This window comes from Shewanella intestini (assembly GCF_018221465.1).
GTDB classification, from domain to species: domain Bacteria; phylum Pseudomonadota; class Gammaproteobacteria; order Enterobacterales; family Shewanellaceae; genus Shewanella; species Shewanella intestini.
Genome location: NZ_JAAIKR010000015.1, coordinates 57,672 through 115,342, shown reverse-complemented (window position 1 = coordinate 115,342; position 57,671 = coordinate 57,672). Strand labels below are relative to the sequence as shown.

Here is a 57,671-nt window from a genome sequence, read left to right as displayed (position 1 = left end):
ATGGGGTAGCGTGCGGAAATTTTTTCAGCACAGTTGGCGCATTTACCGCGCAGTAATAACCAACCTAAAACTGGTAGGTTGTGCCAAGGTTTTATGTTGCTATTACATTTTGGGCAGGCAGATGTTGGTACGACTATGTTGTATTTTTCAGGAAAATTATCGATGGGTTTATCGAGGCGGGCTTGGCCGACTTGTTTAACAATATCAGGGTGGTATTCATTGAGGTAAAAATTACACTCACTTTGCCATTCTCGTTTCATCATCACTGGTAAGCGATGAATGACGACATTCATAAAGCTGCCAATGGTGGCTGCAAATATAAAACTAATCCCCACAAATAACCCAGGGTTTTGGTTCATGGTCGTAACAAAAGTAGAAAAAAATTCGTTCATAACATTCTTATTATTAATACTAAATAAATGGTGAGCTTGCAGACGACTAATTAGTTACCCAACAACGTTACCCATTTGGAAGATAGGTAAGTACATGCCTACAATTAAGCCACCAACTAAGGTGCCAATAACCACCATCATAATAGGCTCAATGAGGCTTGATAAACCATCGACGGCATCGTCTACCTGCATTTCATAAATATTGGAAACTTTGTTGAGCATCTCATCTAAGCCGCCAGACTCCTCACCAATCATCACCATTTGAATCAACATATCAGGGAATAAACGTGTGGTGCGCATGGCCACATTCATTTGCATCCCCGCCATCACTTCTTGACGTACTTTAAGCAACGCATTGCGGTAAACCGCGTTACCGGATGCCCCAGCAGCTGATTCTAGGCCATCAATCAGGGGGACCCCCGCAGTAAAGGTCGTCGCGAGAGTGCGGGCAAATCTAGCCATGGCGGCTTTATGTAAAATGTCACCGATGGCAGGAATGCGTAATAAGTTAGCATCTACCTGATCGCGAAATTTCTGTGAATTTCGGTGAGCCCGTTTAAATAAGAAGATACCGCCAATAATGGCAATAACGAAGAAGTACCAAGAGCCTTGTAGCCAGCGAGACAAGTCAATGATCATTTGAGTAAACGCGGGTAATTCGGCACCAAAACCGGCAAAAATATCTTCAAATTGAGGTACAACGAACAGCAGTAATAAAGCGGTAACTAAAATTGCAACAATGACAACCGCTGTCGGATAAAACATGGCTTTTTTAATTTTTGATTTCAGCGCTTCGGCTTTTTCCCGATACGTTGCCACCCGGTCAAATACCGCATCAAGTGAGCCTGAGTGTTCACCAGCTGCAACTAAATCGACATATAAATCATCAAAGTGTTGTCGATGAGGGCGCAGCGCGTCAGATAGCGGAATACCTGATTGAACGTCAGTTAAAATAGTGGCTAATAATTCCCGCACTTTGGCCTTTTCATGGCCGCGGCCTAATAATTCAATGGTGGTAACTAGCGGTACACCGGCCGATAACATAGTGGCTATTTGCCGACTGATCATCGCAATATCCATCGCAGTGATCTTTTTTTCTGACTTAAATAAAGGCGGCGACTTTTTGCGCACCCCTTTAGGTGAAATGCCTTGTGCTTTTAGTACACTGCGGATTTCAGCAATTGAACTACCACGTAATTCACCCGCAGTTCTTTGCCCGTCTCTATTTAATCCTTTCCATTCATAGGTAAACACCTTTGGTTGGCGTTTTACGTTTGAACTGTTTTTTTTAGCACTGGCAGTAGCCATGGCATTTCCTTATGAGCTTATCTTTTATTGTTTATTGCTAAGCGTACTTATGAATACTGGTCATTAACGCCAGTCGCCATACTATTGTATACATTAGCGAAAGGCGTTATTAATTAAAACTGGTAACTCGATTAATTTCAGAAATACTAGTGACACCTTTCACTACTTTTAATAACCCTGACTGACGTAAGTCTTTCATCCCCGCACTTTTGGCTTGGCGATTAATTTGTAATGAGTTACCGCCTTCCATAATCGTACGGGCAATTTCATCAGACATACGCATAACTTCATAAATGCCCACTCGGCCTTTATAGCCGCCGGAGCAAAAGTCACAACCGCAAGGTTTATATACGGTAAAACCATTAGCAATATCGGTTTCATCAAAACCAAGGCGTATGAGTTCTGCCTCTGGAATATCTTCGGCTTGTTTGCATTCAGGACACAGACGTCTGGCAAGACGTTGCGCGATAATTAAGTTAACTGAGCTGGCAATGTTATAACCAGGTACACCCATATTGATTAAACGGGTAAGCGTTTCTGCGGCTGAATTGGTATGCAGCGTTGATAATACTAAGTGACCGGTTTGCGCTGCTTTAATGGCAATTTCTGCCGTTTCTAAGTCACGTATTTCACCCACCATCACCACGTCAGGATCTTGACGTAAAAATGAGCGTAATGCTGACGCGAAGGTTAAACCGGCTTTTAAATTAATATGAACCTGATTAACACCTTCAAGGTTAATCTCTACTGGATCTTCTGCTGTTGATATATTTCGCTCTTCGGTATTAAGAATATTAAGACCAGTATAAAGTGATACTGTTTTACCCGAACCGGTAGGGCCGGTAACTAATATCATTCCTTGAGGTTTAGCCAACATTTCTTCGTAAAGCTCACGCTGCTCATCTTCATAACCGAGCTTCTCAATCCCCAATTGGGCAGAAGAGGAGTCTAAAATACGCATTACAATTTTTTCGCCCCAAATAGTGGGCAACGTGCTGACACGAAAATCAATTGACTTAGTGCGTGACAATTTCATTTTAATGCGGCCATCTTGCGGCACGCGGCGCTCGGCAATATCAAGCTTGGACATGACCTTTAAACGAGCTGAAATGCGGCTAGATAAATTAACGGGTGGTTCAGAAACTTCATGCAAGATACCATCAATACGAAAACGAATGCGGTAACGTTTTTCATACGGCTCGAAATGCAAATCTGACGCGCCTTTACGAATCGCATCGGTAAGAATTTTATTGATGTAGATGACAATGGGGGCATCATCGCTACTGTCTGCTTCAGGTTCGTCACGACGATCGGTGTCGGCAGTCTCCATGTTAGCAAGTGCTTCTTCATCGACACCTGATAAATCTAAGCTTGATAAATCATCTTCGAGGATTTTTTCTAACGCGAGGTTAAGCTTATCATCCTCGACAAGAATGGCTTCTGCGTGTAAACCTAAACTAAATTGAAAATCTTCTAAAGCAGCAATATTGGTAGGGTCTGACGTTGCAATGTAAAGTCTGTTTCCTCGTTTATAAAGTGGAATGCACTTATGTTTTTCTATTAATTTTTTATTCAGTAGTTCTTCGGGGATATTTTTAACATCGAAATTGGCTAAATCCAGAAGGGGTGTGCCGTATTCTTCATAACATAACTCAGCTATTTCCCTTGCTGAAATGGCTTTCATTGAAACAATGGTACTTACTAAAGTCTGTTTATTTTTTTTTGCCTGAACAATTACATCAGACATCACTTGTTGGCTGAGCAAGTTTTTTCTAACAAAAACGGTTGAAAGTCCTAAATTGAGATTTGTCGCTGCCATGAGGATTCCGAATTATAAATACCTACCAAATATTAACTTCTTTTAGTTAAGATGTCATTCAATAGAAACGCACAGTTGCTGTGTCGCTATAAAAATTTATTGTTAGGTGACATGTGGCTATAAATCAACCTATTATCCCTTTTTAATTAATAATATATAGAAATTTATGTTAGCTGTTGATTTTATTTTGAAGTGAGAATCCATAGTTAAATAGGAAAACTTAAAGCAACAAAGTTTGCTTATGTATTAGATAGCAGCAGTTTTGAACGTTATATAAATTCTGCTAAATAGTGAGTCTTTTAACAAGTTTTAACGGTGTTTAATAAATGCAACTAAGAATAACTAGTTTTTCCCTATTAATTGTTTTTTTGATAACGATCATACTGGGAACAGTTTTAGCAAATCGATTGACTGATATAATTGAAATAGGATCTCTTTATGACAGCAAGCGTTTCTTGGCTTTACTGTTTATTTGGTTCACTGTCCTTTTTTTGTGCACAACACCCCATCTAAAAATCTTATCGCCAACGCCTAATCAAGGGCTTTTTTTGCTAGCCATCATAGCATGCATAATAAGCTCATTAGTTTTAAGTGAACATCCTTATTGGAGCGGGGTTGAGCTTGCAAATATGATACTTTTGGGTATTATTTTTTTGTGTTTTTATACCATTACAAAAGTGTTAACTAGGTTGGAGTTGGTCAGTTATTTGTTCTTTTTTGCTGTATGCTTTTCTGCGCTTCATTTCTTTGTTTACTTGTTATATCTTGGATTTTCTTACTTAGAGAATGGCCCTACTGGAATTTCAAATCTGATTTCTGGATATGATAATGTGCGCTTTTTCAATCAACTGCAGGTTATGATTTACCCTTTACTCTCTTTGGTTGTGTTTTTCAAATCATTACACAAATATAGAAAAATCGCTTTTATTCTTGCTTCACTTCATTGCTTAGCATTATTACAAACAGAAGCTCGTGGAGCGGTTTTATCATTATTTATCACTTTTAACCTCATTAATTACTTTTCAACCCACTCGAGCAAGAAGCTGTTTGCATCATTTGTGACTAAGTCATTCGCTATTGGTTTCGTTCTTTGGCTAGGGCTTATTGTTGTGATACCGAGTATTTTTTTTAATGCGACGAGTGTAAGCCTAGATACATCTAGCTCTGGCAGATTAGAGCTATGGTTATATGCCGTTAACAGTATATTCGAGCAGCCCTGGTTTGGTTTTGGCCCAATGAGTTTCGCTTGGGGAGAAGGAAGGCCTATAGCAAATGCACATTTACATAATTCACTTTTGCAAGTCCTATACGAGTACGGCATTCCAATGTTTTTAGTAACTCTCAGTTTGATTTTTTTGTATTTTAAACAGGCATTATCTCAGTTAAGTGCTAACCATATTGTATTAGAGAGTGTTTTGTTCTCCGTTCTCTCTGCTGCTATTTACTCCCTATTTAGCGGAGTTATTGTTATGCCATTCTCCCAACTGTTACTTATATTTCTTGTTGCTGTGGGATCCTATGGTAGGCAATATTCAGATAAGAGATTCATTACCTTAGGGAAAGGGAAAAAGTTAATGTTATGTATTCTGACAACAATACTTGTTGGTGTTGTAGTATCTAGTTTTCAACATTCAGAACTAAAGAAGACACAGCATCCAAGAGTTTGGATTGATGGTGCGATTGATTTTTAATGGCTTGAGTGGGTATATTTTTCAATCAGATAGAAAAAAACCTAGGCTTAAATACCTAGGTTTTTATATTTAAAAAGCTTATTAGCTACAGCTTCCAGGTTTGAATTTAGCTTCTAAATTAGTATCAGCAGCACATGACCAAACACCGTCATCACTTCTGTTTAGAGTCAACGTTTTATCTTTCGCTTTGGCAGCGTTTGCATTTTTAATTTTGCACATTACACCTTTATCACCGGTGACCAAACTAAGGGTACAATATTGACCTCCATCAGCGGTTTGACCGATATAACCTGGATCGTCAGCTGTTAGAGAGGGAGTCCCACCTTCGTTCATGACCACTTCATACTGTGACTTAATAGAACTAAGTTCAGAGTATGCAGAACCTACTTGTGACTTAACCGTGTAATCTTGATAAGCAGGTAATGCGATTGCTGCAAGAATACCGATGATCGCAACAACGATCATTAATTCAATAAGAGTAAAACCCTTTGCGTTCTTAATTTGGTTGATACCTTTCATTTTTCTCTCCGTAAAGTTACTGTGACTATCCAATCCTAGGTCTTCATTATAAATGACTGGCTATCTATGCCAGCGTCAACAGTTTATTAAATATTGCCTGAATTGGGTTTCAAAAAATCCAATATCATGACAATTGTTTTTTGTGTTCTGACAGTCTGAATAATTAAGTATGTAAAGTACAGCGCTGTTCAGTCATTAATCAACGCGGTGGCACTTATTGTATCGGTATAGAAGTAACATACTGAAACAAAAAACGACCAACTTTGTATGATTTTTCGGCAGAGTAGGTCAAAATTAGAGTATTTATACAGTTAACATTAGAGCTAATTACTGCTGAAATATTGACCGAAATTACATTATTTATTAAATCTTGACGTTAACTGGCCGAAAGACCATCTCGCCTGCGGTAAAAGTTAGTATAAAGTTAACTAAAAGGGAATAGCTGAATGAGTAAAACTGCAAATAAACCCAAAAAATTCTTACTGTTATAAATTTTCTTAGTAAATGTTCTAACGGGAAATTGACAAAATTAACCCAAGGGATATTTTTTTGACATGTGCTTGACAACTTGCTGGATTTGTTGTTTTGTCAGCTAAAAGTGTTACTTAGCGCAGTGACAAAGGCTTTAGTGTGTGTTTAGGCTAATCACGCATTTAGTTAATTTGGACAGTAAATACAGTCACGACGTAATACTAAAGTATTTATTTTATGCTTCTGAAAAAATTAAAAAATAACACAACCTAGCGGCAAGTTTGACGAGATTCAGAGGAAGTGATTTTTGAAAGTGCAGTTCACGTTTTTGTAACAAAACAGGGCGTTTGAGGTTAATTAGTGTACAAACGCCGCTATTGAAAAATGTAATGTGGTTAACTTTTCACCCGTAATGACAAGTCTAAGGCTTTAACATGTTTTGTCAGTGCACCGACTGAAATGTAATCAACGCCTGTTTGCGCAAAATTGGCTACAGTATCGAGGGTAACGTTGCCCGACACTTCTAATTTTGTGTGTTGGCCTTTAGTGCGGTATTGCTTGTTTAGCTCAACGGCTTGCAGCATCATAGTGACATCAAAATTATCTAACATAATGATGTCTGCGCCGCCATTGAGTGCTTGAGTGAGCTCCTCAATAGATTCAACTTCAACCTCAACAGGTTTATCAGCATATAGCTTTCTTGCTGCAGTAATGGCTTGGCTAATGCCCCCGCAAGCCATAATGTGGTTTTCTTTTATTAAAAACGCGTCAAACAAGCCAATGCGATGGTTTTTACCGCCACCACAGGTTACCGCATATTTTTGCGCAGTTCTTAGCCCTGGAATGGTTTTGCGGGTATCAAGTAGGCGGGTATGTGTGCCCACCAGTTTGTCGACATACACTTTGGTTAACGTGGCGACACCAGAAAGCGTTTGAATAAAGTTCATTGCGGTGCGCTCACCCGTTAAAATTGCGCGTGCAGGCCCGGACAATTCACACAATACTTGGTTAGGAACAACTAAGTCGCCATCATCAACAAGCCAATGTAATGCCACTTCACCACCAAGTTGATTAAACACTTGCTCTGCCCATGCTTTGCCGCAAAATACGCCATCTTCACGAGTGATTAAATGGCTTTCTACGTATTTATCGGCGGGAATTAATTGCGCGGTAATGTCTGCTGCTAATAATGCGTCGGCTTGTTGTGATTGGGTATAACCTAAGTCTTCATTAAGCGCGGTTTTTACGGCGTGGCGAATATCGTTTTCAAGCATAGTGCAATGTCCTTGCTAAAGAGCCTATTGATTGAATGACAGGCTGTATTTCTTAACGGTCATAATGGTAATAGATTAACATAGTTGTTATTGTCGAACCTAGGGAGCAAACTGAGATATTTACGTTAGAGAAGTAAATGACACTGTGTCATATTCGTGTTTAATTTATTGAAATTAATCAGTTTACATATCGCTAAATGGTGCTGGTTGTTAGCGCCTTTTATGTTTACATCATTTAAATTATAGGCGTCGAGCCCATGACATTTTCAACGACCACATCATTATTTCATCTTGGCTGGCTTTCGGTTGCAACGCCCTGCTTGTCCCCTCATTTTAATTCGCGCCCACATAATGAAGTAAGCTTATTGGTTATTCATAATATTAGCTTGCCAGCAGGCTGTTTTGGCTTAGCGCATATTGATCAATTATTTCAAGGCTGCCTTGATGTAAATGCGCACGCTTCTTTTAAAGATCTTGAGGGGTTAACCGTGTCGGCGCATTTTCTGATCCGCCGAGATGGCAATATTACCCAATATGTGAGTTGTGATGACAGGGCGTGGCATGCCGGTGTGTCGCAGTTTGAAGGGCGGGAAAATTGCAATGACTTTGCCATTGGTATTGAGTTAGAAGGGACAGATACTCTTGATTATACCGACCAACAATATACCGCGTTAACGTCATTAACTAAACAAGTTACCTTACAGTACCCGCTAATTACCTTAGATAGAATTGTAGGGCATTGCGACATTGCACCTGGCAGAAAGACCGATCCCGGTGCGAGCTTTAATTGGCATCGTTATAAGCAATCTTTGGGTCATTTATCTCAATAATGGCTTGATGATTTTTATTATAATAGTAGTTTAATCAAACTCATGTATATGTTTTAAATAACAGCAAAATTTTAACTGAGAGGCTTTATGGCACTGTTTTCGTTATTGGTGGCAATACTGGTTGAAAGATCAAAAATGTTACCCCACATTTTGCAGTTCGATGAGTTAATTAGCCGCTATCAACAAGCATTTTGGCGAGTAGATTCACTTAAACATGGCCACTTAGCATTGCTTGCTATTGCCATCCCCGCGGTTTGTGTGTTTGCTATTAGCGCACTTTTAGACGGCATCTTTTTTGATGTCTTTAGCCTTTTATTCTCAGTGATTATTGCGGTGACCTGTCTGAGTCATCAATCTTTACGTCATGTCTTTAAAAAGTACCTTCAAGCAGCTTGTCGAGGGGATGCTCAAGCTTGTTTTATTTACGCGCAACAACTTGATTGCCATGAATGCTTACAAGCGGTAAATGAGCAAGAACTTGGGCTTAAAGTCGGTGAGTCTGTCGCGTGGATTAATTATCGCTATTATGGTGCTGTGGCGCTGTATTTTGTATTTTTTGGCCCTGTAGGTGCAGTGTTGTATTGCAGCGTGCGTTATTACTTTGATTTACTGATGAAGCATAACGTTTCTCATCCATGGGTCGATTTTTTACTGCTTGCACTTGATTGGCTACCAGCAAGAATATTTAGTTTTGGTTATGTGTTGAGCGGTCAGTTCACCTCAGGGTTCAAAGTTTGGCGTCGCCAAGCATTAACATTGCAAAATAATGCCCGCGATATTGTTTGCCAAACCGCCAGTGCTGCCGAATCGATACCGCCACAAAGCCATGCACCTATTTGTGTGCAATCTACACTGGCATTGTTAGCACTAAGTAAAAGGAATTTATTTTTATTAGTGACAACACTTGCTGTATTGACTATTTTTGGGGTGGTGCATTAAGTAATTTTATGACATTAAATAACTACTCATGCACTTGATTGTATTGGTGTTAATGGGTAACGTCACGTGACATTAACCATGAGCCTTTGCTTAATCGTTCAATCCCTTCCTTGTTATCTCTACGCCAGTTTGTTTAAAACGTTGCCTTAACGGCAATATAACGCTACGTTAATTGGACATGTCACGTATGATTTGATAAAGTGCGCTATATCATAAAAATTGGTAAGACCAATTTACATTATAGCTGCACAGGGGGGCGCTGACTTCATGGCCTACAGTAAGATTAATCAGCCAAAAATTTCAGATGTGATCATGGAGCAATTAGAGCGCATGATCCTTGAAGGTAGTTTGCAACCAGGACAGAAGTTACCACCAGAGCGTGAACTGGCTGTTCAATTTGAAGTCTCAAGGCCTTCACTTCGTGAAGCCATTCAAAAACTCGAAGCCAAAGGGTTACTCATGCGCCGTCAAGGCGGAGGAACCTATGTTAAAGAACAGTTGTGGCAAAGTCTTGCCGACCCAATCGTAGAGCTAATGCACCAAGATCCTGAAAGCCAGTATGACTTGCTGGAGTTTCGTCATGCCACAGAAGGCATGATGGCTTACTTTGCTGCTTTACGTGGTAATGACGCCGACATGAAAAGCATTAAGCAGAGTATTACTGAAGTTGAGGAAGCCAAAGACGTTGCTCAACAAGCTGATGCAATTGTGCGTTTTTATCGTGCTGTTGCCGAGGCATCTCATAATGTGGCGATGCTGCATTTAGTCTTAAGTTTAACGCCAGTATTACACAAAAACGTAGCGCAAAACCTTGAGCTACTTAATCGCCGTGAAGAAGCGTCAACACGCGCCAATGGACATCGTAGAGCCTTATTAGCTGCCATTGTCCGTCGTGACCCAGAAGCGGCCCGCGAAGCTTCAAACGAGCACCTTAGTTACATTGAAGAAGTCATGTTGTCTGTAAGAGAAGAAGACAGTCGTCTGCAACGTAGCTTACGCCGCTTAAAAAGTGGCAACTAAATACAACAAATTATCGGGTATAACCTGATGAACCCTCAACATAACTCTCGTATATAGGAAGGACTGCAAAATGTCTGAAGATATGCTAAAAGATCTCGACTCGTCAGAAACCCAAGAGTGGGTTGAAGCCTTACAAGCCGTATTGGAACAAGAAGGGCCGGAACGAGCACACTTTTTATTAGAAAAATTAATCGATAACGCCCGTCGTAATGGTACGCATTTACCATATGATGCAACGACCGCTTACCTTAATACCATTCCCGCTGGGCAAGAGCCAAATATGCCCGGTAACCAAGAAATGGAGCGTCGCATTCGTGCGATTATTCGCTGGAACGCATTAGCGATGGTACTTCGTGGTTCTAAAAAAGATTTAGAGCTTGGTGGCCACATTTCAAGTTTTTCTTCAAGCGCGACTATTTATGATGTGTGTTTTAACCACTTTTTCCGCGCGCCGAATGAAAAAGACGGTGGCGATTTAGTGTACTTCCAAGGGCACATTGCGCCAGGTATTTATGCGCGTTCCTTCCTTGAAGGACGTATTTCAGAAGAGCAAATGGCCAACTTCCGTCAAGAAGTGGATGGCAAAGGACTTTCTTCATACCCACACCCGAAACTCATGCCTGACTACTGGCAGTTCCCGACGGTTTCAATGGGGTTAGGTCCAATTCAAGCGATTTACCAAGCCCGTTACCTTAAATATCTAACCGACCGTGGTCTTAAAGATTGCTCAGAACAAACGGTGTATTGTTTCTTAGGTGATGGTGAATGTGATGAGCCTGAAGCGCTAGGAGCTATTGGGTTAGCCGCGCGTGAAGAGCTTGATAATCTTGTATTTATTATTAACTGTAACCTACAGCGTTTAGATGGCCCTGTACGGGGTAACGGTAAAATTATTCAAGAACTTGAAGGTGAGTTTCGCGGCGCAGGCTGGGAAGTTGTCAAAGTGATTTGGGGTCGTTATTGGGATGCGCTACTTGCACAAGATACCAGCGGCAAATTATTACAGTTAATGGAAGAAACCGTCGACGGTGAGTACCAAAACTGTAAAGCCAAAGGTGGCGCTTACACTCGTGAGCACTTCTTTGGTAAATATCCTGAAACAGCGGCAATGGTTGCCAATATGTCAGATGAAGATATCTGGCGTTTAAACCGTGGTGGTCATGACCCAGTTAAAATTTATGCGGCATTATCGCAAGCGAAACGCACTAAAGGTCGGCCAACGGTTATCTTAGCGAAAACCGTTAAAGGCTATGGTCTTGGTGCGGCGGGCGAAGGTAAAAACATTGCTCATAATGTGAAGAAAATGGACATCGATTCAATCCGTTACTTCCGTGACCGTTTCAATATTCCTATTGCTGATGACAAGTTAGAAGATATTCCTTTTTATCACCCTGGCCCTGATTCAGAAGAAGTGAAATACCTAAAAGAGCGCCGTGAAGCGTTAAAAGGTTATTTACCTCAGCGTCGAGAGAGATTTACTGAAGAATTAGACGTGCCGTCGTTGAAAATTTTCGATGCGGTATTAAAAGGCTCAAATGGCCGTGAAATATCATCAACAATGTCATTTGTACGGGTGTTAACCGCGCTGCTTAAAGACAAGAAAGTGGGTAAGCGCATTGTGCCAATTATCCCTGATGAAGCACGCACCTTTGGTATGGAAGGCTTATTCCGTCAAGTGGGTATTTATGCTCACGAAGGCCAAAAATATGTCCCACAAGACTCAGATCAAGTCGCTTACTATCGTGAAGATAAAACCGGTCAGGTATTGCAAGAAGGCATTAACGAGCTCGGCGCTATGTCATCTTGGGTGTCAGCAGCGACCAGTTATTCAGTCAATGACATGCCAACTATTCCATTTTATATTTACTATTCAATGTTTGGTTTCCAACGCATTGGCGATATGGCGTGGGCAGCGGGCGATATGCGTGCACGTGGCTTCCTTGTTGGTGGAACATCAGGGCGTACCACGCTAAATGGCGAGGGGTTACAGCATCAAGATGGCCACAGCCACATTCTTGCTAACACTATTCCTAACTGTGTCTCTTATGACCCAACCTATGGTTATGAGATTGCCGTGATCGTGCAAGACGGTATCCGTCGTATGTACGGCGAAAAACAAGAAGATATATTCTATTACCTGACCACCATGAACGAAAACTACGTTCAGCCAGAAATGCCACAAGGCGCTGAAGAAGGCATTGTTAAAGGGATTTATAAGCTTGAAACTGTCGCTGGCAGTGGTAAAGGTAAAGTACAGTTAATGGGCTGTGGCACTATTTTAGAAGAAACACGTAAAGCGGCACAGGCGCTAGCGAAAGACTTCGGTGTCAGTGCAGATGTATTTAGCGTGACCAGCTTTAACGAGCTAACCCGTGACGGTCAAGCAGCTGAACGTTGGAACATGTTGCACCCGACTGAAACACCTAAAAAGGCCTACATCAGTGATGTTATTGCCAAAGATGCACCTGCAATTGCCGCCACTGATTACATGAAAGTTTACGCTGAGCAATTACGTGGGTATGTGCCAACAGACTTCAAAGTGTTGGGTACAGATGGTTTTGGTCGCAGTGATAGCCGTGCTAACTTACGTCATTATTTTGAAGTTGACGCAAAATTCATTGTTGTTGCTGCACTTAAATCATTAGTTGACCGTAACGAAATGCCAGTAGAAGTGCTCACTAAAGCACTGAATGAATATGGCATTAATGTTGACAAGATTAACCCACAGTTAGCATAAGAGGAATTCAGAATGGCTGATTTAAAAGAAGTTTTGGTTCCCAACATCGATACTGATGAAGTACAAGTGATTGAAATTTGTGCTGCAGTGGGAGAAACCTTAGAAAAAGAAGCGTCAATCATTACCGTTGAAACTGACAAAGCGACCATGGATATTCCCGCGCCGTTTGCAGGTAAACTGACTGAGCTTAAAGTTGCTGTTGGCGATACGGTTTCTGAGGGGACATTAATTGCATTAATGAGCAGCGAAGAAAGCCTTGCCAGTGAAAGCGCTGCTGCGCCAACAACCGCGCCACAAGCTGTTGCGGTGACAGACATCGCTCCGGTTGCCGCCATGGCAGCACCAGCAACAACAACAGCCAGTGAAGTGATTGAAATAAAAGTACCAGATATTGGCGGCGACACTGACGTGCCCATTATCGACGTGTTAGTGGCCGTGGGTGACACCATTGAAGCTGAAGCGGGGTTAATCACGTTAGAAACTGACAAAGCGACGATGGATGTACCTGCACCAACAGGCGGTGTGGTTAAATCTATAAGCGTTAAAGTGGGCGACACTGTCTCTGAAGGCAATGTGGTATTAATGCTTGAAGTTGCTGCTAGTGCTGATACTCCAGTGAATGCACCTGCAGCTCCCCAAGCGACAGCCCCAAGTGCACCGCAAGCAAGTTCACAAGTGATTGAAATAAAAGTACCAGATATTGGCGGCGACACTGACGTGCCAATTATTGAAGTGCTGGTGGCCGTGGGTGACACCATTGAAGCTGAAGCCGGTTTAATTACCCTTGAAACCGACAAAGCCACCATGGATGTACCTGCACCCAAAGGCGGTGTGGTTGAATCGATTAATGTGAATGTGGGCGACACTGTCTCTGAAGGCAGTGTGGTATTAATGCTTAAAGTTGCTGGTGAAGCACCTGTTGTACAACCAGCACCACAACCAGCTGCTCCAGTTGCTGCGCCCGCACAAGAAAGTCGCCGTTCAACGCCACCTGTTCCGCATCATCCGAGTGCCGGTAAAGCCGCTGCAACCGGTGTGTTATATGCTTCACCATCCGTACGCCGTTTAGCGCGTGAATTTGGTGTCGATTTAGCGCAAGTGACAGGCACGGGTCGTAAAAAACGTATTTTGAAAGAAGACGTACAAGCTTATGTGAAGTATGAGCTTTCTCGCCCTAAAGCGACGGCTGCAACTGCTGTTGCTGGTGGTGCGGGCGGCTTAAACGTGATTGCAGCGCCTAAAGTCGACTTTAGTAAGTTTGGTGAAGTGGAAGAAAAGCCACTGAGTCGAATTCAGAAAATCTCTGGCCCTAACTTACATCGCAACTGGGTGACCATTCCGCATGTCACCCAATTTGACGAAGCTGATATCACTGAGCTTGAAGCATTCCGTAAAGATCAAAATGCGTTAGCAGCTAAGAAAAAAGCCGATTACAAAATTACGCCGCTGGTCTTTATGATGAAAGCGGTGGCTAAAACTTTAGAGCAATTCCCTGTGTTTAACTCTAGTTTAAGCCATGACGGTGAATCGTTAATTCAGAAGAAATACTTCCACATTGGTGTTGCTGTTGATACCCCAAATGGCTTAGTTGTTCCTGTAGTACGTAACGTCGATCAAAAAGGCATTGTTGAACTCTCGCGCGAGTTAATGGAAATCTCAGTTAAAGCGCGTGACGGCAAACTTAAAGCGGCAGATATGCAAGGCAGCTGCTTTACCATTTCAAGCTTAGGTGGCATTGGCGGTACTGCGTTTACGCCAATTGTTAACTACCCTGATGTGGCGATTTTAGGCGTCTCGAAGTCGGAGATTAAACCTAAATGGAACGGCAGTGAATTTGAGCCTAAGTTAATGTTACCGCTGTCATTATCTTATGATCACCGTGTGATTGATGGTGCAATGGCTGCTCGATTCAGTGTTACCCTTTCAGGTATCTTATCGGATATCCGTACAATGATTTTATAACGAAAAATGGCTGCTCATTATGAGCGGCCTTTTTTATGACTGGGTAGATTGTGATCTAGGTCAAACAAAGGTTAAAATGCGCCCTCCCAATTTTTGAAATGTGCGATAAAAGAAATTGGAAGTGAAACAGATGTTTCAAGTAGGCGTTATCGACATTTAGGGCCCGATCCGTCTCCCTAACGGAATAAAGAGATTAGAGGAAGTCATGAGTAAAGAAATTAGCACTCAAGTAGTCGTACTCGGCGCAGGCCCAGCAGGTTATTCTGCGGCTTTTCGTGCTGCAGATTTAGGTTTAGATACCGTTATTATTGAACGTTTTGATACCTTAGGTGGTGTGTGCTTAAACGTAGGTTGTATTCCTTCAAAAGCATTATTGCACGTTGCTAAAGTCATCGAAGAAGCAAAAGCTGTTGCCGATCATGGTGTGGTTTTTGGCGAGCCTAAAATTGACTTAGACAAGCTGCGCAGCTTTAAAGAAAAAGTCGTTGGTCAGCTAACTGGCGGTTTAGGCGGCATGTCTAAAATGCGCAAAGTAGACGTGGTAAACGGTTTTGGTAAATTTACCGGCCCAAATACCATTGAAGTTCAAGGTGCTGACGGCGTAACCGTTGTTAACTTTGAACATGCCATCATTGCAGCGGGTTCTCGTCCAATTCAATTACCGTTTATTCCACATGATGACCCACGTATTTGGGATTCAACAGATGCCTTAGAACTAAAAGAAGTACCGGGCAAATTGTTAGTCATGGGTGGCGGTATTATTGGGCTTGAAATGGGTACAGTGTACTCATCATTAGGCACAGATATCGACGTGGTTGAAATGTTCGACCAAGTTATTCCTGCGGCAGATAAAGACGTAGTACGTATTTTCACTAAGCAAATTAAGAAGAAGTTTAACCTTATTTTGCAAACCAAAGTGACCGCTGTAGAAGCCAAAGAAGACGGCATTTACGTGACGATGGAAGGTAAAAAAGCGCCAGCTGAACCTGTGCGTTACGACGCAGTATTAGTGGCAATTGGCCGTACTCCAAATGGCAAGTCACTGGATGCTGAAAAAGCCGGTATTAATGTTGATGAGCGCGGCTTTATCAATGTTGATAAGCAAATGCGTACCAATGTGAATAACATCTTTGCCATTGGTGACATCGTTGGCCAACCAATGTTGGCACATAAAGGTGTGCATGAAGGCCATGTTGCTGCTGAAGTTATTTCAGGTCTTAAGCACTTCTTTGACCCGAAAGTCATTCCTTCAATTGCCTACACTGACCCTGAAGTCGCGTGGGTAGGGCTAACTGAAAAAGAAGCTAAAGAGCAAGATATTGCTTATGAAACCGCTTCTTTCCCATGGGCTGCAAGTGGACGTGCGATTGCATCAGATGCCAGCGAAGGTATGACGAAGTTAATTTTCGACAAAGAAACTCACCGCGTTATTGGTGGCGCAATTGTTGGTGTTAATGGTGGTGAATTGTTGGGCGAAATTGGCTTAGCGATAGAAATGGGTTGTGATGCTGAAGATTTAGCGCTCACTATTCATGCTCACCCAACATTACATGAGTCTGTTGGCCTTGCTGCAGAAGTGTACGAAGGTTCAATTACTGATCTACCTAACCCAAAAGCGGTTAAAAAGAAGAAATAATAACAAACGTAAGAATATGTACAAAAACACCCGCTTAGGGTGTTTTTTTATTTTTGAAGCCAAATTTGATGTTATATTTCGTCAACTCTTCGTTACACAGTTGTTTTATGGTGAGTGTAGCTGTTAATTAAAATAAAGAGTTTATGATACTAACAATACGGTTAGGGAAAGAGAGCGAAACGTTCTAACTGAAGATTTGGAGTTTGTTATTACAGTCGTCATTCGAAATGTTGTAACGCTAATGTTATTAGCGTTTTCGTTGTCCATTCATTTTAGTGTTGCAGGGCCGTCAAAACGAGTGTTTGATGAGCGCGATGGCTTATCAGGCGGTGCGATATTTGACATTAATTTTGACGACTATGGTTTTGTTTGGTTAGCGACCGAGCAAGGGCTGTATCGTGCCAGCAGCTCAATGGTGCGCCGAATTGATAAAGTCGGCTTTGAATCCATGCTTGAGCACGAGAAGCTGCATACGGTGAAATCCGTTGATGCTAACACCTTATATGTCGGCGCTTTTTCTGGCAATTATCTTTATGACATTCATCAAAATCAATTCACTAAACTCAGCCTTGAAGATATCGAAACTTCACCGCTAACCCACATTATTAAAGCCAAACCAGGTTTGTTCGGCCAATTTTACGCCTTATCCAAAAATGGTCATGTTTTTCAAATGAACAAGGCTAAACAGCAGTTAGATTTTGAATTTAGCCTCACTGCGACAACGGATACCCATTGGCGTGATTTTGCAGAACTTGACGATTCCAGTATGATTTTTATCGGCAAGAGAAGTGTCATTTGGGTTGCCCCACATCGCCGACAAATCAACATTAATTGGCCAAGTGAATATGGCGAAATTAATGAAATACTCGTTGCCAACAATCAAGTTTGGTTAATGGCCTCAAAAGGCTTATTTACTGTCGATTTAGATGAGAAAAAGATTACGACCATCGACAATATGCCGTACTTCTTAAAAGCAGGTGTAATAGACCAAGAAGGTATGTTTTGGTTAGGCGGCTATGACGGCTTAATTAAATGGGATCCTATTAAAAATCTACAAATAAATTATAAACAACAGTTAAAAATGCCGCCAACATTAACTACGTGTTTGACCTTGCCGTGGATAAAAATGGTTTAGTATGGGTGGGGAGTTCTGGCGGTCGCTTAGCCTTATTGAGTCCGCCATCTGGCTTCATTCGTGACACGTTTACCACATTGCCACCTTATGAATTACCGTCAGAATTAGTCTGGTCAATATACAGCGATGAAGACAAAGTTTGGTTGGGGTTAGATGGTGGTGTCGCTGTTGTCGATAGGCAGACAAAACAAAGCCACTCAATTAACTTAGCAGACTTTCTTGCCAGTGACAGTGTGTATTACATTGGTGAACTTGATGAACAGCATCTCATCGTGACGGGCACCAATGGCGTTTATGTTATTAATAAGCATAATCATCAAAGCCAATCGTTTGGCGAATTTACTGGCCAACAACAATCGCTTGAAAATGGGGTGGTGCTCAAGGTCTATCAAGACGAAAACGACAGCCAGCGGTATTGGTTTCCAAGTACGTTAGGGCTGCATTTTTGGGATAAAAATAGCAATGAGTTATCTCGATTACCCTTACAGGGAGAGGCCGCAGGCGACTTGTGGGTGAGTGATATTTTGCGTGACCGACAAGGTCGTTTGTGGGTGAGCGGTGTCCATTTTGGTTATTTGGATGAGCAGTTAACATTTCATTCTAAAATGAGTGTGCTTAATCGCGTTAATACCAATTTGAAGATCAGTGGTTTACTTGAAGTTGCTCCCAATGTGCTCTGGTTATCAACCACTCAAAGCGGAATTTACGAATACGATATTAACCAAGATACCATCAGCCGACTCGATCAGCGATGGCAAGTTAATTGCGAAGTGATTTACTTTCAAACACAAACTGCAACCGACAATATTGTCGGTTGCAAAGACATGATCATTAAAGTCAGTCGTGATAATGGTCAAATTGAAAGCTTTCCTTTGCGAGACGGCATGATTTCAGATGAACTCAATGAATCAGCGATTTTTTACCGTGAAGATCTTGGCTTATTTGTCGGAACACCTCATGGAGCCATGCTGATTGACCCGCAATTGCTCAAAAGTGATAGTACCAAAGATCAAATCATCCTCGAATCGGTATCCGTTTATTATGATGGCACTAAAACCATGAGCTTAGTGCCAAAACAAAACTTGTCGATAAAACCCGGTGCTCGCTTACTAAGCTTTCACATTGCGTCATTAGACTTTTTAGACCCTAAACCCATTACCTTACAGTACCGATTAAACCAACAAGGCAAAAAAAAGGGCAGTTACTTCTTGCTAGAAGGCCAGTCACAAATCAATATCTCAGGGCTTAATGCCGGTCACTATACCTTAGAGCTCAAATACATGCGCAACAGCGTGTGGACAGACACCCCATTTACTTACTCGTTTACTGTTGAACAATCGCTGTGGGGGTCTTATGAGTTTAAGGCCGTCATCATCATCTTGTTTTTCTTGCTTTGTATTGCGGTGATTATTTTCCGCAATAAACAAATCAACCGCTTTAAAAGTATTAACCAAGCGTTGATTGAAAGTGACGATCAACTGCGTCAAGCGCTCAAAGGCAGTGACTCCGATTTATGGGAATGGCGAAGTTCCACTCAAAAAGTTTACCTTGAAAACCGCGGTGGTATTTTGGGTACCAATATTAAAACCGAAGGTCACTTAAGTGAAATACCTATTCATCCAGATGATATTGAACGCGCAACCAAAGCATGGAAAACGCTAATTGACTGCAATAAAGATATGATTAATATCGAATACCGCTTTCGATATTCTGACACGCAATGGCGCTGGTTACGTATTCGCGGCCGAGCAGTGTCGTTTAACACCACGACAGGGCGCTTAGAACGGGCCGTGGGTATTTTTACTGATGTCACCCAACAAAAGCAGCTAGAAAGTGAAATTCAATTACTGGCAGAAGCCTTTGAAAACACCTCTGAAGGTATGTTGATTTTAGGCGATAAAGGCAATATTAAAGTCAGCAATGCTGCGGCGAACCTTATCTTGAGATCCCGTGAAGAAGAGCTTATCACCACGGCGTTTTCAGACCTTGTGGTCAGCGGCGGTAAACCATTGATCATCGACCAACTCTTTGGCCAAGAAAATAACTGGCGTGGTGAGCGGCAATTTAAGCGAGTAGACAACTCCACATGCCCTGTATGGTTAAACATTTCAATGATGCTTAACAGCCAAGGCTTACCGCAACATTATGTGGTGGTGTTTTCTGATATCACTGAGCGCAAGCAAAACGTGTTAGATCTTAAAAACTTGGCTAATAGGGATACATTAACCGGCCTTGCCAATCGTTCGATGTTCTCAAGGCAGTTATCGAAAATTATCAACCAGCCTAATCCCAGTAAAGAAAAAGTTGCACTGTTATTTTTAGATTTAGACCGTTTTAAGCATGTTAATGACTCTTATGGTCATAGTATGGGCGATGCATTATTAGTGGAGGCGGCGAAACGCTTGCAAGCATGCCTGTCACAAAACCATCTTCTGTGCCGATTTGGTGGCGATGAATTTGTCGTACTACTGCGCGGGGTTGATGGCGTGGACCAGATTAATCAACATGCTGAAAAACTATTGCAACGCATTGAAGCGCCATTTCATTTACAAGGGCGAGAGTTCTTCATTTCCACCAGTATTGGTATCAGTATTTGGCCCGACGACAGTATCGACTCGGAAACCTTAATTAAAAATGCCGATTTGGCGATGTACCATGCCAAAGAAGAAGGCCGAGGATTGTTTAGGTATTACTCCGCCGAGCGCAATTCTGCATCACTTTATCATTTACGACTTGAAGCCGACTTACGTAAAGCAATTGATTTAAAAGAATTTGAATTGCACTACCAACCGCAAGTAAACATTCTTCACGATGACAAATTTGTTGGCATGGAAGCGCTTATTCGTTGGCATCATCCACGAGAGGGTAACATAAGACCTGATGTGTTTATTAGTGTGGCAGAAGCCAGTGGCTTGATTGTGCAAATTGATCGTTGGGTATTACGGCAAGCTTGTATAGACGGTGCGCGCTGGCGCGATAAAATTGACCAACCGTTTAGGTTGTCAGTTAACGTTTCGGCCGTGCACTTTAGGCAAACAGATTTTATCGATGTGTTGACCTGCATTATGCTTGAAACTGGCATGAAAGCCGAAAATCTCGCCCTTGAAATTACTGAAGGGGTATTAATGAAAGAGCTGCAACTGGCGACAGAAAACTTGTCGAAACTGAAAAAGCTCGGCATTGAAGTCGCTATTGACGACTTTGGTACAGGTTATTCGTCACTGGCTTATCTGCGTAACTTTGAGGTCAATACGTTAAAAATTGATCGCTCGTTCTTAATTGATATTGGTGCGAATAAAAAAGACCAAGCGATAGTGAGCAGTATTACCGAGTTGGCGCGTAACTTGAAGTTAGACGTGGTGGCAGAAGGGATTGAAACCAAAGAACAACTAGAGCAAGTATTTGGGCGTGGTTGTTACATTATTCAAGGTTATTACTTTGCTAAACCTATGCCGCGCCAAGCACTAGACAGGTATTTGAACATTATTGATGACGAGGATAATTAACAGAACGATGCGCGCCAAAACCGTTTAGGTTTAGCGTGCTATCAGCATAGGAAAAAACCATCATTAAAGCTCAACCGTGAAGAGTATTTATTTGATAGAATGACAGTATTTACTCTTTAAGCGCATTGGAAGCCAACATGCTATTAGTCCGATTATCTCTAGCATTCTGCCTAAGCCTTTTACTCTTTTCTACTAATGTATTGGCAGAAAAGACCTTAAAAGACACGCCCACTGACTATCAAAACTCCGCAATTTACGCCAAAGATGATTCTGGCTATTCTCCAAATAATGCAACCCATGCTCATAGTCGGCCAACGATTGGTTTAGTGCTTAGTGGCGGCGGGGCAAAAGGGGCTGCGCATATTGGGGTGCTTAAAGTACTTGAGGCGAATCATATCCCGGTAGACTACATTGCTGGCACTAGTATTGGCTCATATGTGGGCGGCATGTACGCGATGGGTTATAGCGCCGATGAGATTGAAAAAATCATGTTCAATAGTAATTGGGCTGAAGGCTACTCTGACACTATCGCGCGCGAAGATTTAAGTTATCGTGACAAGCAGTTGCGCGACCGGTTTAATATTCCACTTAACTTAGGTTTTAATGACGGTAAAGTGACCTTGCCCGGTGGCTTATTACGCGGCCAAACCATGTCACTGCTGCTAAGGCAATCAACGGACTTAATTGAACAGTATGGCGATTTTGACTCGTTATCTATTCCTTATCGCGCAGTGGCGACTGACTTGGCGTCCAGTAAAGCGGTGGTATTAAGTAAAGGCAGTATTGTTAAAGCCATGCAAGCCTCTGCCACCGTGCCAGGTGCGCTGCAACCAAGTGAAATGGACGGTAAATTATTGGTTGATGGCGGCATTGCCAACAACATGCCTGTTGATGTGGTCAAAGCCATGGGCGCAGATATTGTTATTGCGGTCGATATTGGCTCGCCGCTAGCCGGTAAAGAGTCGTTAGACAGTGCTATTTCGGTACTTGAACAACTGTCGACTATCTTGACGCAAGCCAGTGCAACCAAACAAAAAGCCTTATTAAGCTCGCACGATATTTTGATTCGCCCTGCTATTGACGACATGAGCACCACTGATTTCACCATTATGCCTCAGGCGCTTAAAGTGGGTATAGAAGCGGCAAATTTACACTTATCAGCATTGCAAAAATTGTCAGTAAGCGATCAAGAATATCAACAATACCTTGATAAAAAACAGCAACGCCGCCAACTGTGGAGTGACCCGATTAAACGCCCATTAATGGCAATTAATTTCGATAACGACTCCAAAGTCAGTCAGCGTTTATTACAAGAAACGCTTGATTTTCACGTCGGAGAAGTCATTACCAAGGTTCAACTCGACGCCGCCCTTAAGCGCTTATATGCATTGAATAAATTTGAACGTGTTGATGCTGAATTTACTGACACCCCAACAGGGCGAAAGTTAACGGTTACCACCAAAGGCAAGTCGTGGGGGCCAAATTATTTCCAAGCGGGTTTTAATTGGGAAGATGACTTTACTTTAGAGTCTGCCATGACCTTTAGCATGGCTTATACCATGACTGACTTAACGCCCTTTGGCGGTGAATGGCGTAATGAGGTGGAGCTAGGTTATCGTTCAATGTTGGCCACTGAGTTTTATCAACCGTTAGATAATGACCAGCGTTTTTATAGCTTGGCACGGGTACAATACGACAGTAAAAAATGGTCGCTTTATCAAAACAACGAAAAAATTCACGACTTAGATAACAATGTCGGCAACGTTAATGTGGGCGTCGGGATTAACTTTTCGAATAAAGGCTTATTAGAAATAGGTTCGTTATTTGAACGTGGGCGTATTGAAGAAGATTACTATTTACCACAAACATTAATATATCAATCATGGGGGGGGTACTTTAAGGTCGCTTACGACACGCTTAATTCGATTAGTTTCCCAACCGAAGGCAATCGTTTCACCTTTATTACTCGCGCACGTGACGAACACTTCAATGACACCAGTTTACCGACCAAAGATGGCGTAAGTTGGGAGTTTGAAGCCGACTGGAAAGGGGCGCTAAACTTAGGTAATCACGCGATTGTGGGGAAAGCGGAGGTTGCCACTGCCGATAGTGAAAACGGCTTTACCGTTCATCCATCAGAACTGGGGGGCTTTTTAAATTTGTCGGGTTACCACAAGCAAGCCTTAACTGGGGCGCATAAAGTCTTTGCTGCCATTTTATATCAGTATGATTTAAGTGGTGCGCTGACCTTTACCGAGTTGCCAGTGTATTTAGGTACCAGTTTAGAGGCCGGTAATGTGTGGCAAACGCGCGGAGATATGGATATCAAAGATCTCATCTATTCAAGCAGTTTATATCTTGGAACCGACACTGACTGGGGGCCTGCAGCACTCGGTTTTGGTTTTACCGATACGGGTGAGCAAGCATTTTACTTATTTATTGGTAAAAACTTCTAGTTGGCCTTGATAATAAAAAAGGCACTAAAAAGGGCGAATTAGCGCCCTTTTTTCTTGCCTGCTTACGCTGTCACGAGGCAGCCAGGGTTAAGTAAAACAACAAATTCATTCATTAACGCCAAAACAATCAACCTAGGTGGTAATACGCAGTTAATGTACTGCTAATGGTGTTGGCATCTTTGAGCTGGTGGTGGGCGATACTCCAGGTAGATTCATGGGCAAAACGGGCCTCAGGAATGGCGATAGTTTGCATATTCGCCGCCCGCGCTGCCACTAAACCATTAAATGAATCTTCAATTGCGATGCAATGCTGCGGGTTAACATTTAAGGCGCTAGCGCAGTTTAAATAGACTTCAGGGTGTGGTTTACCATAGGGCAAATGCTCTGCCGAGGTGATTGCATTAAATGTGTTGTTTAGCTGCAATTTTTCCAATACAGCATCAATGATATAGCGCGGAGATGACGTGGCTAAGCCGATTTTTAAGCCATTTTCTTTGCTCCACTTTAATGCCTGCTCAATACCTGTGAGCGCTTGGCCTTGCTCACTAATATATGCCACTACCTTAGCGGTAATGTCTTGTGCGGTCTGCTGATTATTATAGGGCTGCCATGGTTTTCGTTGCTGCCAATAATCGACAACTTGGTCAATGCGTAGGCCAATAGTTTGCTCTACATCGGTAGGCTGCAGGTGTAATCCCAGTTGATTAAAAACGGCTAGTTCAGCAGCTTGCCACGCCGGTTCTGAATCAATTATTACGCCGTCCATATCAAATATAATTGCTTTAATATTCATTAATAACCTATATATATTCAGTTTTCACAGCGGTAACGCGTCGCGGTTAACGCAAGTTAGTCAGCATTAAATTAACATTTTTTAAAAAAGAGGTGCTGATTTTTTAGCGGATAGATAAGATAAAATTTTAAATACGTCCACTTTTTAAGTATATGTTTTTAATTAGTTTTAATAATGTTTTAAACTGTTGTTTGCTTTTGAGAAGCTGATCCTTATGTTAAATTGACTTAGTGAGGCAGTATCACTGGGTGTTTTCGTGTTTCTTAGAGTGTGATCAGATTCATACTTTTTCAAAGCTGTAGTATACTGCGGGTCGGATTTCAAGCCCGAACCTGTGGAATTGTTGGTGCGACATTGAAGACGCACTAGGTTTCGCCGTAAGGCGCAAAACAAAGAGGAATGTTGCCGTGCTAGAAGCATATCGTAAACACGTCGAAGAGCGTGCTGCAGAGGGCGTAGTCCCTAAGCCATTAGATTCACAACAAGTGTCTGAGCTGGTTAAGTTAATTGAAACTCCACCTGCGGGTGAAGAAGCGGTCATTCTCGACTTATTAGAAAACCGTATTCCCCCTGGTGTTGATGAAGCTGCCTACGTAAAAGCAGCCTTTTTAGACGCTGTTGCTAAAGGCGCAGTAACGTCTCCTATTTTAAGCGCAGAACGCGCCACTGAACTGCTTGGTACTATGCAAGGTGGTTACAATATTGAGCCATTGATTGCGCAGTTAAACAATGACGCACTGGCGCCTATCGCAGTAAAAGCCTTATCAAATACCTTATTAATGTTTGATGCTTACCACGACGTGGTAGAAAAAATGCAAGCCGGTAACGACTTTGCCAAGCAAATCGTTAACTCGTGGGCACAAGCAGATTGGTTCTTAAGTCGTCCAAAATTAGCTGAAAAAATTTCACTCACTGTGTTTAAAGTGTCAGGTGAAACCAACACCGATGACTTATCTCCAGCGCCTGATGCTTGGTCACGTCCTGATATTCCACTGCATGCATTAGCCATGCTTAAAAATGCCCGTGACGGTATTGTGCCAGATGTTGCCGGTACGGTTGGCCCAATTAAAGAAATTGAAGCCCTTAAAGCGAAAGGTAACCCATTAGTTTATGTCGGCGACGTTGTGGGTACAGGTTCTTCACGTAAATCAGCAACTAACTCAGTGCTATGGTTTATGGGTGATGATATCCCCAATGTACCTAACAAACGCGCTGGTGGTTTCTGTTTAGGTGGCAAAATCGCGCCAATCTTCTTTAACACAATGGAAGATGCTGGTGCACTGCCAATTGAACTTGACGTTAGTAAAATGGAAATGGGCGATGTTATCGACATTTATCCATATGAAGGCGTGGTTAAGCGCAATGGTAGCGGTGAAGTCATTTCTACCTTTGAACTCAAAACAGATGTACTGCTTGATGAAGTACGCGCTGGTGGACGTATTCCATTAATTATTGGCCGTGGTTTAACCGACCGTGCGCGCGAGACCTTAGGTCTAGGTGTGTCAGATGTGTTTGTTCGCCCAAGTGATGTGGCCGATTCTGGTAAAGGTTACACCCTTGCCCAGAAAATGGTGGGCAAAGCATGCGGCGTAACAGGGGTTCGTCCTGGCCAATATTGTGAACCTAAAATGACCTCCGTTGGTTCGCAAGATACGACCGGTCCAATGACGCGCGATGAATTAAAAGATTTAGCGTGTTTAGGCTTTAGCGCTGACTTAACCATGCAATCTTTTTGTCACACCGCAGCATATCCAAAACCCATTGATGTGAACACGCATCAAACATTGCCAGATTTCATCATGAACCGTGGTGGTGTTGCGCTTCGTCCAGGTGACGGGGTCATTCACTCTTGGTTAAACCGTATGTTATTGCCTGATACTGTAGGGACTGGTGGTGATTCACATACTCGTTTCCCAATTGGTATTTCATTCCCCGCAGGTTCTGGTTTAGTCGCATTTGCTGCTGCAACAGGTGTGATGCCGCTTGATATGCCAGAGTCAATTTTGGTGCGCTTTAAAGGTGAGATGCAACCGGGTATTACATTACGTGACCTTGTGCATTCCATCCCGTTAAAAGCAATTGAAATGGGGCTGTTAACCGTTGAGAAGAAAGGCAAAATCAATGCATTCTCCGGTCGTGTATTAGAAATTGAAGGTCTTGAGCAACTAAAAGTTGAGCAAGCATTCGAATTATCTGACGCATCAGCTGAGCGTAGCGCGGCAGGTTGTACCATTAAGCTAGATAAAGAGCCTATCATTGAATACCTAAACTCAAACATCGTGATGTTGAAGTGGATGATTTCTGAAGGCTATGGCGACCGTCGTACGATTGAGCGCCGTGTTAAATGCATGCAAGAGTGGATTGCTAATCCAGAGCTGATGGATGCTGATAGCGATGCAGAATACGCTGAAGTTATCGAAATCGATTTAGCTGACATTAAAGAGCCCATTCTTTGTGCACCGAATGACCCAGATGACGCAGTATTATTATCATCAGTTGTTGATACTAAAATCGACGAAGTATTCGTTGGCTCTTGCATGACTAACATTGGTCACTTCCGCGCAACCGGTAAGATGCTAGATAAGTTCGCGACAACGTTACCAACGCGTTTGTGGATTGCACCGCCAACGAAGATGGATAAAGATCAACTCACAGAAGAAGGCTACTACGCCATCTTTGGCCGTGTTGGTGCACGAATTGAGATCCCAGGTTGTTCACTGTGTATGGGTAACCAAGCACGTGTTGCTGAGAACTCAACCGTCGTATCAACCTCGACGCGTAACTTCCCGAACCGTTTAGGTACAGGCGCAAATGTTTACTTAGCTTCTGCTGAACTAGCTGCTGTAGCTGCACTGTTAGGTCGTTTACCGTCTCCTGCTGAGTATCAAGAATATGCCAAAGAGTTAGATGCAACAGCTGCTGACACCTACCGTTACTTGAACTTTGATGAAATTGAGTCTTACACTAAGAAAGCTGACAGCGTGATTTTTCAAACTGCAGTTTAAACCACATGGGTTAATGTGTCGGTGTAAATCATAAATTGAAAGCCAGCAGATTTGCTGGCTTTTTTGTGTCTGGAATTTAATTATTGTAACGCTCACACTCCCTGACACAACCTAACGCCCCAGTTTAAGCCCAAAGATGGCAACGCTAATACTTCATATCGCGCGTAATGAAAATAAAAATGGTGATAAGGACGCGGCGGCGCGCGGCCTATTCTTGTTTGTTAGGTATACAGACAAGTTAAAACGAAACAGATTGTGATGAGTGCTATGTTTATCGATGCGCGAATTAACCAATGATACATATGGTAAGAAATACTAAACGTCTTCGTCGCTAACACGATAAGGCTCATTAATGTAAACCATGGGGTACACAGGAAAGTCAGCTTCCATTTTACTAGAGTAATCGCCAAATCGTGTAAAGCGCCACTAATAGCAAAAGTCAGTATAATAGCTAACCACAACGGCAGCTGCTGACTTAATGGTTTCATTACCTTACAAGAAAGGTAATAGCCCCATATTGGATTCCAATAGTGCCAGAATATATAAAATGAGTTTGCCCCTAAGGAACGTTTAAGCATATGGCGCATTGAACTTGGCGCGCCTAGGGCTACACCATTACGTTTTTTTACGTATTCTGATAATGAAATCGTTCGATGCGTGCTCATCTTATATACCTAACGCCCTGTTGTGGTTAACTAATATTGGCTACTCTCTCATTAGAGCTAAAGCTTGAACTTCATCAGGTCCCAGAGTCTACTGTTATGGCCATTTTTACGGTACTTTGCAACCATTATGTATTAATGCGCCCTCTATGCTTTCTATTGTTGCCGTTGGATCAAAGGCAATATCTAGCATATTTTTAGCTCATCTGCGATGAAGCGATAGTCATATGTCTTACTGTAACCTAAAGAGTAACGAGAACCGTAACCAGACCATGCTCCATGACCAAAACAGTCGTGATAGCCCCCGCGATATGAAGATGAAGAACGACCAGAATGTGTTGAGAGGTAATAACCCGTATATAACTGAATTAATCTAAGAACCCCTGTCTTTGCGCTAGCGACTCTCTGTCTTTTTCGAACTCTTGCATATTGTTTCATTAGGTCAGCACAGATAACGTTTTTTGTTGGAAAAAAGTCATAGGCCAAAGCCTTATCTTGGCTAACAACAGCTAATTTATACACCGCTTTGGAGTAAGACGTTAGAATCACAATTCAAGGGACAAATGCATACTTCCAGAAATGCCCAGATTTATCAAAGAAGAAAAGTGGGTTACGCCTTTGTGTATATCCCGATACATTCCATCATTTTTATCAGGTGTCGTTGTCGTGGTGCGGAGAATTTGGGCGTGTCAGTAAAGTAGGTCGGCGTTAACTTGTTTTGTAGGGAGTAACGATACAAGTTAACGCCAATATGTTGCTTATTATTCTAAATAGTACATTCACCATGACTCAGTTCATTGGTGAGCCTGCGTAAGAGCTTTTGTGAGGTGAAACCTCGGTGTTTAGCTACAATATGCCCTTGGTTGTCGATCACTAACGTCGTTGGGTAACCTTTTACTCCTCCACTTTGGCGAATAAACAAATTGCTACTTTGTAATGACTCCAACTGCTTAGAGAAGTGACGCAATTCTCGCTTTAGTTGTTGCTTTGAACCATTATCACCCACAAGGTTGAAGTGTATCTTGTCACCACACGCTTGTTGCAGTTTTTCAATGATATGCCCTTGTTTTTTGCACCATGGGCAACCCGGTTGAAAAATCATCAGTACCGTTGGTTTATTATCTTGATAAGCAACGCTTAACTCACTAGTACGAAGATTTTTCAACGTAATGTTTTCTACCGACATCGCATTGGTATGCGATTGTGCACTTAGCTGGCTACTGACAACTAACGTTGCCAGTAGCAAACCCCTTTTAAAGTGAGCCTTCAATGCCAACATATAATTCTCTACCATGAAGTGGGCCGTATATGTAAGCGACATCGTAGTTACCATCTTGGTCATAAAATAATGGCGAGTCACCGTTGCCAATTTGGGTGTAATCGAAGATGTTCGATAGCCCGCCATACACTTTAATTTGGCCTGTTATGTTGTATTGAACCTTAATATCAGAAACTGAAAACGCAGGGGCGTTTTGTGTTTTAAGTGATGATAGGTCGCCTTTGATATCATAACCTTCATATCCGTAATCGGTTAAATCACGGCTGCCGAACCAGGTTGTGTTCCAAAAAATGGTGTAGTCATCCGTTTTCCATTCAACCTCAATACCCGCTCGAGTTTCAACCGGAGCAATGGTATATGAAGAACGAAATACATCATTGTAGTCATAGTATTCAACACTGCCGTTAATGGTTAGGTTATCGGATAAGCTATAACCTGCAACTAAATCAACGGTAGTAACCGAAGCATCATCTTCTAATTGACTTAAGACCGGGACTCCGTCTTCATTTTCATGCAATGAGGCAAGATTTTTCACATTGGAATGAGCAATAGAGAAGGTGCTGGTAAGGTCGTCAGCATCATAACTAAGTGCATAGTTTGCTGATACCGAGTCTTCTAATGAATCAACTTCAATCAAGTAACCATTTGCTGAATCTAAAATACCGTGGTCGGTTTCAAAGAACGATAAGGGCGCGCGGTAGCCTCGACCAACAGAAAGACGAGACGTTAATGTGTCGCTATGGAAATAACGCATATCAATGCGGGGAGCGACAAAGGTTTTGTCAATTTCTACGCCTGGTTTTTTCTCGTCAATGAAATCAGCGGTAATTTTGTCAACCCGTAATGCCATGGCAATTTCGATGTCGTCAATTGGTGTCCATGTATCTTGAACAAACAGGCCTTTGACATCGTAATCAAATGAATCGCTGACATAGTCGGGCACATTTTGTAATGCTTGAGTGTGTGAGCGCATTTCTTCGGTGCGAAAATCTGCACCATAGGATAAAAAGTGGTTGTCATTTAATTCAGTATCAAATTTAGCGCGGCCATATAGCATGGTGTCTTTAGCGCGATAATCAATGCCTTCATAAAATGAATCTTGGTCATGTTTAGCATAACTAACTGAAAACTCAGACGTGGTATAAGCAGATAGCTCTGTTAACCATTTTATGTAAGCTTCTTCGCGGTTAGTTTCAATCCACTCAGTGGTTTCCCATGCTTTGCCAATATAACGATTATTGACGTTGTTTCCTTCAAATAGTTTATCTGAATCAACGCCGTCATAACTAGAAATGGCTTCTTGAATTGACCCAACAGTATCACCAATAACAGGGCCGCCAAAAATCTCACTTCGCAGCTTTGCAACACGAATATGAAGATTATTTGTATCATTTAAATCGTGGCTGACCAATGCACTTAAGTTAAAGTTTTCTTGGAATGGCGATTCACTTACGCCATTGTCATCAAGATCTTCTTGTTCTTTTTTGTCATATTGACCGACGAGTGTGAGACCTGTTCTACCATCTTCTGACACCCCTGTGGCCATCCCTTTTAGTGCTTCAACACCGTGAGCCCCTTTTGAAACGTCGACTGTCGCTTGGTTTTCATAAGCTTGTTTGGTCACAATGTTTACGGTGCCACCAATCGCTTCGGGGGCAATCAACGATGCACCAGCACCACGGGCTGTTTCTATTCGATCCACTCCTGTGGTTGGCACGGCATCAACGGCATAATAACCAGAAATCATTGTGTGAGTGGGTAAGCCATCCACCAAAATGGTGGTGTGCTCACCTTTCATGCCATTCAACATAATGCGTTTTACACCACACATTGAACATTCATCTGACACGTTAATACCTGGTTCATTGTTAATGGCTTGGGTTAAACTTAATGCATTTTTGTTCTTGATCATGAGTTCATCAAGCACTTCTGTTTTTTGGATAACATCTTTCAGTCGACCATCTTGTTGCAGCTTTTGGCGTACGCCTCTAACTTGAATCACTTCGACTTCATTATCTGTAGAAGCGGTTGATTGACTGGTAATTGTTTGTGCTTGGGTGGTGAACGATAGGGCGCTGAGCACTGCCACTGTTAAAATTGAATACTTCATAGGGTCAACTTTTGTTAAGTGAATGACGGAGATGTTTGTTGCTTCGATGTTAATCTTGGCGAGATGTTAATGAGAATTAATGCTAAAGACAAATGATATTGATTGTCATTTAGTGGAAGTGAGTGTTAGTGCACAAAACGGATCAGAATTGTCTACTTTCCCTTCAATGAAGTGAGGGGGTTAACATAGAGAATGGCTTAATTTAGCGATTAATAATATTGATACCACAACGATACAAAATGTAATGTTGATACAACGTGGCGCTAAAACCAGATGTGTTAAAAGGTGGGGGAGACTGAATGAGAGTAAGAGATTTGTTGTGTATGGACTGCAAATTTGCACTAACAACATGCCGGTTGTATTGAAAAGGGTTATAACCCATTACCTAAAGTTAAGTAATGGGACCATAAACCCCGATAAGCACTTGTATATACTTAAGCAAATATGTAGCTATATAAATAACCTGCACCCACAGCCATGCTTAAAATAACGGTTAAAAATGCGGCAATCATTTGGTTTTTAAAGATAGACTTTAATAAAATCACTTCCGTTAAGCTTGCACCTGCACTGCCGATAATTAATGCCATCACTGGACCAAGCGCCATGCCTTTAGCAACCAATGCTGAACTCAATGGGATAACCGCTTCTGCACGAATATAAAGCGGAATACCAATAACGGCAGCAATAGGTATTGCATACCACGTACCTGCACCAGCGTAGTGAGCAATCATGTCTGTTGGTATAAACCCATAGATGACAGAGCCAAGCAGTAAACCAATTAATAAATAAGGAAACACTTGTTTAAAGTCTGTCCAAGTTGAACGCCAAACACGCATCCAACGGTTATCTTCAGCTTTTACTGGTGTCTTGTCACAACAGCTTGTTGCAGGCTCAGGTGCTTTTGTTTCACCACAACAGCTTGTTTTTGGTGCAGGCGTGCCCTCACCACAACTTGAACCACAAGAGCTGGTCGTCATTGCTTCATAGGCCTCAGGTTTTACGTAACGTTCAAAACCCAATTTTTCTAGCACGTAGCCAGCAGTCACAGCGACAACAACAGCCACTAAAAAGTAGAACACAGCGACGTTAATGCCAAAAGTGACCACAAATAAGCCAATAATGATTGGATTTAGCAATGGGCTTGAGAATAAGAACACCATCATTGGGCCAAACCCTGCTTTAGCGCGCAATAATCCTTTTAAAAACGGGATGGTTGAACAAGAACAAAATGGCGTTATTGCGCCCAGTAAGGCAGCAATAATGTAACCCTTACCTTTTTTAGAACTCAAAATGGACTGAATTTTTTCAGGTGGGATATATTCCTGCAAAATGCCAACAGCGTAACTGATAACAATAAATAATGTGATTAGCTCTGCCGCTAAGAAAACAAACATATGGGCGGTTTCTTTCGCCATGCCGATTATTTCTGGACTCATGATCATGACCTTCATCAATTAAGTTATTATTTCTATAATGTTCGAAATAAAAAGTAGTGCCATCATAACGCGATGAAGAGTTGAGTCAATAAATATTTCTAAAAATGTCGAATTATATGTAAGAAATGACTGGCGAGGAGCGTCAACATGATATTAATTAATCGTATCTGTTATATATCAATATGATTTTATAAGTGTTTTTCGTGGATTACGGTGGCAGACTGACTATTTTCGCTACTTTGGGATGATGGTATTGTTAAGCCAAGAGTGCCAATGTGGCAGTGCGGTAAGTGCATAAAAAAACCGGGTTGTGCTTAAACACAACGCGATTTTTTTATGATATAAACCCGTATATAGAGTCTATTTATGCGATTGATTAATTGCGTAATCGCTACCATCTTTTGCTGTAAATGCTTTGCCATTGCCTTTTGTCGGTACGCGGTTTGTTTGCAACAGGCTCACCCAATGTTTATAAGGGGTCGGTAAGTTTTTGATTGGCAGAGCGACTTGAATGTCGTCAATATTGGCTGCATCTGTTTGGCCAATATTACCGTTGCGGTCGAAACAAATTTCCACATGCGTGTCATTGTTTTTTAACACCACGCTAGTCGGGTCACTTTTATGGCCAGTTAATGCCACAAATTGACACGGATTTTGCAAACCACATTGGCTGCCATCTTCCATGAAAGCCAACAAATGAGTGTAATAAATCACATAACTGCTTACGTCTGCATGTGAGCCATTAGTCAGTGGAAAATTGTTATCTAAAAAGACCTTGGCATTAGCACTTCGGTCTGTTTGGTTCGTACACGCAACCATTTGCTCTTCAATGAAGTTGCTAAGGTTGTGAGTGACTGTTGGGCTGTGCTGAGTTGACATATTCATAACCTTATCCTCTTCTCTTTCAAAATTATCGTGAGCCACGATGCTGATTAATTGCATTACGTTGTGCATAGATAGCAGCGCTAAGACCATGTGCATTGATGATTACATTCACCGCAAATGTTGTCTCTGATTGCTTAATTTGTAGTCTAGTGTATTTTTGATTACAATTTCACAATAAAAATTTTACAATGTGAATTTTACAAAATGCGCAGTGAAAAAAGCTTAATGCGAAAGACACACTTCCTTGGTACTAAGATTCGAAACTTGCGTAAACGCAATAATCTCACCATGGAAGATTTATCCGCCAGATGTATTCGTGTGGACTCAGGCAACGCGCCTTCGGTGTCATACTTATCAATGATCGAACGTGGCAAACGGGTGCCAAGCGCAGGCATGCTGGCCGTTATTGCTGCGGTATTTCAAAAAGAGGTTGAATGGTTTTTGGATGATATTCCCGAAGAGCAAGCCATTACTCCCGAAAAAGGTCGCCGTGGTGGCGTGAGCGGGATGCCACTTGAGCCCAGTTTTCTTTTTTCTAATGACATTTTACAAATTGCCATACCAGAAATGTTGTCACAAACAGGCACTTCTGGGCGGCAGTTTGCTCACTTGCTCATCCGTGCTCATCAAGAACACCATCAAAATCATTTCCCCGACCTTGAACGAGCAGCAGAAGACATTGGTAAAAAGCGCATGCCATTGTCGGTTGACGATATGCTTGATATTGCCAAAGGCATGGGCTTAAAAATTAAGTGGATAGACAAAACCCCGCAAACGATACAAGACAGTACCGGCCAAGATTCACAACAACTCACTACCTCCTTTTTTGAGCCACCCAATAGCATTTACATTAACAAGTTACTCAAACAACGTCCGCATCGACTCAAATATGATTTGGCCGTGCACATTGGTCATTGCGTGTTACACAATAAGGACGGCCTTAAAAGTGTGATGATGTCGGGTAGTCGTGAAGAAACCGACGACACAATGCAATCTAACACCTTAAACGCCCAAGATATTTTGCATGCTTGGCGTGACTTTGAATCCAGCTTTTTTGCAGGTGCATTGCTGTGTCCTAAAGTGCCTTTTAGGCAGTTACTGGATCAATATGGTTATGAAATTAATGTGCACCAACAGTTGCAAGTGTCGGCATCTGTAGCCATGCGGCGAATGACCGTGGTGTCGCCGTACCGACATTGGCATTATTTTGATGCCTATGCACCAGGGAAGTTAAAAGCGGTTTATCGTGGTAATGGTATCCCCTTGCCTTGGGGGAATATGCGTTTGGTGCAAGACCCTTGTCAGCACTGGGCGGTATTTTGGGTGATTAACGAACCCCTTGTAGGGTCATCGGCGCAAATTTCAATTTTAAACGTCGGTAATGAACCCAGAATATATTGCTGTGAGTCAATTAAAGTTGACGATTCAGCGGGGAATCCACATGTGTTGTGCGCTGGAATAGATTTAAATCCGGCTATTGAAGCGCAAGGTAAAAATGCCCAAAGTATTGCCAGTGACTTAAAGCAAGCCTGTGTGTCTAATGGCGGTTCAGCGGTGATCCCAAGTGCCATTAAACATGACCTAACCACAGTGGCTAACATTCTTAATATTAACTGGATTGAGCGCGGCATAGAAAATGACGCAAGAGTGATATGTTCTCGAGGTGCTGTTTGTCCGCGTCAACCCAGTTGTTACGCAGCCGGTAAAGCCTTGTGTGAAGAGTCATCTTAATCGAATGGTTATTCATAAAGCTTGTACAGCGCAATATCATTCCAGTAATATCGAAATATAGATTAACCTTAGGGGAATAATATGGACACTGATGGCGTTGCTAAAGCATTAAAAGAGTTGGGGCACCCAACACGCTTATCGATTTACAAATCAATTGTTCGTGCGGGTAAAAAAGGCATTCCTGTGGGAGGGTTACAAGAAAAACTCGCGATACCAGGCTCCACCTTGTCACATCATATCAGTAGTTTGTCATCGGCAGGTTTGTTATCCCAACGACGTGAAGGGCGCACATTATATTGTGTGGCGGAATATGACCAGCTGCAAACCGTTATTGATTTCTTGCAAGATGAATGCTGCATTGATGAGCAAGAATATGCGTCGTCATAGAGCGATTATTGCATTGAAATCGATTTAATAGAACGGTCGTCTAGAAAGATGGGATGGATATTTCAATGAATAAACGTCGCTGGTCGATTTTAAAGGCGGCTCTTGCTACATCGGGCCTTGCTGTTAGCGGTTCGATTATTTGGCATAGCATAGAGGGAAATCAATACCCGTTAACAGTGACCGCGATGCTTGCGCGTTTAACGCAAATGCAAACTCAGTCAATTAGCTTGGCGGGTGAGTGGACGTTGACTCATTGCGCTCAAAGTGCACATGTCAGTGTCTAGGTATAATCCTGAGCGTTCCCCCTCAACCCCTTACTGCAAAAACAATTGGCTTAACCGCTGAAAAAACCACTCTTCTATTTCGGCCTGCGCGCTTGCTTTAGACATTAAATCAAATGGACAAGCAGTGCCAAAGGCTTGTTTTAATTTTCCTATTTGAACTAAGTCCCATTCAGGGTGAAATTGCAGCCCTAAAAAGCGTTTACCACTGAATATTTGTTGCTCACATAATGAAGAGCTAGCCTCAATCGTGATGTGATTATCATTAAAGTAAAACCCCTGTTCATGCCACTGTAATACCAACAGTGTTGATGTGCCTGAAGGTTGATTATCATTATTGGTATGAAACGTAATCTGCTGCCAACCAAGCTCTGCTTGTTCAAGCGGGCTTATCTTCGCGCCTAACTCTGCGGCCAATAACTGCGCCCCAAGACAAATGCCTAATATGGGCACGTTGCTCGCTAAAGCCAGACCAATAAATTGCCGTTCATACTGCAACCACTTATCCCCAGCTCCAACATGCATCGGCCCACCTAACACAATTATCGCATCAAATGATTGCAAGCTTGTTGTCAACGCCGCAATGCTAGTTTGTGGTGAAGTAAGCGCCTGAGCATCGGCAATGGATGCATTAAAAAAGGGCTCAGCCATGACCACTGTTAACGTAATTGCATGTTGTTTTGCCCAGTGTGTAATGCGCCCTGGGCCTTCAGCGTGATGATGCTGTAATACCAAAATATTCATTGCCATTAGCGTAACTCATTTATTTCTAAATACAGTGGGGTTGCGATAACCTGTGGGGCTTGCTCATTTATGTGCTGCTGAATTTGCTCAACCGGCGCAGACAATTGGCCGTGTAGCGGTAAGGTAAATGTTGAGGGCAAAGCAGAGCGAATATGAGAGAGTTTGATTAGTTGATCTGCATCGGGTCTGGTCGATAACAGTTTGATTAAGAACTGCGTCTCATCATTATTTTGCTGTCCAATAGCGATATATGTGGCAAATGTTTTAGCTGGTTGTTTGGTTTCTATCGACAATGGGTTAAACAACAGCATGTGTTTTACCTCAATAACAGCATGCTGATAAATCCGCTTACCTCCACGCTCAAAGTGGCCTTCAAAAATATCGACCGTTAATTGGGTTAATGGCTTTTCTGCATTAGGGGCTAATCTTGCAAGGTCAAATGGCTGCGGCACAATTGTCCAAATCGGGGTCGCTGATAACGTTGCAAATTGCTGCTGTATACGTTGTTGAATATGGGTATCGTTAAATGTTAGTTCAAAAACCACTTGGGCATTATGAGGTGGGTGAAACATGGGTAAGTGTGAGGCAAAAATGGCATCTTTACTGCCAAATAATAACATACCATGTAAGCCAACGCTTTTCGGTAACGCGGGAGAAACGTTAACGTGACTATGCTCTAAAGGTGATGAAACCTCAAGATGATGGGAATGTCCTGAAGTGGCATTCAAAGAAGGCGATACCAACATTAAGCTGGTGAATATTAGCGGTAATAAGCGCAGGTAAAAACGCAATAAACGAGGCATAAAAGGCTCCTATCTGATGTGGCAGAAGGGGCCGTCCCCGTGTGTAGGCAATAATAATACTTGCTCATTATTGTTGAGGTCGTCCTCAGCAGGGGATGTTATCAAAATGCAATAAAAATAACAGCTTTTGCTTACCAATTAATTTTTTTTGCAAGAAAGTGGCGTGTTACCAGGTGATGTTTATTTTCATTTTGTGAACCAGATTTATAGTATTCATACTACAGCTGTACACATAATGAGTGAATTAAAGAATTGACTGTTGGAGTATAAATGCACACACAAACATGCCCACAATGTAGCCATCATATCCACACCTCGTCTTGCACTTGTACTGAATGTGATACGGCAATTGGCCTGGATGCTCTTTCAGGAATGGACCCTCACATCCGTAATCGCAATCAAAAGCTTGCCGTGTGGTTTGGCGTGGTGTTAGGGGTGTTTGGTGCACATAAGTTCTATTTAGGCCAACATTCAAAAGGTTGGTTATATTTACTGTTTAGCTGGACATTAGTACCGATGGTGATGGGCTGGATTGATTCCTTTAACACGATGAAAATGAGCGCATTTAGCTTTGAGCAACGCTATGCTCGCAGAGTTTCTTTGCAATAACGGCCATACTCAATCAACGAATCGAAAAAGAGCATCACAATGTATTGTGGCGCTCTTTTTTGTATTCAAAATGGCAGCTAATATCATTAAAAAAACGGGTGACATTTAGCATGTCACCCGTTTCAAATATCAAATATGTGCTCAGGCATTTACGTCAATTATCTTAACGTAACAAATTCCTCTGCACCGGTTGGATGAATGGCCACTACGGCGTCAAACTGCGCTTTTGTCGCCCCCATTTTCATTGCCACACCAAAGCCTTGTAAGATTTCATCCATACCAAAGCCAATGCCGTGAATACCCACAACCACTTCGTTGTCACCAGCGCAAATTAACTTCATTTTGCAGGCTTGGCGATGCGCCGTAACCGCGGTATACATTGAGGTGAATCCAGAGGTATATACTTTCACGTTAGCTTCGCCGTATTGAGCAACAGCTTCTGGTTCAGTTAACCCCATTGTGCCAATCGCCGGGTGGCTAAATACCACGGTTGGAATTAAGCTGTAATCCATTTTGGCATCAGGCATGTCACCAAATAAACGCTCTGACAATAATCGACCAGCTTTAACTGCAACAGGGGTTAACTCAACGCCGCCTTGCATAATATCACCGACACAATAAATGCCTTTTGCGGTGGTGTTTTGCTGCTCGTCAGTAATGACATAGCCTTTGTTATCTAAGGTGACATCGGTGTTTTCTAGACCAATATTGCCTGTAGCAGGTGAGCGCCCAATTGCCCAAATAAGGGTGTCCACGGTTAGGCTCTGACCGTTTTCTAATTCAACAGTTAAGCTATTGTCAGCATTTTTCACGACTTGCTTAGGCGTGCTTTGGGGGTGAAGTGTCGGGCCGTCGGTGGCCATGGCTTCAACTAAGGCATCGGTTAACATGGGATCAAAATTACGTAGTGGCGCATGTTTACGTACTAATAAATGGGTGTCACTGCCCAGTGCGTGTAATACACCTGCAAGCTCAACCGCAATGTAACCTGCGCCCACTACGGCAACACGTTTAGGTTGTTCACGTAGCTCAAAGAAGCCATTTGAATCAATACCATACTCTGCACCAGGAATGTCTGGAAGAGTCGGTGCGCCACCTGTTGCCACTAATATGTGGTCAGCGGTGTATTGTTCACCATTCACCTCAATGGTGTTGTTATTAACAAACTGACCAAAACCGTTAATTAGGGTAACGTTATTGCTGGCAAAACCACGGCCATAAGCTTGGTGAATACGCTCAATATAGGCTTCACGGTTATTAACTAATGTATTCCAGTCGAATTGATTAATGGTAACGTCAAAACCATAATCTTTAGCGTATAGCTTCATGGCTTCAGCAACATGAGCGCCATACCACATGACTTTTTTCGGTACACAACCCACGTTAACGCAGGTGCCACCGACATGTTGCGCTTCAATAATTAAAACTTTTGCACCGCGCATTGCTGCTCGGTTTGCTGATGCAATGCCGCCGCTGCCTGCGCCAAGGGCGATATAATCAAAATGTTGAGCCATGTTCATCTCCGCTATTAAAACATTGGTCTTTAAAAACTGTGTGTATTCAAAATTATCCTCATTGTAGGGATCTATCTGCTATCAAGCTAGACTCTTCGCCTAACATTTCACAGATAAGTTAACGCCGATACTGACAGCGGGCATGGTCGGCTTGAGACGGCCCTTTGGCATCACATTTCATGCAATTAAATTCTTGCTCACGCACGGTTAATTCAGTTTGATAATGGTTTACGTCTCGTTGGTTCGCGCTAGGTATCGCGGCCGTTAAATAATCAATGCGTTGATTGAGCCAGCGGCAACTTGGGTTGTCGGCGACACGTGATGTTGGCGTTATAGACTTTTTGGTGCGGGTTGTTGTGTTAGTCCGCCCTCGCTGAGGGGACGCTAAATATTGCTGTGGATTAAACTCCAAGTCACTTTGCTCTGTTTCAGGGATCACAAGCACATTGCCGTGCTCGTCTGTCGCAGTACCAAGTGGTAATGTTTTTTGTTGTTTTTGCGCATCATTTGATGAGGTTGCGGTTAACTGGCTATAGTCATTAGCCCACAGTGATACTGATAACCAAAGGCTGGCTAAGATGACGACTCTACTAATAAACATAAGCACTCCTTGCTTCATTTAAGCCCGCTTTGTGCCGGCTTACCAACGACACCCTTTGTCATTGTGTTAAGCAAATAACGTTAATTTTTTAGCCGCTACCGCCCTCACTGGGATATGCAAGCTAAACAGATAGTTATTTTTGCGTGTTCAAGTGTAGCCTAGCCACTAAGGACTGCCAGTAACGGCTTGTGCCTGCTGAAATAGACACGATTGTTAGCATCGAAGCGTTAATTTAGGGCTATTTATGCTGTTAGGATTGAAAAGTGACACAAACACCCCTATTTCTATGTCTATAAAAGCGCATTCACCCAAGGAATCAAAATGACTAACCCATTGCTAAGTGGTAGCGAATTACCGTTGTTTTCACAGATTAAACCTGAACATATTCTTCCTGCGGTTGACAAAGCAATAGCCGACTGCCGTCAAAGCATTGAAACGCTGTTGGCTGAAAATAGCCACTACACATGGGATAACTTAATTGCGCCGCTTGATGATGTTGACGACGTGCTCAGTAAAATCTGGTCGCCAATTTCACATATGAATGCAGTGGTCAGTAATGAACAATGGCGTGAAGCCCATGACGCTTGTTTGCCACTATTGTCTGACTACGGCACTTTTGTCGGTCAACATCAGGGCTTGTACCAAGCATTTAAATCTATTGCACAATCTCCTGAATATTCCTCGTTAACTCAAGCACAAAAAATGGTCATTACGCAAAGTCTACGCGACTTTGAGCTCTCCGGCATTGGATTAGATGACAAGCAACAGCAGCGCTATGGTGAAATCGTTAAACGTTTATCTGAACTCACGAGTGGTTTTTCAAACCAGTTACTTGATGCAACTCAAGCTTGGAGCAAGCTCATTACTGATGAGGCGGAACTTGCCGGTTTACCTGAGTCTGCTATTGCGGCGGCAAAAGCCATGGCAGAGGCTAAAGAACAGACCGGTTGGCTATTTACGTTAGACTTCCCGTCGTATCTGCCTGTCATGACCTACAGCGAAAATCGTCCATTGCGTGAAGAATGCTACCGCGCATTTGTGACTCGTGCGTCAGACCAAGGCCCAAATGCCGGTGAATTTGATAACAGCGATTACATGAATGAAATTGTCGCACTGCGTCATGAACTTGCTAATCTTTTAGGCTTTGATAGCTATGCCGATAAGTCATTGGCAACCAAAATGGCAGAAAATCCAGCGCAAGTGTTAGGTTTTTTAAACGAGTTAGGCCAACGCTCTAAAGCGCAAGCGAAAGCCGAGTTAGCCGAATTAAAAAACTATGCTAAAACCCACTTTGATGTCGATGACATGGCCTCATGGGATCTCAGTTTTTATGCTGAAAAACTTCAGCAACATAAATATGAAGTGTCACAAGAAATCTTACGTCCTTATTTCCCTGAAGAAAAAGTATTATCAGGTTTGTTTTATACCGTTAAGCGATTATTTGGCCTGCGTATTGAAGAAGAACGTGGCTTTGACACTTGGCATGACGATGTGCGCTTTTTCCAGATATTTGATGCCGACAATGTGCCGCGCGGACGCTTTTATTTAGACCTTTATGCCCGCACAGGTAAACGCGGCGGGGCATGGATGGATGAATGCCGTAGTCGCCGAGTTACTTCAACAGGGTTACAACAACCGGTGGCTTACTTAACCTGTAATTTCAATGGCCCAGTTGATGGTAAACCTGCGTTGTTTACCCATGATGAAGTAACCACCTTATTCCACGAGTTTGGCCATGGTATTCACCACATGTTAACTAAAGTGGACGTTGGCGGTGTGTCAGGTATTAGCGGTGTGCCTTGGGATGCCGTAGAGCTACCAAGTCAATTTATGGAAAACTGGTGCTGGCAAGAAGAAGCTTTAGCTGAAATCTCAGGCCACTTTGAAACCGGTGAGCCATTGCCCAAAGCCTTGTTAGATAAAATGTTGGCAGCAAAAAATTTCCAATCAGGCATGATGATGCTGCGCCAGCTTGAGTTTTCACTGTTTGATTTTAGAATGCATCATGAATTTGACCCAGCTAAAGGCGCTGATGTTCAAGGTATTTTAGATGAAGTGCGTAGTCAAATAGCAGTACTCACGCCACCAAGTTTTAACCGTTTCCAACACGGTTTTGCGCATATTTTTGCTGGTGGTTATGCTGCGGGTTATTACAGCTACAAGTGGGCAGAAGTGCTGTCGGCCGATGCATTTTCTCGTTTTGAAGACGAAGGAATTTTTAATCCACAAACTGGGCAGAGTTTCTTAAAGCATGTGTTAGAAATGGGTGGCAGTGAAGAGCCTATGACATTGTTTAAACGCTTTATGGGGCGCGAGCCAAACACCGATGCATTACTACGCCATAGCGGTATTACAGCCTAAGCGCTAATCGCTAGGTCTATTCGCATTGCGTGATTGCTCAGCATAAATAATCAAGCCACTTGTTTGTTCAACAGGTGGCTTTTTGTTTTTATCCGTTGCCTGTTTAGGATTGCACGCCGCACTAAACCATTCTATTTACGTGCAACTTGTCGGCATTGTTTGTCCTTTTTGTGTCTTTAAATGTGCTTATTGGTTATCCAACACTAATGCAGGCCTTACTGTATCGAGTTGACGAGTGTCATAACTCTTTAATATTGCTTTGAAATAAGCTGCCAATTGATTGTTGGATCACTTCTTTCATTTATGTTGAATGTTAATGTGTGGTTGTGGATGTATTTATTATTTTTAACATATACCTTTTTTACGGCCTGGTTTTCTTTGCTATGGGCTGTGTGGTGGTATTTCGACATTTTAAACACAGTCAGTTGCGCATTTCATCGACGTTATGGGCATTAGCTTTGTTTGGTTTTTCTCATGCCTTTCATGAATGGTCTGAGCTTTATATCATCTTGTTTAGTCATGATATTTCGCCTCAATATCAATATGTTGTGCAATGGTTGCGGTTAATTAAATTAGCGTTGTCATTTACTGGATTGATGATTTTTGCTTGGTTGTTGTTTGCTATTGTCCTCAAGCCTTGCGGTCAAATTGGTCGCAGCATAATCGTGCTGACGGTGATGATTTACAGCCTTATTTTAGGGCTTTTCTATCACGGCACCTTAGAAATGGCAGACAGCTTTGCTGAAATAACGACTTACACGCGAGTGTTATTAGGTTTTGGCAGCGCAACCTTAGCGGGTGTGGGCATTTCTCTTTATGGGCAGCAGTTACGTAAAGAGAACCATCAATACGGGCAATATTTTATCGCCACTGGTTTGGGGTTGATGCTTTACGGGGTATTAGCTGGGCTAGTACCTACGACTTATTACTCTTGTGTGCCTGTTCTAAGGACCTTAGCCGCTGGGATTGTGCTAGTGAGTTTATTTAAAGCACTTAAGATTTTTGATATTGAGAAAGAAGCCGCCACAGAAGCTAAGCTTAAACGTGCAATTGAAGCCGATAAATTTAAAGCTATTGGCCATTTAGCAATGGGCGTTGCCCATGAGATTAACAACCCTTTGGCCTCATCCACATTGGCCTTAGATTTACTTGAGCGTCAGTTGCCAGCACAACCTAGAGCACTTGATTACCTTAATCGAGCCAGACTTGGTATCGACCGTGCTGCAGTGATAAGTAAAGAGTTACTGACTTATGCACGTACAGATGTCAGTCATACCGAACAGGTGAATATCTGTGAAGTGATTGCTTCCGCAAAGCAAATACTGATCCATAAATTGGCGGCATATTCGCTGGTCGTGCAATGCCCCAAAACGCTGGTAATAGTCGGTCAAAAAGTGAAACTTGAAGAGCTATTAATTAACTTATTGAATAACGCCATGGATGCCAGTGAGCCGCATAGTCAAATTGACATCACGGTGCTTGCGCGTCATGACGTGGTGCAGTTAACCGTTAGTGATAGCGGCCACGGCATGGATGAGAAAACCTTACAACGGGCTAACGAATTATTTTATTCGACTAAATCAATTGGCAAAGGCACTGGGCTAGGGTTGGCTATTTGTGAGCAAATTGTGGCGCGTCATCATGGTGAGTTACAGCTTCATAGTGAACAAGGTAAAGGAACCCAAGCGGTGATCAATTTCCAATTAAAAGGTGACCACTATGGTTAAGGTACTGATTGCAGAAGACGATATTGAACTGCGCAGAAATATGGTCGATATTCTAGAAATAGAAGGCTATCAAGTGACGGATGTTGCGAGTGCTGAACTGGCAATTAATGCCTGTGAGCAACAACATTATGATATCGCCCTATTAGACCTACTTATGGCTGGGATGACAGGTGTCGAGGCGATTTCTAATTTGCGTCAACTTAATCCATTTATGGCAGTGGTGATTGTGACGGCATACGCTACTGTTGATACTGCTGTTGATGCGATGAAAAAAGGGGCTGATAGTGTGATAACCAAGCCATTTAATCGCGCCGAGTTAATTATCACCCTTAAACGTAGTATCGAAGAAAAACAATTGCTTAAAGCTAATACTGATATCGACCCTGACAGAGTGTATGGTGCTCTGGCAAACAGTTTAAGGAGAGAAACGCTTAGGCAATTGGGCCAACACAAAAAGATTAAGTTTATGGATTTGTGCCGCCTTGTTGGGGTAGAAGATCACACTAAATTTAATTTCCATTTACGTCAGTTGAAGAAAGCTGGGTTGGTTATGCAAAATGAGAACAAGATCTATATTTTGACAAATACAGGCCAATTTGTACTGCAAAATCATAATTTAGCATGATTTTAAATATTATATATAATCAATGGTTTATTTGTTTTTAGATAACTAAACTTCACAGGCTTTATCGGCTTGTGAAGTCCAGTTATCTATCCCTTTAAAAGTATTGAGCGAATACTGCTCCCATGTCCAAAGAGACATATCAATTGTGATTAAAAACGATTGAGATACTTTTTTAAGGATGAACAAATGAACGCAAACATTCAAAGCAAAAAGCTGCTATTAGCAACCATGGTAACCATGCTATGTGCTTGTGGTAGTGATAATAGTAGTGACAACCTTCCAGATATTCCGCCGCCGGTTAATCCCCCGCCTGTTGCTGAAAACGCCCAGCGTACCACTGATGCTAACCGGGCTATTATCATCAATCCTATGCTCCATGCCAGTGACTCAAGTGGTCAGTCGTTAACTTTAGTTTCAGCAACGACTGACAAAGGCCGTGTAGTCCAGCTAGATGGCGACCTGATTAAGCTTGATCCTCAATCTCAACAAGGCGACATTAACATCAGTTATACCGTGAGTAATGGTGTCGATGAAGCGTCTGCCACTATTGTCGTGACAGCGCACGAACCAATGTATGTTGGCACTCAGCGTTGTTTAGCTTGTCACGGTGAAGGCAGTCCATTTAAAGATGTGGCAAGCCATCAGTTACACGGGCATAACTTTAAAATTAGTACCATTGCCAATGATGAGACACCTGCATTTCCTTATTCTAGCGTTGACGGTGCAATTGATAAGCTTGTTAACTCAGCAGCTGATACTGACAACACTTTAGGTAAACCACAAAGTTATGCTGACGTGGCATATACATCAGGCGGTTATGCTTGGAAATACCGTTGGCTAGACAAAGATGGCTACCTTGTTACAGGCAGTGAAGCACAATTTAATATTCATGCCGAAGACTTAGGGCTAGATGACCAAGTGATGGTTAATTATAACGGTGGCTCAGTGAATAAACCGTATAACTGTGGCCAGTGTCATACCACGGGTTGGAAACCATATTCTGAAATTGGCTATAGCCAAAAACAAGATGACTTACCCGGCGTTCACGGCACGTTCTTTGAGGGTGGTGTTCAATGTGAAGCTTGTCATGGCGCAGGTTTAACCCATTCAAATACAGCCAATAAAAATGACATTACCCGTATAGCGACGCCACGTACAACGGCATCATTGTCATCAGAGACAATGGGTTATGGTGAACCGATGCATTGTGCTGAATGTCATACTCGCGACGGCGACCGTAATGTGGATAACGACTTTACCAGTAGCTTTAATAAAACCTTCCCTAATGGACCTGAATTTGGTGCGCGCGTTGCAGTAAGAAACGGCTTACCTCGCCATCACCAAAGCCATGACGAGTTTATGGGAATTGACCCTGATACAGGTGACATTATGGGCGGCAAGTATCAAGTGGGGATGACCTGTAGTAGTTGTCATGACACCCATAAATCGGCGGTTAATCAGCATGAACCAGAACACATTGGTGCGATTAAAATGGACTGTACAACTTGTCATGCAAATAAAGTTGAGATGAACGCAGGCCATGGTCAAGAGGGCTTCTTTGCTACAGCGTGTATTGATTGTCATATGCCAGATGTTGTCAAAAATGCGGTTTCAACAACCAATAAGCACGGCAATAAAACCGGTGATATTCGCATCCATACTTTCGCCATTGATCTGTTCAACGAAAAAGGTCAATTCCAAGACCCAGAAGCAAAAGACACGTATATGTACCCATATCTACAAGATGGTTTTGCTTGTGGTGAATGTCATCAACAGGGTTCTAAACTGGACAGTTTGAAAAACAACTACGGTGGTAAAATGCATAAAAATTAAATAACAACATATCTCATCACTCCCCAATAAGCCCTACATCTGTAGGGCTTGTTGGGTTTAGCTCATCTATGGTTGTTAGGTGTTGCGGATATTTGTCGGCGCAAAATTAACCCATAAAAAAGGCGCTACCGAGTAGCGCCTTTTTAAAATAATGTTTGCAGATTAAAATTATTAGCCAGAATGTAGGCTAATGAGTTAATCAAGCAGTTAGGCTAGCTTTAAATCGTGTTGTTGACGATACAGCACCATATCTTCAATGGTTAGCACAGGCATGTCGTGTTTAATGCCAAATGCGACAATCTCTGGCGCTTTTGCCATTGTGCCGTCTTCGTTAGTGACTTCACATAATACGCCTGAAGGTTTTAACCCTGCCATTTGCATTAAATCAACTGTACCTTCTGTGTGGCCACGACGAGTCATCACACCACCTGCGCGTGCGCGTAGCGGGAACACATGGCCAGGATGAGCAAGGTCAGATGCTTTAGCATCAGCAGCTGTCGCTGTTTTAACTGTGGTCACGCGGTCTTTTGCTGACACGCCTGTTGTCACACCTTCTTTTGCTTCAATTGACACAGTAAAAGCGGTTTGATTCGCGCTATTGTTGTTTTTCACCATTGGTGGCAGTTCAAGTTTGTCGGCTTGTTCGTCGGTTAAGCATAAGCACACAATGCCGCTACCTTCGCGTATCATTAATGCCATTTGTTTAGCGGTTAGGTTTTCTGATGAACAAATAATATCGCCTTCATTTTCGCGATCTTCATCATCAAGTAACAAAACGCCTTTACCTTCACGTAATGCAACTAATGCTTTTTCAACACGTTCGATAGGATCACCAAACTGGGAAAGTAGTGATAACTGATTCATGGTTTACTCCAAATAAAAATACCAGAATCAGGGCTTGAAGAGGGGTTTTTAGGCCATAGTAAATGCATCAGTTAAAAAGTTACTGATGGTTTTCTATTCTCTTACATCCGGACTTTAACCGTCGGCTCTGGAGTGTTAGCGATAACTAAGGCACCAGATCTGCTGACCTCGATAAATCGAGCGCTCGCGGGCTTATCATTTTCTAACGAGTAGGAACTGATACACCGCCGGTGGAGAATTTCACTCCGCCCTGAGAATTCATAAATTCTGATTGCACCTCAATCAGACGCGATAATGCTAATGCTTATTAGGTATGAAAAACAATACCGATGTCATAAAAATGCCATTCTCGATTATAAATCCGCTGTTCTCTTCGCTAGACCGAAAAAATGACATAAAAAATGATGAATTTTATGTGGCGCTTTGTATGAAAATAGGAGCTTGTAATGCAAACGTTTGTATCGTTATAGCAATGTTCAACTAAGTAAAATTTATGCGACTTGTGCTTGCTCACATAAGGCGGCTCTGTTAGCCTTTGCGGCGAATTTTAGGAGTTGTAGTCATGAATTTGTATTTCCGTCTTATCTGGTTGTTTATGTGGCGTATTCACCGTTGTAAGCGCATTGGTTTTCTTGGTACTAGCCGTATTAGTTATCGGGCACTACCGCTTGATTGCGATATTAATTTGCACCTAACCAATTCTCGTTACCCTGCATTTTTAGATTTAGCACGCACCCATATGATCGCTGAAATGGGGTTTATGAAGCGGTTTTTAAAATTAGGTTGGGCACCCATTGTTAACGCGTCTGAATTTACCTTCATTCGTGATATTAAACCGTTTGAAAAGTTTGAAATTGAAACCAAAATTGTCGGTTGGGATCAAAAATACTTTTATATTGAACACCGCTTTGTTACCGCAAGAGGGCTACACAGTATTGTGCATGTGCGTGGAGTGTTTTTACACAAAGGTAAGCAAGTGCCGATTGAAACTTTAGTCGCTGAAGCTGGGCATCAAGGCCCAGCGCCTGAGTTACCCCCAGAAGTCGTTCAATGGATTGCCTTTTTGCAATTGAAAAAAGATCAAAACCTTGCTCCAAAGTTGAGCTTAGTTTCGTAAGCGTCGTATCATAAATGGCAATTGTGCGGGTCATTGATTTGTTAAGGTATACATGTGGCTAAACCAGAAAAATTCTCAGCAATTTACCAACGTGCTTGTGAGCGAAAAGGCGGCCCTGACGCCGTAGAAATGTTGCTGCCAGACACCTTGTCGGCACAGCAAATTAAGGAATACTCCGACGCCGAGTTATTGTCGGTGATGAGTAAGCGGGTATTTCAAAGTGGTTTTGTTTGGCGAGTGGTTGAACATAAATGGCCTGCCTACGAACAAGCCTTTTTTGACTTTGAACCGTTTAAAGTCTTGATGCTATCGCCAGAGCAAATACAACAACGCGCCACCGATGCCACGTTAATTCGCCATCAAAAGAAAACCCAAGCCATTGTTGATAATGCTTATATGATCCAACAAATAAGCCAGCAACATGGCAGCTTTGCCGAGTTTATCGCGCAATGGCCTTGTGACGATATTACCGGCTTATGGCAAGTGTTGAAAAAACAAGGTGCTCGTTTAGGTGGCAATACAGGACCTTACTTTTTACGCGCGGTGGGCAAAGATACCTTTTTATTATCTCAAGATGTGCAAGCGTATTTAAAAGCTCACAAGCTAGTGGATTATGGTTTTACGTCTAAGTCAGGGTTGCAGCAAACTCAGGACGTGTTTAACCATTGGCAGCAGCAAACGGGGCTAACCTTGGCTGAGATTAGCCGAATAATTTCATTAAGTGTGGGTGATAACTTCTAGCAAGCTGAGCATCGCCTGACAATAGTAAGACAATGCAACGGAGTTATGGCTGTAAGTTTTTAGTCAGTAGGTTTGCAATACGCTGAAATTCAATAAGGTCTTCAGTGTTGAGTTGATTTTGCATTTGTTGGTGCACTTGGTGTTGTGTTTGTTGAATGCTGTCAGCAAGTGCATGGCCTTTCTCTGTCAGTAGCAGTTGTTGGCTACGCTTATCGTTAGGGTTTATCTGTTTAACCAGCCATGTTTTTTCAATCATTTCTTTTATGAGGCGAGCTATTTGGGCTTTATCGCGCGCCAAGTGCTTCACTATGTCATTAGCGGTGCAGGCTTGGTGTTGCTTAATATACAAAATACATTGTACGTGCATTGAGCAAATGCCTAATTCGTTCGCTTTCATTGCTTTACGCATATTGTGCCGATAGGCATCGAAAAGTTTAAAAATAGAAGTAGAAAGTAGTTCTTTGCTCATAATGTACCAAAGGTAGTGATGTAAACGTTGTTCGTTACTTAATCATACCAGTGGTTGACTGGTATACAGTTTGTGCTATATCGCATTTTATAAAGCGTTAGGCCACTTGATAACGGCTTAGAAACATTTTTGTTGTCTCTTGTGCAAGCTGTTCACATTTGTCGGCTGATAATGGTGGTTGGTTGCCAATGATTTGCGACCAAAAGCATTGACCTTTAATAAGGTGGATAACTTGGTCATTGGCAAATTCTGGTTCCGTGACATTTAACTTACCGTCTGCGGTGGCTGCTTTTATCCAACGTAACAACGCGGTTTCAAATTGCTTTAAACGCGCCATTTCTTTGTGCAATTCTCCCGTGTTATAAAACAAATATCCCACAGCCATACGTGCAATATCAAGGTTGTCTTGGCAAGTTAAAAAGTGCACTTCATCAAGTATCAATTGTTTAAGTTGTGGTGCCAGTGCTAATGCTGGGTCGTACACCAATGTTTGTTTTTCAAGTGCTTCCATCCAAAGCGTACTAACTAAATGGGTGACTAAGTCATCTTTAGTGGCAAAATGATTGTATACCGTTCGCTTTGACACCTGCGCAATTTCGGCCACTTTATCCATACTGGTTGCTGCGACACCAAATTCCTTAAACGTGGTTTTAGCCGCGTCAATAATCGACTGACGTTTTTGTTCACTTCGGTTTTTCTTTACTGGTGTTGGCATGAGTTGTTATCTCAGTTGATGATGCGCGTATTTTACACTTAGTAGTTTACTTTTCAAATTCACAATAATAAACTAAACCGTGTAGTTTACTTTTGCAAGTGAGGCAACGTTGAAACTCGTCTATCTGTCGATACTCCTGTTGGTTATGGCGTTGCTTATCGCAGGGGGCTTGCACTATTTTTCTAAAAAGTCCGCCAACTTAGCCACACAAAGGAACTTAGAAATGCCCTCTAACCACACACAACAATTGATCAATGGCAAATATCAAAATACTGAAATTAGCTATCAAACGGGGTTAGCTGACTTTTGGCGTATAACTAAAGCCTATTTAACCCAAAAGCGCGATGCCCCAAGCCCCACACAAGCTATTCCGGTGACATCGCTGACCAAGCAGCAATTAATGAGCGAGCAACATGATGCGGTTTATCGTTTAGGTCACTCGACCATATTAATGCGAATTGATAATGCCTTTTTGTTACTTGACCCTGTGTTTAGTGAGCGCGCTTCACCTGTGCAATGGGCGGGTCCCAAGCGCTTTCATCAATCGCCTATCAGGCTTGATGAGCTGCCGCCGATTAGCGCAGTGATTATTAGCCATGATCACTATGATCACCTTGATAAAGCCACGATTGAGTATTTAGCCACTCAAGTTGATCACTTTATTACTCCGTCGAAAGTCGGTGAGCACTTAATCCATTGGGGGGTTGCGCCTGAGCGCATTACAGAGCTGAGTTGGTGGCAGAGTGTCAATATTGGCAGCATTAAGCTCACCGCCACACCGGCACAGCATTTTTCAGGGCGTGGTTTATTCGACCGCGATCAGACCTTGTGGGCAAGTTGGGTGATTGCGGGGCAACAACATAAAGTATTTTTTAGTGGTGATGGTGGCTATTTTTCAGGCTTTAAAACCATTGGCGAGCGGTTTGGCCCTTTTGATTTAACCTTAATTGAAACGGGGGCATATAACGAACTGTGGCTGGATATTCATATGATGCCGCAGCAAAGTTTACAAGCTCATATTGATTTAAACGGCAAAGCTATGTTGCCGATTCATAATGGAACATTTGACTTAGCGCTGCATGATTGGTTTGAACCTTTCGAGCAAATTAGTCAATTAGCCGCTGTGCACCAAATCACCTTATTAACGCCTGTATTTGGTGAAGAAGTCATTATTGGTCACAGCACTATAACACGACCTTGGTGGAAGCCTTTTAGCCAACAGCAACCAGATTTACACATAGCGACTGAATAACAAACATTGATAAGGTATTAAATAACCTTTAAAAAGTGACAACATGTATAATTGATACAATTACATATTTTAGATAGAAAACAACCCGATTTAGCGCTAACCTTTTTCTAACAATTATAACTAAATGCCCAGCCTTAACGGGCGGTGTTAACAAGTTGGTATCAATCAATCTAAGCTAATTATTTATTTACAATTTAAACATGGATTGAACGTTGTTAGGTGTTTTTCCCTGTGAGATAAAGGCGCTAGTTAATTTTTAACCAAATTAAAACTGTCCCAAATAACGTTGAATGGCGATATAGCCATTTATAGTGGGATTACTCAGGAGTATAGATAACATGCATAACGCACTCAAAATTGCCGCAGTTGTTGCTGCGACAATGCTGGTTTCAGCTTGTAACAAGCAAGCCGATCCAGCTGCAGCTCAACAACAACTTCCACCAACTGCGGTTGGCGTGATGACAGTGAAAGCACAACCACAATCGATTGAGGTGGAATTGCCTGGTCGTAGTCGTGCTTTTCTTGAAGCTGAAGTGCGCCCACAAGTGTCTGGCATTATTACTTCAAGAGAATTTGCTGAAGGTGGTGAGGTGACGAAAGGCCAATCACTGTATCAAATAGACTCAGCTACTTATGACGCGACTTTGATTAGCGCCAAAGCGGATTTAGCGAGTGCTCTTGCGTCTTTAAGTTCAACCAAAGCCACTGCAGAACGTTATAAAGCTTTGTTGTCGACAAATGCGATTAGTAAACAAGATTATGATGAAGCATTTTCGGCATATCAATCAGCTAAAGCCAGTGTTGTTGTTGCTGAAGCTGCAATTAATACGGCTAAAATCAATGTTCAATACACTGAAGTAAAGGCACCCATTTCAGGCCGCATTGGTAAATCAGCGGTGACAGCTGGTGCTTTGGTTACCGCTAATCAAAGTAATACCTTGGCGACTATCCAACAGCTAGATCCCATTAATGTTGATATTGCTCAATCAAGTGCGCAAATGTTACGCCTTAAAAATCAACTTAAAGCTGGCAAACTGCTGAAAAGTGAAAACGCGACCGTAAAATTAATCCTTGAAGATGGGTCCACTTACGACCAACTCGGTAAACTGCAATTTGCTGAGGTGAGCGTTGATGAAACCACCGGCTCGGTGATTATTCGCGCTGAGTTCCCTAACCCTGACGGCATGTTACTTCCTGGCATGTATGTGCGCGCCATTTTAGAAACGGGTACTGATCCTGAAGCGATTCTCGTTCCGCAAAAAGCGCTCACTCGTAACTCGAAAGGGCAAGCCGTGGCAATGATAGTGAATGACAATAACACCGTTGAATCGCGTAACGTTAAAACCGCAGAAGTGATTGGTAATCAATGGCGCATTACGTCTGGACTGAAAGCGGGAGACAAATTAATTGTTGAGGGCTTACAAAAAATTCGTCCAGGTGCACCGGTGTCACCGCAGGTATTATCAACTAAAACTCCTCAAGAATAGGACGTCACTATGGCTCGCTTTTTTATCGATCGCCCGATTTTTGCATGGGTGATTTCAATCTTAATTATGCTGGCAGGGGTCTTAGCAATTAAAAACCTGCCAGTGGCACAGTACCCGAGTATTGCGCCGCCAACAGTGGTTATCTCAGCTAACTATCCCGGTGCTTCTGCTAAAACGATGGAAGATACAGTGACTCAGGTCATTGAGCAGCGCATGACAGGGATTGACGATTTACGTTATATCACTTCAAGCAGTGACAGTTTTGGTAATGCATCGATTACGTTAACCTTTAATGCACAAGCCGATCCTGATATTGCTCAGGTGCAAGTGCAAAACAAACTGCAAGCCGCAATGACATTACTGCCTCAAGAAGTGCAAGCGCAAGGGGTAAATGTAAACAAATCTAGTGCCGGTTTCTTAATGGTGGCCGCGTTTGTTTCTGAAGATGGCTCGCTCGACATAAGTGATATTTCAGACTACGTCGCAGCTAACTTGCAAGACCCGATGAGCCGTGTTCCGGGCGTAGGCGAAATTGAACTGTTTGGTGCGCAATATGCGATGCGTATTTGGTTAGATCCACTAAAACTAACCCAATATAACCTCACCAGTATTGATGTCATGGGCGCGATTCGTGAACAAAATGCACAAGTGTCAGCCGGGCAATTAGGTGGAACACCTGCAATGCCTGGGCAAGAACTTAATGCGACGGTTACTGCGCAAAGCCGCCTGCAAACACCTGAAGAATTTAGAAACATTATTATTAAGTCAGACTCTTCTGGCGCAAACGTATATTTAAATGACGTTGCAAAAGTTGAGCTGGGTGCAGAAAGCTATGCCGTTAAGTCTTACTACAATGGTAAACCTGCTGCGGGATTAGCGTTTAAATTGGCTACGGGTGCCAATGCATTAGACACAGCGAAAAACATTCGCGAAAGCCTTAATGAATATCAAGCTTACTTCCCTGAGGGGCTGGTTATTCATTATCCGTTTGACACGACACCTTTTGTTGAAAAATCAATTGAAGGCGTTGTGCACACGTTGCTTGAAGCCATTGTATTGGTGTTTTTGATCATGTACTTGTTCTTGCAAAACGTCAGAGCAACCTTGATCCCAACAATTGCTGTGCCTGTTGTCTTGTTAGGAACATTTGCCATTTTATCGGCAGCAGGGTTTTCAGTGAACACCTTAACCATGTTTGCCATGGTGTTGGCTATTGGCTTGCTAGTGGATGATGCCATCGTGGTGGTGGAAAACGTCGAACGGGTGATGTCCGAAGAAGGGCTTAGTCCGCTTGAGGCTACCCGAAAATCGATGGATCAAATTACCGGTGCGCTGGTGGGGATTGGCTTAACCTTGTCAGCAGTATTTGTACCAATGGCATTTATGTCAGGCTCAACTGGGGTTATCTATCGCCAGTTCTCAATCACCATTGTGTCGGCTATGGCGTTGTCGGTGTTTGTGGCAATGGTATTCACACCTGCATTATGTGCCACCATGCTAAAACCATTACCTAAAGGCCATACTCACAGCAAGACAGGCTTTTTTGGTTGGTTCAACCGTAAGTTTGACAGTTTAACCTCGCGTTATGAGGCCAATGTTGCCCGTATATTAAAACGCAGTGTCCGCATGATGGGGGTTTACATATTATTAGTGGTAGCCACTGCATGGGTATTCATGCGCATGCCAACGGCGTTCTTGCCAGATGAAGACCAAGGTATTTTATTTACTCAAGCTATCTTGCCAACTAACTCCACTCAAGAAAGCACCATTGGTGTACTAGATGAAATTAGTGACTATTACCTTGAGCAAGAAAAAGGCAATGTGAAGTCAGTCTTTAGCGTTGCAGGGTTTAGTTTTGCAGGTATGGGGCAAAACATGGGGATGTCATTTGTTGGCCTTGAAGATTGGGCTGACCGAAGTGAAGCGGGTCAAGACGTTACCTCAATTGCCGGGCGGGCAATGGGGCGCTTTAGTCAGATAAAAGATGCCTTTGTGTTTGCCTTCGTGCCGCCAGCGGTGATTGAGCTAGGCACGGCAAACGGTTACGACATGTACTTGCAAGACCGCAGTGGTCAAGGGCATGAAGCACTTATTGCTGCCCGAAATCAACTGCTGGGCATGGCTGCGCAAAACCCTAATCTTGTTGGTGTGCGTCCTAATGGGCAAGAAGATGCACCCATGTATGAAATTAACGTCGACCAAGCGAAAGTGCGCGCATTAGGCATTGATATTGATAATGTGAACAGTGTATTAGGCACTGCGTGGGGGGGCTCGTATGTGAATGACTTTATTGATCGCGGTCGAGTGAAAAAAGTGTATGTACAAGGTGATGCTAAATATCGGATGCAACCGAGCGATTTAGACACTTGGTATGTGCGAAACTCTGCGGGTGAAATGGTGCCATTCTCAGCATTTTCTACTGGTAAATGGACCTTTGGCTCACCGCAGTTACAACGCTTTAATGGGTTCTCTGCGGTTAACATTCAAGGGGCGACCGCACCGGGATACAGTACCGGTGATGCCATGAACGACTTTGAAGAAATGGCCAAAAAGTTACCCCCAGGCTTTGGGATTGAATGGAATGGTCTTTCGTATGAAGAGCGCTTATCAGGCAACCAAGCGCCTGCATTATATGCGTTATCCGTATTGGTTGTATTCTTAGTGTTGGCAGCGTTATATGAAAGCTGGTCGGTGCCCTTTGCAGTTATTTTAGTTGTGCCATTAGGGGTTATTGGTGCCTTGCTGGCGATGAATGGTCGCGGGTTACCTAATGACGTGTTCTTCCAAGTAGGTCTGCTTACTACGGTGGGGCTTGCAACCAAAAATGCCATCTTGATTGTTGAGTTTGCCAAAGAGTTCTACGATAAAGGTGCCACATTAATGGATGCGACGCTTCACGCTGTGCGAGTGCGGTTACGTCCAATCTTAATGACATCGTTAGCCTTTGGTTTAGGTGTTGTGCCACTTGCAATTAGCAGCGGTGTTGGCTCGGGCAGTAAAAATGCGCTTGGTACTGGCGTACTTGGCGGCATGATGAGTTCAACCTTTATTGGTATCTTCTTTATTCCATTGTTCTTCTACGTAGTTGAAAAACTATTTAGTAAGAAAGAACGCAAAGGTTATAAACCGCCACAAGCAGATACTGAGTCAACAAAATAGTTAATCCTTAACGACACAAAAAACCCAGCCAACGCGCTGGGTTTTTTATTAGGAGAAAGACGCTATAAAATCTGACTTAAACGGGCTTGTTGCAAATAATCTGAGTCGGTAAGTCAGCCCTATAATTTACTGATTATTATTGGGAAATAACCTTAATATTGCATCATTGCATCATTGCATCATTGGCTCATGACGCAGGCGCTCTACTGCACGACGACTTTGCGTTTATTATGATAAACCCTGCGTTCTCAATCCAAACATAACTTGGAAATAGTGGCTTAACATTGCGCTAATGTAAGGGCGTTTAAATCAGTCCAAACAGCATGGCTTTTAGGTTGCGGTGAAACCATAAAGTGCCAACGGGTTTGTTTGCTGTTACTGCAATGGGTTTTACTGGCTTGAAAATACAATGTTTGTGGTTGATGGCTAACAAAAGGTTCTACCCAATCTATATGGCCGCGATAAAAACGGTCAGTTTTTGCTTCACTTATGGTCACTTTAACCATATCACTGCGTGGGTTATCTTTGGCAACCGCTTGATATAAACCTTGGTAATACTGGCGTAAATAAGTGTGCATTAAGCTTTCATCAATTTCTGTTGGTTTAATTATCCAAGTAAACGCATAACTGAAAAAGTCAGCTCGCTTGGGCTGGTACATGCCAGGAGCAAAGACTAACTCTTCAACGCCTCTAAGCTTAATTTGTGGGGCAAAATGTAATGGAAACGGAATGATTTCGGTGCGCCAATGCAGGGGGATATCATCATACGCGGCTAATTTTTCTGCC

At 42.6% G+C, this 57,671-nt stretch carries 42 protein-coding genes and 1 riboswitch (2 of these 43 cut by a window edge); of the genes, 24 read left to right on the top strand and 18 right to left on the bottom strand.

Annotated features, from left to right (window positions below):
• The 3 genes from G3R48_RS14225 to pilB all read right to left on the bottom strand — a co-directional run.
• On the bottom strand, positions 1 to 392 hold the beginning of the coding sequence (locus G3R48_RS14225) for a prepilin peptidase (protein WP_153665728.1). It extends 535 nt beyond the left edge of the window; the window shows 392 of its 927 coding nt (coding positions 1-392); the start codon lies at positions 390 to 392; its stop codon lies beyond the left edge, outside the window.
• Between the two features lie 54 nt (positions 393 to 446).
• Complete coding sequence (locus G3R48_RS14220; protein ID WP_153665726.1) at positions 447 to 1,700, bottom strand: type II secretion system F family protein; 1,254 nt, start codon at positions 1,698 to 1,700, stop codon at positions 447 to 449.
• Positions 1,701 to 1,809: 109 nt separating this feature from the next.
• Positions 1,810 to 3,519 carry a type IV-A pilus assembly ATPase PilB gene (gene pilB, locus G3R48_RS14215; RefSeq protein WP_153665724.1) on the bottom strand — a complete coding sequence of 570 codons (1,710 nt, stop codon included), beginning with the start codon at positions 3,517 to 3,519 and terminating at the stop codon, positions 1,810 to 1,812.
• A gap of 326 nt (positions 3,520 to 3,845) precedes the next feature.
• Here pilB and G3R48_RS14210 point away from each other — a divergent pair, with 326 nt between their 5' ends.
• On the top strand, positions 3,846 to 5,210 hold the full coding sequence (locus tag G3R48_RS14210; protein ID WP_153665721.1) for an O-antigen ligase family protein: 1,365 nt from the start codon (positions 3,846 to 3,848) through the stop codon (positions 5,208 to 5,210).
• A gap of 81 nt (positions 5,211 to 5,291) precedes the next feature.
• Here the strand turns inward: G3R48_RS14210 and G3R48_RS17370 are convergent, their stop codons facing one another.
• Both G3R48_RS17370 and nadC read right to left on the bottom strand, forming a co-directional pair.
• A complete protein-coding gene (locus G3R48_RS17370; RefSeq protein WP_153665720.1) occupies positions 5,292 to 5,729 on the bottom strand; it encodes a pilin in 438 nt (145 codons plus the stop codon).
• 866 nt (positions 5,730 to 6,595) lie between these two features.
• Positions 6,596 to 7,474 carry a carboxylating nicotinate-nucleotide diphosphorylase gene (nadC, locus tag G3R48_RS14200; protein WP_153665718.1) on the bottom strand — a complete coding sequence of 293 codons (879 nt, stop codon included), beginning with the start codon at positions 7,472 to 7,474 and terminating at the stop codon, positions 6,596 to 6,598.
• A gap of 257 nt (positions 7,475 to 7,731) precedes the next feature.
• On the opposite strand from nadC, the gene ampD reads away from it, so the two are divergent.
• From ampD to G3R48_RS14155, 9 genes are all read left to right on the top strand, one after another.
• Positions 7,732 to 8,304, top strand: coding sequence for a 1,6-anhydro-N-acetylmuramyl-L-alanine amidase AmpD (gene ampD / locus G3R48_RS14195; protein WP_153665716.1), 573 nt, complete (start codon positions 7,732 to 7,734; stop codon positions 8,302 to 8,304).
• Between the two features lie 87 nt (positions 8,305 to 8,391).
• Positions 8,392 to 9,243: a beta-lactamase regulator AmpE gene (ampE, locus tag G3R48_RS14190; protein ID WP_153665714.1), complete on the top strand. Its 852-nt coding sequence runs from the start codon at positions 8,392 to 8,394 to the stop codon at positions 9,241 to 9,243.
• Positions 9,244 to 9,510: 267 nt separating this feature from the next.
• Positions 9,511 to 10,263 carry a pyruvate dehydrogenase complex transcriptional repressor PdhR gene (gene pdhR, locus G3R48_RS14185; protein ID WP_153665712.1) on the top strand — a complete coding sequence of 251 codons (753 nt, stop codon included), beginning with the start codon at positions 9,511 to 9,513 and terminating at the stop codon, positions 10,261 to 10,263.
• A gap of 70 nt (positions 10,264 to 10,333) precedes the next feature.
• Positions 10,334 to 13,000 (top strand): pyruvate dehydrogenase (acetyl-transferring), homodimeric type, encoded by a 2,667-nt coding sequence (aceE, locus tag G3R48_RS14180; RefSeq protein WP_153665710.1) that lies wholly within the window; start codon positions 10,334 to 10,336, stop codon positions 12,998 to 13,000.
• Positions 13,001 to 13,012: 12 nt separating this feature from the next.
• Complete coding sequence (gene aceF, locus G3R48_RS14175) at positions 13,013 to 14,962, top strand: dihydrolipoyllysine-residue acetyltransferase (RefSeq protein WP_153665709.1); 1,950 nt, start codon at positions 13,013 to 13,015, stop codon at positions 14,960 to 14,962.
• A gap of 205 nt (positions 14,963 to 15,167) precedes the next feature.
• Entirely contained in the window at positions 15,168 to 16,598 is a 1,431-nt protein-coding gene (gene lpdA, locus G3R48_RS14170) for a dihydrolipoyl dehydrogenase (protein ID WP_153665707.1), read from the top strand.
• A gap of 241 nt (positions 16,599 to 16,839) precedes the next feature.
• Positions 16,840 to 17,733 carry a ligand-binding sensor domain-containing protein gene (locus G3R48_RS14165; protein WP_153665705.1) on the top strand — a complete coding sequence of 298 codons (894 nt, stop codon included), beginning with the start codon at positions 16,840 to 16,842 and terminating at the stop codon, positions 17,731 to 17,733.
• Positions 17,715 to 21,239, top strand: a complete 3,525-nt coding sequence (locus G3R48_RS17390) for a bifunctional diguanylate cyclase/phosphodiesterase (protein ID WP_153665703.1) — start codon at positions 17,715 to 17,717, stop codon at positions 21,237 to 21,239. Before G3R48_RS14165 ends, G3R48_RS17390 begins: the two co-directional genes overlap by 19 nt.
• A gap of 137 nt (positions 21,240 to 21,376) precedes the next feature.
• Entirely contained in the window at positions 21,377 to 23,695 is a 2,319-nt protein-coding gene (locus G3R48_RS14155; RefSeq protein ID WP_153665701.1) for a patatin-like phospholipase family protein, read from the top strand.
• Between the two features lie 127 nt (positions 23,696 to 23,822).
• On the opposite strand, the gene hxpB is transcribed toward G3R48_RS14155, so the two are convergent.
• Positions 23,823 to 24,488, bottom strand: a complete 666-nt coding sequence (gene hxpB, locus G3R48_RS14150) for a hexitol phosphatase HxpB (protein WP_153665699.1) — start codon at positions 24,486 to 24,488, stop codon at positions 23,823 to 23,825.
• Positions 24,489 to 24,895: 407 nt separating this feature from the next.
• Here hxpB and acnB point away from each other — a divergent pair, with 407 nt between their 5' ends.
• Entirely contained in the window at positions 24,896 to 27,493 is a 2,598-nt protein-coding gene (acnB, locus tag G3R48_RS14145; RefSeq protein WP_212593372.1) for a bifunctional aconitate hydratase 2/2-methylisocitrate dehydratase, read from the top strand.
• Positions 27,494 to 28,921: 1,428 nt separating this feature from the next.
• On the opposite strand, the gene G3R48_RS14140 is transcribed toward acnB, so the two are convergent.
• The 4 genes from G3R48_RS14140 to G3R48_RS14125 all read right to left on the bottom strand — a co-directional run bounded on the left by G3R48_RS14140 (position 28,922) and on the right by G3R48_RS14125 (position 33,865).
• Complete coding sequence (locus G3R48_RS14140; RefSeq protein WP_153665695.1) at positions 28,922 to 29,434, bottom strand: TlpA family protein disulfide reductase; 513 nt, start codon at positions 29,432 to 29,434, stop codon at positions 28,922 to 28,924.
• A complete protein-coding gene (locus G3R48_RS14135; RefSeq protein ID WP_153665693.1) occupies positions 29,409 to 31,544 on the bottom strand; it encodes a TonB-dependent receptor plug domain-containing protein in 2,136 nt (711 codons plus the stop codon). The genes G3R48_RS14140 and G3R48_RS14135 overlap by 26 nt, the downstream gene beginning before the upstream one ends.
• A 434-nt stretch (positions 31,545 to 31,978) precedes the next feature.
• Positions 31,979 to 32,980 (bottom strand): permease, encoded by a 1,002-nt coding sequence (locus G3R48_RS14130; RefSeq protein ID WP_153665691.1) that lies wholly within the window; start codon positions 32,978 to 32,980, stop codon positions 31,979 to 31,981.
• Between the two features lie 360 nt (positions 32,981 to 33,340).
• On the bottom strand, positions 33,341 to 33,865 hold the full coding sequence (locus G3R48_RS14125) for an aldolase/citrate lyase/malate synthase family protein (protein ID WP_194823911.1): 525 nt from the start codon (positions 33,863 to 33,865) through the stop codon (positions 33,341 to 33,343).
• Positions 33,866 to 34,069: 204 nt separating this feature from the next.
• Here G3R48_RS14125 and G3R48_RS14120 point away from each other — a divergent pair, with 204 nt between their 5' ends.
• The 3 genes from G3R48_RS14120 (at position 34,070) to G3R48_RS14110 (ending at position 36,267) form a co-directional block, all read left to right on the top strand.
• Positions 34,070 to 35,596 carry a DUF3612 domain-containing protein gene (locus G3R48_RS14120; protein WP_153665687.1) on the top strand — a complete coding sequence of 509 codons (1,527 nt, stop codon included), beginning with the start codon at positions 34,070 to 34,072 and terminating at the stop codon, positions 35,594 to 35,596.
• 81 nt (positions 35,597 to 35,677) lie between these two features.
• Positions 35,678 to 35,983 (top strand): ArsR/SmtB family transcription factor, encoded by a 306-nt coding sequence (locus G3R48_RS14115; protein ID WP_153665685.1) that lies wholly within the window; start codon positions 35,678 to 35,680, stop codon positions 35,981 to 35,983.
• Positions 35,984 to 36,048: 65 nt separating this feature from the next.
• Positions 36,049 to 36,267 (top strand): hypothetical protein, encoded by a 219-nt coding sequence (locus G3R48_RS14110; protein ID WP_153665683.1) that lies wholly within the window; start codon positions 36,049 to 36,051, stop codon positions 36,265 to 36,267.
• A gap of 30 nt (positions 36,268 to 36,297) precedes the next feature.
• Here G3R48_RS14110 and G3R48_RS14105 read toward each other — a convergent pair whose 3' ends face one another.
• Together G3R48_RS14105 and G3R48_RS14100 are read right to left on the bottom strand one after the other, a co-directional pair.
• A complete protein-coding gene (locus tag G3R48_RS14105) occupies positions 36,298 to 37,014 on the bottom strand; it encodes a type 1 glutamine amidotransferase (protein ID WP_153665681.1) in 717 nt (238 codons plus the stop codon).
• Positions 37,014 to 37,811 (bottom strand): hypothetical protein, encoded by a 798-nt coding sequence (locus tag G3R48_RS14100; protein ID WP_153665679.1) that lies wholly within the window; start codon positions 37,809 to 37,811, stop codon positions 37,014 to 37,016. The genes G3R48_RS14105 and G3R48_RS14100 overlap by 1 nt, the downstream gene beginning before the upstream one ends.
• A 270-nt stretch (positions 37,812 to 38,081) precedes the next feature.
• On the opposite strand from G3R48_RS14100, the gene G3R48_RS14095 reads away from it, so the two are divergent.
• Positions 38,082 to 38,420 (top strand): TM2 domain-containing protein, encoded by a 339-nt coding sequence (locus G3R48_RS14095; RefSeq protein ID WP_153665677.1) that lies wholly within the window; start codon positions 38,082 to 38,084, stop codon positions 38,418 to 38,420.
• A gap of 158 nt (positions 38,421 to 38,578) precedes the next feature.
• Here the strand turns inward: G3R48_RS14095 and gorA are convergent, their stop codons facing one another.
• Positions 38,579 to 39,934, bottom strand: coding sequence for a glutathione-disulfide reductase (gene gorA / locus G3R48_RS14090; protein WP_153665675.1), 1,356 nt, complete (start codon positions 39,932 to 39,934; stop codon positions 38,579 to 38,581).
• 118 nt (positions 39,935 to 40,052) lie between these two features.
• Positions 40,053 to 40,535: a hypothetical protein gene (locus G3R48_RS14085; protein ID WP_153665673.1), complete on the bottom strand. Its 483-nt coding sequence runs from the start codon at positions 40,533 to 40,535 to the stop codon at positions 40,053 to 40,055.
• Positions 40,536 to 40,856: 321 nt separating this feature from the next.
• On the opposite strand from G3R48_RS14085, the gene prlC reads away from it, so the two are divergent.
• The 4 genes from prlC (at position 40,857) to G3R48_RS14065 (ending at position 47,081) form a co-directional block, all read left to right on the top strand.
• Positions 40,857 to 42,896: an oligopeptidase A gene (gene prlC, locus G3R48_RS14080; protein WP_153665671.1), complete on the top strand. Its 2,040-nt coding sequence runs from the start codon at positions 40,857 to 40,859 to the stop codon at positions 42,894 to 42,896.
• 395 nt (positions 42,897 to 43,291) lie between these two features.
• A complete protein-coding gene (locus G3R48_RS14075) occupies positions 43,292 to 44,623 on the top strand; it encodes a sensor histidine kinase (protein ID WP_323741276.1) in 1,332 nt (443 codons plus the stop codon).
• Positions 44,616 to 45,248, top strand: coding sequence for a response regulator (locus tag G3R48_RS14070; protein ID WP_153665669.1), 633 nt, complete (start codon positions 44,616 to 44,618; stop codon positions 45,246 to 45,248). Before G3R48_RS14075 ends, G3R48_RS14070 begins: the two co-directional genes overlap by 8 nt.
• Positions 45,249 to 45,434: 186 nt before the next feature.
• Entirely contained in the window at positions 45,435 to 47,081 is a 1,647-nt protein-coding gene (locus G3R48_RS14065) for an Ig-like domain-containing protein (protein ID WP_153665667.1), read from the top strand.
• A gap of 207 nt (positions 47,082 to 47,288) precedes the next feature.
• On the opposite strand, the gene ribB is transcribed toward G3R48_RS14065, so the two are convergent.
• Positions 47,289 to 47,945: a 3,4-dihydroxy-2-butanone-4-phosphate synthase gene (gene ribB / locus G3R48_RS14060; protein ID WP_153665665.1), complete on the bottom strand. Its 657-nt coding sequence runs from the start codon at positions 47,943 to 47,945 to the stop codon at positions 47,289 to 47,291.
• Positions 47,946 to 48,036: 91 nt separating this feature from the next.
• A riboswitch (FMN riboswitch) is annotated at positions 48,037 to 48,207 on the bottom strand.
• Positions 48,208 to 48,507: 300 nt separating this feature from the next.
• On the opposite strand from ribB, the gene G3R48_RS14055 reads away from it, so the two are divergent.
• Complete coding sequence (locus G3R48_RS14055; RefSeq protein ID WP_153665663.1) at positions 48,508 to 49,062, top strand: thioesterase family protein; 555 nt, start codon at positions 48,508 to 48,510, stop codon at positions 49,060 to 49,062.
• 54 nt (positions 49,063 to 49,116) lie between these two features.
• Positions 49,117 to 49,803, top strand: coding sequence for a DNA-3-methyladenine glycosylase I (locus tag G3R48_RS14050; protein ID WP_212593370.1), 687 nt, complete (start codon positions 49,117 to 49,119; stop codon positions 49,801 to 49,803).
• Positions 49,804 to 49,846: 43 nt separating this feature from the next.
• Here the strand turns inward: G3R48_RS14050 and G3R48_RS14045 are convergent, their stop codons facing one another.
• Together G3R48_RS14045 and G3R48_RS14040 are read right to left on the bottom strand one after the other, a co-directional pair.
• Positions 49,847 to 50,272: a MarR family winged helix-turn-helix transcriptional regulator gene (locus tag G3R48_RS14045; protein WP_153665661.1), complete on the bottom strand. Its 426-nt coding sequence runs from the start codon at positions 50,270 to 50,272 to the stop codon at positions 49,847 to 49,849.
• 97 nt (positions 50,273 to 50,369) lie between these two features.
• Positions 50,370 to 50,987, bottom strand: coding sequence for a TetR/AcrR family transcriptional regulator (locus tag G3R48_RS14040; protein ID WP_153665659.1), 618 nt, complete (start codon positions 50,985 to 50,987; stop codon positions 50,370 to 50,372).
• A gap of 223 nt (positions 50,988 to 51,210) precedes the next feature.
• Between G3R48_RS14040 and G3R48_RS14035 the strand changes: the two genes are divergently transcribed.
• The 3 genes from G3R48_RS14035 (at position 51,211) to G3R48_RS14025 (ending at position 56,885) form a co-directional block, all read left to right on the top strand.
• The gene (locus G3R48_RS14035) at positions 51,211 to 52,239 is read left to right on the top strand and encodes an MBL fold metallo-hydrolase (RefSeq protein WP_153665657.1); all 1,029 of its coding nucleotides are present in this window, start codon (positions 51,211 to 51,213) and stop codon (positions 52,237 to 52,239) included.
• A gap of 338 nt (positions 52,240 to 52,577) precedes the next feature.
• Complete coding sequence (locus G3R48_RS14030; protein WP_153665655.1) at positions 52,578 to 53,726, top strand: efflux RND transporter periplasmic adaptor subunit; 1,149 nt, start codon at positions 52,578 to 52,580, stop codon at positions 53,724 to 53,726.
• A 9-nt stretch (positions 53,727 to 53,735) separates the two neighbouring features.
• Positions 53,736 to 56,885, top strand: a complete 3,150-nt coding sequence (locus tag G3R48_RS14025) for an efflux RND transporter permease subunit (protein WP_153665653.1) — start codon at positions 53,736 to 53,738, stop codon at positions 56,883 to 56,885.
• Positions 56,886 to 57,163: 278 nt separating this feature from the next.
• Here the strand turns inward: G3R48_RS14025 and G3R48_RS14020 are convergent, their stop codons facing one another.
• Positions 57,164 to 57,671: the 3' portion of a hypothetical protein gene (locus G3R48_RS14020; protein WP_153665651.1), read on the bottom strand. The gene runs 56 nt beyond the window's last position; the window shows 508 of its 564 coding nt (coding positions 57-564); its start codon lies beyond the right edge, outside the window — the gene reads right to left on this strand; its stop codon occupies positions 57,164 to 57,166.

What these genes read in the sequence shown, in the direction of transcription:
- G3R48_RS14220 (WP_153665726.1), bottom strand. Translation starts at nt 1,700, where the DNA reads ATGGCTACTGCCAGTGCTAAAAAAAACAGTTCAAACGTAAAACGCCAA.
- pilB (WP_153665724.1), bottom strand. Translation starts at nt 3,519, where the DNA reads ATGGCAGCGACAAATCTCAATTTAGGACTTTCAACCGTTTTTGTTAGA.
- G3R48_RS14210 (WP_153665721.1), top strand. Translation starts at nt 3,846, where the DNA reads ATGCAACTAAGAATAACTAGTTTTTCCCTATTAATTGTTTTTTTGATA.
- G3R48_RS17370 (WP_153665720.1), bottom strand. Translation starts at nt 5,729, where the DNA reads ATGAAAGGTATCAACCAAATTAAGAACGCAAAGGGTTTTACTCTTATT.
- nadC (WP_153665718.1), bottom strand. Translation starts at nt 7,474, where the DNA reads ATGCTTGAAAACGATATTCGCCACGCCGTAAAAACCGCGCTTAATGAA.
- ampD (WP_153665716.1), top strand. Translation starts at nt 7,732, where the DNA reads ATGACATTTTCAACGACCACATCATTATTTCATCTTGGCTGGCTTTCG.
- ampE (WP_153665714.1), top strand. Translation starts at nt 8,392, where the DNA reads ATGGCACTGTTTTCGTTATTGGTGGCAATACTGGTTGAAAGATCAAAA.
- pdhR (WP_153665712.1), top strand. Translation starts at nt 9,511, where the DNA reads ATGGCCTACAGTAAGATTAATCAGCCAAAAATTTCAGATGTGATCATG.
- aceE (WP_153665710.1), top strand. Translation starts at nt 10,334, where the DNA reads ATGTCTGAAGATATGCTAAAAGATCTCGACTCGTCAGAAACCCAAGAG.
- aceF (WP_153665709.1), top strand. Translation starts at nt 13,013, where the DNA reads ATGGCTGATTTAAAAGAAGTTTTGGTTCCCAACATCGATACTGATGAA.
- lpdA (WP_153665707.1), top strand. Translation starts at nt 15,168, where the DNA reads ATGAGTAAAGAAATTAGCACTCAAGTAGTCGTACTCGGCGCAGGCCCA.
- G3R48_RS14165 (WP_153665705.1), top strand. Translation starts at nt 16,840, where the DNA reads ATGTTATTAGCGTTTTCGTTGTCCATTCATTTTAGTGTTGCAGGGCCG.
- G3R48_RS14155 (WP_153665701.1), top strand. Translation starts at nt 21,377, where the DNA reads ATGCTATTAGTCCGATTATCTCTAGCATTCTGCCTAAGCCTTTTACTC.
- hxpB (WP_153665699.1), bottom strand. Translation starts at nt 24,488, where the DNA reads ATGAATATTAAAGCAATTATATTTGATATGGACGGCGTAATAATTGAT.
- G3R48_RS14140 (WP_153665695.1), bottom strand. Translation starts at nt 29,434, where the DNA reads ATGTTGGCATTGAAGGCTCACTTTAAAAGGGGTTTGCTACTGGCAACG.
- G3R48_RS14135 (WP_153665693.1), bottom strand. Translation starts at nt 31,544, where the DNA reads ATGAAGTATTCAATTTTAACAGTGGCAGTGCTCAGCGCCCTATCGTTC.
- G3R48_RS14130 (WP_153665691.1), bottom strand. Translation starts at nt 32,980, where the DNA reads ATGAGTCCAGAAATAATCGGCATGGCGAAAGAAACCGCCCATATGTTT.
- G3R48_RS14125 (WP_194823911.1), bottom strand. Translation starts at nt 33,865, where the DNA reads ATGAATATGTCAACTCAGCACAGCCCAACAGTCACTCACAACCTTAGC.
- G3R48_RS14120 (WP_153665687.1), top strand. Translation starts at nt 34,070, where the DNA reads ATGCGCAGTGAAAAAAGCTTAATGCGAAAGACACACTTCCTTGGTACT.
- G3R48_RS14115 (WP_153665685.1), top strand. Translation starts at nt 35,678, where the DNA reads ATGGACACTGATGGCGTTGCTAAAGCATTAAAAGAGTTGGGGCACCCA.
- G3R48_RS14110 (WP_153665683.1), top strand. Translation starts at nt 36,049, where the DNA reads ATGAATAAACGTCGCTGGTCGATTTTAAAGGCGGCTCTTGCTACATCG.
- G3R48_RS14105 (WP_153665681.1), bottom strand. Translation starts at nt 37,014, where the DNA reads ATGGCAATGAATATTTTGGTATTACAGCATCATCACGCTGAAGGCCCA.
- G3R48_RS14100 (WP_153665679.1), bottom strand. Translation starts at nt 37,811, where the DNA reads ATGCCTCGTTTATTGCGTTTTTACCTGCGCTTATTACCGCTAATATTC.
- G3R48_RS14095 (WP_153665677.1), top strand. Translation starts at nt 38,082, where the DNA reads ATGCACACACAAACATGCCCACAATGTAGCCATCATATCCACACCTCG.
- gorA (WP_153665675.1), bottom strand. Translation starts at nt 39,934, where the DNA reads ATGGCTCAACATTTTGATTATATCGCCCTTGGCGCAGGCAGCGGCGGC.
- G3R48_RS14085 (WP_153665673.1), bottom strand. Translation starts at nt 40,535, where the DNA reads ATGTTTATTAGTAGAGTCGTCATCTTAGCCAGCCTTTGGTTATCAGTA.
- prlC (WP_153665671.1), top strand. Translation starts at nt 40,857, where the DNA reads ATGACTAACCCATTGCTAAGTGGTAGCGAATTACCGTTGTTTTCACAG.
- G3R48_RS14070 (WP_153665669.1), top strand. Translation starts at nt 44,616, where the DNA reads ATGGTTAAGGTACTGATTGCAGAAGACGATATTGAACTGCGCAGAAAT.
- G3R48_RS14065 (WP_153665667.1), top strand. Translation starts at nt 45,435, where the DNA reads ATGAACGCAAACATTCAAAGCAAAAAGCTGCTATTAGCAACCATGGTA.
- ribB (WP_153665665.1), bottom strand. Translation starts at nt 47,945, where the DNA reads ATGAATCAGTTATCACTACTTTCCCAGTTTGGTGATCCTATCGAACGT.
- G3R48_RS14055 (WP_153665663.1), top strand. Translation starts at nt 48,508, where the DNA reads ATGAATTTGTATTTCCGTCTTATCTGGTTGTTTATGTGGCGTATTCAC.
- G3R48_RS14045 (WP_153665661.1), bottom strand. Translation starts at nt 50,272, where the DNA reads ATGAGCAAAGAACTACTTTCTACTTCTATTTTTAAACTTTTCGATGCC.
- G3R48_RS14040 (WP_153665659.1), bottom strand. Translation starts at nt 50,987, where the DNA reads ATGCCAACACCAGTAAAGAAAAACCGAAGTGAACAAAAACGTCAGTCG.
- G3R48_RS14035 (WP_153665657.1), top strand. Translation starts at nt 51,211, where the DNA reads ATGCCCTCTAACCACACACAACAATTGATCAATGGCAAATATCAAAAT.
- G3R48_RS14030 (WP_153665655.1), top strand. Translation starts at nt 52,578, where the DNA reads ATGCATAACGCACTCAAAATTGCCGCAGTTGTTGCTGCGACAATGCTG.
- G3R48_RS14025 (WP_153665653.1), top strand. Translation starts at nt 53,736, where the DNA reads ATGGCTCGCTTTTTTATCGATCGCCCGATTTTTGCATGGGTGATTTCA.